Raw genomic sequence first — 55,426 nt, 5'->3', positions numbered from 1 at the left:
GCAAAGCCGATCCATGTGCACCTGATGGTCGAAGCAGAGATCGTCGAGGAGCAGACGCGCCAGTTCATCGAGGCCGGCGCCGACCTGGTCAGTGTCCATGCCGAAAACGGCGAAGCCGGCCTGCGCGCCGTGCGGCTGGCGCATGATCTCGGCGCCGAGGCCGGTGTGGTGCTCAGGCTGGAAACGCCGGTCGCTGCGGTCACGCCTTTCCTGTCGCAAGTCGCGTTCGTGACGCTTCTCGGCACATCCATCGGGGTCAAGGGCCAGAGCCTTTCCGACCAGGCCTGCCCACGCCTGTTAGAGGCGCGCACGCTGATGCGGCAAGCCGGCCGTGAAACCGACATCATCCTGGCTGCCGACGGCGGCATCCGCCACGAGACGGTGCCGCGCTTGCGCGCCGCCGGGGCCGAGACGGTGGTGCTCGGATCGCTGGCATTCGGCGACCCCGACCTCGCGCAACGCATGGCCTGGCTGCATGGGCTGAAGGTCGCCGCCTGATGACAAGACTAGCCCTCGCCTTCGATCTCGGCGGAACGGAGCTGCGCGGCGCGCTGGTCGAGAGCGGCGGCCGCGTTGTCGCGCAAGTTTCGGCGCCGACGATGGCGATCGCGGGATCCGATGCGGTGATCGGCCAGATCATTGCACTGGCCGGGGCTCTTCTGACACAGCGCCCACAGGCGGATGTCGTCGGCATCGGCATCGGCGCGCCGGGGCCGCTTGATCCCAAGGCCGGCATCGTGATCGCCCCGCCGACCCTGGCCGGCTGGCACGACGTGCCGTTGATCGACATTCTCGGCCGGCAATTCGGCCTGCCGGTGCGGCTGGAGAACGACGCCAATGCGGCGGCTCTCGGCGAATGGCGCCTCGGCGCCGGCCGTGGCCGCGGCTCGCTGGTGTTCGTCACCGTGTCGACCGGCATTGGCGGCGGCGTGGTTGCCGACGGCCATATCTATCACGGCCGGCGCGGTCTGGCGGCCGAGATCGGCCACATGACCATCACCGGCGAGGGCGATCGCTGCTTCTGCGGCGCTGTCGGCTGTTTCGAGGCGGTCGCCTCCGGAACCGCGCTCGGGCGGCGCGCCACGGCGCTGACAGCGCCGGGCGATGGCTCCCTGCTCAGGCGCCTTTCGGCTGACGGCGACGTTTCGGCCAGGCACGTCGTCGACGCCGCGCGTGCCGGCGATATCAGTGCGCTCGAATTGATCGAGGCGGAAGCGAAGTGGCTCGGCATCGGCTTCACCAACCTGCTTCACCTCTATTCGCCGGACCTGATCGTCATGGGCGGCGGCCTCGCCAACGGTTTCGACCTGTTGGCTCCAACCATCAGGGCAACCGTCGAGCAGCGGGCCATGCCGGCCTACCGGGATGTGCCGATCGTGCCGGCACAGCTCGGCGACCGCGCAGGACTGATCGGCGCGGCCAGCCTGATCCTGTGGGAGGGCGAACCGGGCGCCCCACTGGCGATGGCGCAGGACGACGACAACGAACACGGCGCGACCGAACGTGCCGATGCCAGGGAGACAAGCCATGGCTGAGCTCAAGCTGCGTGGTGCGCGCAAGTCCTACGGATCCGTCGAGATCATCAAGGGCCTTGACCTGGACGTCGAGGACCGCGAATTCGTCGTCTTCGTTGGCCCGTCCGGCTGCGGCAAATCCACGCTGCTGCGCATGATCGCCGGCCTGGAAAAGATCACCGCCGGCGATTTGCTGATCGATGGCGTGCGGGCCAACGACATCGATCCGTCCGAGCGGGGGCTCGCCATGGTGTTCCAGTCCTACGCGCTCTATCCGCACATGACGGTGGCCGAGAATATGGGCTTTGCACTGAAGATCGCCGGTGTTTCCGCCGCGGAAAAGGAACGCAAGGTGCGAGAGGCAGCCGAGGTGCTGCAGCTTTCGCATCTTCTCGACCGGCGGCCGAAGGCGCTGTCGGGCGGCCAGCGCCAACGTGTCGCCATCGGCCGCGCCATCGTGCGCAATCCCAAAGTTTTCCTGTTCGACGAGCCGCTGTCCAATCTCGACGCCGCCTTGCGGGTCAGCATGCGGCTTGAGCTGATGCGCCTGCATGAACATCTGGCCGCGACGATGATCTATGTCACCCACGACCAGACCGAGGCCATGACCATGGCCGACACGATCGTCGTGCTGAACGGCGGCAACATCGAGCAAGTCGGTTCGCCGCTCGATCTTTATAACAAGCCGGCAAACATCTTCGTCGCCGGCTTTATCGGCTCGCCGAAGATGAACCTGCTGAGGCTGAAAGTGGCCGCGACTGGTCCCAAAGGCGTCTCCGTCACATTGCCGGACGGCTCGGCCTTGTCCGTGCCAGTTGCGGCGGGCGCAACCCGACCCGGCGACGAGTTGCTGCTCGGCATGCGGCCGGAGCATCTCCGCATCTCGGCCAACGGACAGTTCAAGGGGCAAGCCGTGCTGGCGGAGCGGCTGGGCAGCCTGACAATACTGCATGTCGAGGTCGCGCCCGATGTCACCCTGGTGGTGCAGGCCGAAGGTGGCGAGACCACGCCGCTGCACAGCCCCATCGCGCTCGATATTTCTCCCGCGGTCTGCCATCTGTTTCGTATGGATGGCCCGGCGCTGGCCTCGCTGTCTTGAGTTGAATTCCCCGACATTCGGGAGACCTTGGCGGGACAGCGCCAGCGCCTGTCCTTCATCGCCGCGTTCTTCCTCCCTTTCCCTGCTGCGCTGCAGCACATCAAAAGCCGCTGCATACCATTTTAAATCTTGACGCGTGTCAAATTTTTCTAAAACATGCGGAAATGCTGACAGGCATCAGTCAGCGCTCTGGGAGGAGAAATGCCTGACGAAAAGTGGCCCGAACCGGGCGCGGAACCCGCAATCGCTGATCGGTCGGCAGCTTGTCATCGCAAGCGCCGGGCTGGCCTTCGCCGGCACAGGCACTCCGTTAGCCGTACAACGGTTCGATTGCGACACAACCAACAATTAGGAGGAGGAAGAGCATGCGCATGTTCAATTGCCTGACGCTTGGCGCAGGTCTGTTTGCAACCGTTATTTCCATGCCCGCCCACGCCGAAGACGCGGCGAAGGTCGCCGCTATCGTCAAAGGTCTCGACAATCCCTTCTTCCAGTACATGCACCGGGGCATCGAAGAGCAGGCCAAGGCCGACAACGTGGCCGTCACTATCCAGGCAGCCGCCAATATGGGCGACGCCACCGGGCAGGCCGATCGGCTGACCGCCATGGCCATGCAGGATTTCGATTGCTATCTGGTCAATCCGATCAGTGTCAGCAACCTCGTCCAGGCACTGGTCCCTGTCGCCCAGAAGAACAAGCCGATCATCAACATCGACAGCACCATCGACGCCGAGCAGGCCAAGGCCGCCGGCTTCACCATCTCAACCTATATCGGCACCGACAACGTTGCCGCCGGCGTATTGGCAGGCGAGGAGATGCTGAAGCTGGTTCCTGCGGGCTCCAAGGTCGCGCTGGTGGCCGGCATCGTCGGCGATGTCGGCAGCAACGCCCGCATCAAGGGCTTCAAGCAGGCCGTCGAAGGCAAGCTCGAAGTCGTGGTGATGGTCAGCGCCGACTGGGACCGCGAGAAGGCGCTGACCGCGGCCACCGATATCCTGGCCGCGCATCCCGATCTCGCCGGTTTCTTCGCCGCCAACGACATCATGGCGCTCGGCGTCCAGCGCGCCGTCCAGACCTCGGGCAAGGACGTCAAGGTGATCGGCCTTGACGGCATCGTCGATGCGCTGAAATCGGTCGCGGCCGGCGAACTCTCCGCCACCGTCGCCCAGTATCCCTATGTCGTCGGCGCCATGGGCGTGGAGGCCTGTAAGGCGGCGGCCTTGGGCAAGGAACTGCCCGCCAACGTGCCGGCGCCGGTCTTGCTGATCAACAAAGACAATGCCGAAGCCTCGCTGAAGAACTTCCCGCGCCCGGGCGGCGACTATCCCGATCCCTTCCGCGAGATGTTGAAGTGAGCACTCCTGAACAAAACGCGCCCGTGCATACCGCGGGCGCGGCGGAGGAGAGCCGCCCCTCCCTGTCGGCTCTCCTCCTGGATCCTTCCTTCTGGGCCGACTGGGCATCGGTCGTCGGCCTTGTCGGCCTCGTCATCGTCTTCGGCATCGCCCAGCCGGTCTTTCTCAGCATCGCCAATCTGCAGGCCCTGCTGCTGGCGGCGGCGATCCTGGTCGTGCTGTCGATCGGCCAGACCTTCGTCGTGGCGACCGCCGGCATCGATCTCTCGCTGGCTGCCGCGGTTATGCTGGGCGCCATCATCCTCGGCCTCGTCGACGCCGCGGGTTATGGCATCTTCCTCGCCTGCGCGCTGGCTGTCGCCGCCACCAGCGCGGTCGGTTTCCTGAATGGCGTGCTCATCACAGCCGGGAAAATACCCGACTTCGTGGTGACGCTCGGCACGCTTTCGGGCGTCACCGGCCTCGGCCTAATCCTGTCAGGCGGCGAGCCGATAATGGTCGGCTCGACCTTCCTGCTGCGGCTGGCTTCGGGTTCCTTAGGGCCGTTCGGCTATCCCGTCTGGGTGGCGATCGCAGCCGTCATCGTGGCGCATATAGCGCTCTACCACACCCGCTTCGGCGTGCATCTGCTGGCGACCGGCGGCCAGGTCGAAAGCGCCGGCGCGCTCGGCATCCGCACCAACCGGGTCAAGATCGCCGCCTATACGATTTCAGGCTTCTGCGCCGGCATCGCCTCACTGCTCCTGGTGGCGCGCATCGGCTCGGCCGAACCGCAGATCAACACCAGCCTTCTCCTGAATTCGGTGGCGGCGGTGGTGCTCGGCGGAGTCAGCCTGTTCGGCGGCCGCGCCAGCATTCTTGGGCCGGCGATCGGCGCGCTGATGCTCACCGCGTTGGTCAACGGACTGACCCTGCTCAGCGTTTCGGCGTTCTACCAGCCGCTCGCCGTGGGCGCCATCGTGGTGCTGGCCGCTCTGATCATGCGGTACCAGAAATGAGCGCGGTCCATCATATCCCGCCATCCGAGGCGATCCTCGCCTGCCAAGGGCTGAGCAAGCATTTCGGCAGCATTCGCGCCTTCACCGACGTCGCGTTCCAGGCCCGCCGCGGCGAGGTCACCGCTGTCATCGGCGACAATGGCGCCGGCAAGTCGACGCTAATACGCTGTCTGGTCGGCGTGCATGTGCCGGATGGCGGCGAAATCTTCTTCGACGGCCAGCCGCGTCCCTTCGCCAACCCCGACGAGGCGCGCAAGGCCGGCATCGAGACGGTGCACCAGAACCTGGCGCTGATCGACGAATTGACCGTGGCGCAGAACCTGTTCCTCAACCGCGAGATCGTGCGCCGGATCGGCCCCTTTGCCCTGCTCGACCGCAAAGCCATGAAACAACAGGCGCGCGCCATGCTGTCGCGCCTGTCGATCAACATGCCTTCGGTCAGCCAGCGCGTGCGGCGCCTGTCGGGCGGACAGCGACAGGCGATCTCAATCTGCCGCGCCGCGGGTTCAGGCGCCAAGGTGGTGGTGATGGACGAACCGACGGCAGCGCTCGGCGTGCAGGAGACGGCCAATGTCGAAGCCCTGATCCGGCGGCTGCGCGAACAGGCCGTCAGCGTCATCCTGGTCAGCCATAATTTTGATCAGGTGCGGCGCCTGTCCGACCAGATCTGGGTGATGCGGGCGGGACGGATGGTGGCAACGGTCCGATCGTCCGAGACCACCGGCAACGAACTCGTCGCACTTGTCACCGGCGCGGCGTAGAGGCAACCCACCCGGCCATCTCGTTACGAATTGAATGATACAAAGGGAGTTTGCGAGTGGCGATAATCCGTGTCGGACTTGTGGGTCTTGGCGAGGTCGCGCAGTCGATCCATCTGCCGGTGCTGGCCGACCAGCGCGATCGCTGGGTGATAGCGGGCGTCTATGACGTCTCGCCGAGCCTGGTGGCGCTCTGCACATCCGAATACCCAAACGCCAAGGCCTTCGAAACGGCAGAAGCGCTGATCAATTCCCCCGACATCGATGGGGTCTTCGTGCTGTCATCCGACGACACCCACAGCCGTTTCGTCCGCGCCGCCGTGGCAGCCGACAAGCACATCCTTCTGGAAAAGCCTGCTTGCCTGACAGTGCGCGAGATCGACGAATTGCTGGCACTGACGACGAACTACGCGAAGACGATCTTCGTCGGCTATATGCGCCGCTATGCGCCGGCTTATCTGGCGGCGAAGGATGAACTGCCCGATTTTGCCGACATCATCCATGTGCGCATCTTCGACCTGATCTCCGAGGGCAGGCATTTCCTGAAGAAGAGCCAGAACGTCCTCTATCCCAGGGATATCGACCCGGCGCTACTGGAACACGGCGCCAGAGAGCGCGACACGCTGATTCGCGAAGTCGTGGGTGCCGATGCGCCGGCCGATCTCGTGCGCGCCTATCGCGGCCTGACCGCGCTCTCCTCGCACCACATTTCCGCAATGAGAGGGCTGCTCGGCGAACCGGTCAGCGTGCTCGCGGCGCACCGGACCAATGGCGGCGCCAACACCAGCGTGACCTTCGACTACGGCCATTTCGCCTGCCAGTATGACGCGGTGGTCGACGATCTCGGCCTGTTCGATGCCATGATCGAGGTGCGCTCGAACACCAAACGCATCCGCATCATCTACGACACGCCCTATATCCGCAGCCTGCCGACGCGGCTCGAAGTGACGGAAGCCGGACCGCTCGGCCCGGTGACCCGGACCTTCGGGCCGCTCTATGGCGATGCCTTCTCCATTGAACTGGAGACTTTCCACCGCCACATCTCAGATGGCACCAGGCCATTGACGGACCTGGCGGATTCGCGCCGCGACCTGGCGCTGATGGCCGAGATCATCGCGCGGATGAAGGAGGCTGGCGGGCGCTGAGTGCCCGCGCCTACTTCCCGCAATGGTGATCGTTGATCTTGTTTAGCGCATTCGCGTCGGGTCCGATCCGGTGGTAGGAGCAGGCTCCTGCGGCCGTGGTGACCAACTGCTGGTCATAGTAGCGCGGGCCGCCAAACAGGATGTCGATGATATCGTCTTCGGCGGGAACGTAGCGTTCGGATTGAACCCGGTGGTCGCGGTGCTTGTCGCCCGCGAAGGCGGAAGCGGATAGGCTACAGCCTATCGCGAGAGCGAGCACGCGGATCGCAAAGCGTCTTGTCGTCATCGGCAATCACCTTCTGGCCGTTCAGCGTCTCACCATACATCCAAAATCGCCAGCCGAGCAAAAGTTCCCCGGATCGTCCGAGGCGACGAAAAACCTGCCATCCTTGCCGATCCCCGCCTGTCACAATAGGTTTATCCTGCGGCGCTAGGGAGAGCGTTCTCGCATCCGGCGCTCAGCCGGATCCGTCTCTTCACACGAAGTGGGGTTTTCCATGCGCAAGATCATTCTCGCCGCCATGTTTTTGGCATCCGCCATCGCAGGCGCTTCAGCTGCCGACGGCACGCTGGTCCTCTATACCAGCCAGCCCAACACCGACGCTCAGCAGACCGTCGATGCCTTCATGGCGAAATACCCCGCAGTCAAGGTCGAATGGGTGCGCGATGGAACACCGAAGATCCTGGCCAAGCTGCGTGCTGAGATCGAAGCCGGCCAGCCGCAGGCGGATGTGCTTCTGATCGCCGACGTTGTGACCATGGAAGGCCTGAAGAAGGAAGGCCGGCTGCTCGCCTATCCCGAGGCTGACGTCTCCGGCATCGAGGCCGACCTCTACGACAAGGACAAGACCTATTTCTCGACCAAGCTGATCACCACCGGCATTGTCTACAACACCAAGGCGCCCTTCGTGCCGGCGAGCTGGGAAGACCTCACCAGGCCGGAGGCGAAGGGCCTTGTCGCGATGCCCAGCCCGCTGACCTCGGGTGCGGCGATGATCCACACCGTGACGCTGACCGGAAACCTGCCGGAAGGCTGGGATTATTACAACGCGCTCGCCAAGAACGGCGCCCAGGCAAGCGGCGGCAATGGCGACGTGCTGAAGGCCGTCAGCGGCGGCGACAAGCTGTTCGGCATGATTGTCGACTACATGCCCATCCGCGAAAGGGCCAAGGGCGCGCCCGTCGAGTTCGTATTCCCGAGGGAAGGCGTCTCGGCCGTCACCGAGCCCGTCGCCATACTGTCCACGGCCAAGAACGCCGACGCCGCCAAGGCCTTCGTCGATTTCCTTCTGTCCAAGGACGGACAGCAAGCCGCCGCGAAGATGGGCTACATTCCGGCGCGCGCCGATATTGCCTTGCCGACCGGCTATCCCGACCGCTCGTCGATCAAGGTGCTGCGCTACGATGCGGCCGCCGCGCTCGCCAACGACGCCGCCAACAAGGAAAAGTTCGGCGCCGTGATGAGCCAGTAGCCAACCCAGCAGTCAGTGGTGTCGTCGGCGCAGGATATCCTCCCCGGGCGGTCCGTGCCGGCACGGCGCGGGCCCGGGGTGCGGACCACATCGGGGTTTCGTGCGTCGGCGCTCGCCGTTCTGCTGGTCATCGCTCTGCTCAGTCTGCTGCCGGTGGTCAGGCTCCTCGTCGCGGCCGTCGCGCCGGGCGGTGAGCTCGATTTCGGCGCATTCGCCGAACGCCTGGCCAAGCCCGCCGCCTTACGGGCGACGTGGCATACGCTGGATACTGCCTTTTTCGGCGCCGTGCTGGCGGTCTGCCTCGGTGGCCCCTTCGCCATCGCTGTCACCATGACCGACCTGCCCGGGCGAAAGCCCCTTGGTTTCCTGCTTTTGCTGCCGCTGATGATCGCGCCACAGGTGACCGCTTTGTCGTGGCTGCATCTGTTTGGCCCGTCCAGCACGCTTCTCGGCATGGTCGGCATGGCGCCGCCGCCAGGCACGCCCAATCCGATGCTCGGCCGCAACGGCATCATCCTGCTTTACGCCGTCCAGCATGCACCGATCGTCTTCATCACGCTGCGGGCGGGGCTTTCCCGGATTCCTCGCGATCTCGTCGAGGCGGCCAGGGCCTCTGGCGCCAGGCCGCTATCCGTGCTGCGGACCATCGTCCTGCCGGTCGTGCGTCCTTATATCGTGGCTGCGGCGGCACTCGCCTTCGTTTCCGGCGTCGGCAATTTCGGTATCCCGGCCCTGCTTGGAATGCCGGTCAACTATCTGACGTTGCCGACGCTGATCTATCAGGACCTGTCGAGTTTTGGACCTGGCGTCTTGCCGCAGATCACCGCGCTGTCGGTGCTGGTCGGCGTGCTGGCGCTGGCCGGTGTCACTTGCCAGTCGCTGGCTCTGCGCGGCGCCGCTCACCGCTTTACTTCAGGCACGCCGGCGCGTTTCGAGCTCGGGCGCTACCGCCTGCTGCTGGCCGGTCTCGGTTGGCTGGCGATCGGCTTCATCCTCGTGCTTCCGGCTTGCGCTCTGCTGGCGACGTCGCTCGTGCCGTCCTTCGGTGTGCCACTTGGCTGGGAGACGATGACCGCGTCCAACTATGCCGAGGTTCTGGTCCGCCAGGCTTCGACCGTTCGCGCCTTCCGCAATTCCCTTCTTTTTGCCGGTAGTGCCGCACTGATCCTCGCCATCGGCGTCATACCGGTGACCGCGGTGCTTGAACGGCTCGGCCGCCGCTGGCAGCGCCTCCTCGGCGGCGTCGTCGACCTGCCCTATGCCGTCCCCGGCGTCGTGCTTGCTATTGCCTGCATCCTCCTGTTCCTGCGCCCGCTGCCGCTGGTCGGCAGCCTCTACGCGACCGCATCGATCATCGTGGTCGCCTACGCGATGCGGTTTTTCACGCTCGCCTTGAAACCGGTGGCTACCGCGGTCGGGCAGATTTCACGCGATCTCGACGAGGCGGCGGCGGTGTCGGGAGCCGGGTCCCTGCGCCGGCTTGCAACGATAACCGCGCCGCTCGCGGCACCCGCGGCAGTGGCCGGCGGACTGCTCGTTTTCATGAGCGCCTTCAACGAGCTGACGGTCTCGGCCCTGCTCTGGTCGAGCGGCAACGAGACGCTCGGCGTGGTGCTGTTCAGCCTCGAGGAAGCAGGCTTGGGAACGCAGGCAGCCGCGATCGCCGTTTCCACAATTGCCGTTGTCGTCGTCCTGCTGCTTGTGCTCGACCGGTTCGGCCGGCGGCTTCCGGCAGGCGTCTTGCCCTGGCGGTAAGAAGGCTCAGAGTCTGGGATAATCCAAGCATCTGAGACGGCGACATGCACGCTCTGGCCGACTGCAACTGCCTCGGTATTGTCGATCAGCAATTCCTGTCCTTTCGCTGGCAAGGCCAGCCGCACCTCATGAACCGGGCCTCGATAGATGCTGTCGAGCACCGTCGCCGGCATGCCGTCAGGTGAAATCCGCAGCGCTTCCGGCCGCAGCAGGATATTGACCGGTCCGGACGATATCCCGGCGCTTCGCGCCGCAAAGCGATGTCCTGCAACGTCGACCGTTGCGATTCCCTCGGCATGATCGATCACTGTCCCCGCAACGATGGAACCGCGCCCGACAAAGCCGGCAACCGTGGCATTGGCCGGCGCGCGATAGACCTCCTGCGGCGCAGCCGCCTGCAGCACCTTGCCTCGGCTCATAATGGCAACGCGATCGGCCAATGCCAGGGCCTCGGCTTGGTCGTGGGTGACATAGACGATGGTGGCGCCGGAGCGGCGATGGATGTCGCGAAACGCGTCGACCATCGACGCGCGCAAATGCATGTCGAGATTGGCGAGCGGTTCGTCGAACAGGATGATCCTGGCGTCGGCGACCAGACAGCGCGCCAGCGCGACGCGCTGACGCTGGCCGCCGGATAGTTCCTCGATGCGGCGGCCTTCAAATCCGCTGAGCCCGACGATGTCGAGAACAGCGCTGACACGACCTGCGATTGCGCCCCGCTCGACATGCCGGGCCTTCAGCGGATAGGCGACGTTTGCCGCGACATCCATATGCGGCCAAAGCGCATAGGACTGGAAGACGACACCAACGCCGCGCGCTTCCGGCGGCACCTGCCGCTGCGGATCGGCCATCAATTCCTTGCCGAAGAAGACGCTGCCCTCGCTGGGTGCCTCGAAGCCGGCGATCAGTCTCAGCATCGTGGTCTTGCCGCACCCGGACGGGCCGAGCAGCGCGGTGAACGAGCCCGCCGCGAAGTCCAGCGAAACGGCGTCAAGCGCGGCGGTTTCATTGAACCGCTTGGGGAGACGCTCCACCTTGATTTCGCTCATGCTTCACCAATCGGCATATCATTGTGTCCCGCCGATTGTTCACGCAACCGGTGCGGCATGGCGTCGGCATACGTTGGAAATCCGGCCGTGACAATGATGGCTGCGGCAATGGCGCCGGTGCTTACTGCGCCGTCCGGCCGCCATCAATCGGCAAGGTTGTGCCGGTGATCTGCTTTGCCGCATCCGAGCATAGGAACTACGCCAGTGCGGAAAGCTCGTCCACGGTGACGAACTCCTTGGTCGGCTGGGCGGCGAGGAGCACGTCGCGCTTAACCTCTTCCTCGGTCATGCCGCGCGCCTTCATTGTGTCGGGAATCTGCTTTCGACCAGCGGCGTCCAGACGTAGCCGGGCGCGATCGCATTGACGGTGACGCCGTCAAGTGCCGCCTCCAGCGCCACTGTCTTGGTCAGGCCCGCTATGCCGTGCTTGGCCGACACATAGGCGGACTTGAACGGCGAGGCGACCAACGCGTGCGCCGACGCAGTGTTGATGATGCGGCCCCATTTGCGCGCCTTCATACCGGGCAGCACCGCCTTGATTGCATAGAAGGCGGCGAGCAAATTGATGCGGATGATGGCTTCCCATTTGTCGTCCTGGAATTCCTCGATCGGCGCGACATGCTGGATGCCGGCATTGTTGACCAGGATGTCGAGACTGCCGAAGATCTCTTCGGCCTCGCGCACCATGGCGCTCACTGCTGCCCCATCCATCATGTTGGCGCCGGAGTAACGGCATTTGACGCCGAATCCGCTTCGATGCCGGCGCGCTCCCGCTCCATGGCGGCTGCTTCGGCCCAGGCCGTTGATGGTGACGTTGGCGCGCTCAAAAGCGCTGCTATCGACCTGACCCGAGTGTGCGCACCGGTTTTGGATAGGACGGAAAGGCTGCGCTGGGCCGCATCGGACGAGAAACCGTTGGCCGGACGGCTTCTGATGGCATCCTCGATCTATCCCGCAATCTCCAGCAAGGACGATACCAGCAATCGACGTTCGTCCCGTGAAAGGACGTCCGAATCGAAGAGGTTCATGCTGCGAAGCCCTTCGATGGCGAGATAGCAGACCAGCAGCGCCTTGAGGTCCGGCGTCTCTCCCTTGAGCCGCTCGAAGACCTGCCGCCTGAACGATTTTATCGGTGTCAGGAAATCGGGATCCTCGGCGATCGCCGAAAATATCCAGGAAGCCGACGGTTTCGACTCCTCGGCATGTTCGGCTGAAAGCTTGATGTAAGTCGCAAGCGGGCTTTCGCCGATGACGCCGGCCGTGCGGGCGGACTCCAGCGCCTGCTGGAAGGCGCGCAGGTAATCCTCCACCAGCGCCTGCATCAGTTTCGCCTTGGTCGGGAAATTGTACAGCAAGCCGCCTTTCGACACGCCGGCACGGCTGGCGACGGCGTCCAGCGACAGGCTGCCGGGCCCTGTCTCGCGTGCCACATCGGCGGCGGCGGCGAGAATCTTCTCACGCGAATTTGCTCTGCGGGCTTTCATCAATCGCCTCCCCATACATTAGCCTATGCGGAATTGACAAGACCGTCCAGACGGTACAGTAAGATCGCCGTCATTTGAAATCGGGACCAGTCACAGGTATGTGTTTCGGTCATCCGACCGTTATGCCGGGCCATGGCCAAGGGGACTGTTCGTGATCAAGCGCTTCATCATCGCCTTCATTCTGCTCGTGCTGGTGTGCGGCGGCATCGTCGGCTTCAATTTGTTCCGCGACAATGCGATCCAGCAATTCTTCGCCACGATGAAGCCGCCGGCCGCGACGGTGTCGACGACAATCGTCAAGCCGACCAGCTGGACGCCGGGCGTCGAAGCGATCGGCACGGTAAGCGCGGTACGCGGCGTCGACCTGACCGTCGAAACCGCCGGCATCGTCAAGGACATCCTATTTCACGCCAATCAGAAGGTTGAAGCCAACGCGGTTCTCCTTCAGCTCGACGATGCCGCCGAGCGCGCCGATCTCGATGCGACGAAGGCGCAAGCAGCGCTCGACCAGACGGCGTTGACACGCGCCCTTGAATTGCAGAAACGCGGTGTCGGCTCGGAATCGACGCTCGACACGGCGCGGGCAACTGCATCGGCTTCCGCTTCGCAGGTCAACAGGCTGCAGGCGGTGCTCGATCAGAAGCTGCTGACAGCGCCCTTCGGCGGCACGGTCGGTATTCCCAGGATCGATCTCGGCCAGTATCTCTCACCCGGCACTTCCGTAGTGACACTGCAGGACCTGGAGACGATGCGGGCCGATTTCTCGATTCCCGAACAGCAGCTCCCGCTACTGAAGATCGACCAGAAGCTGCGGCTGGGCATTGGCGACGGCGAGCTGCCGTTCGCCGGCACCATCCGCGGTATCGACCCGAAGATCGACCCGACCAGCCGGCTGGTGACGGTCAGGGCCGAGGTCGCTAACCCCGAAGGCAAGCTGACCCCTGGCCAGTTCGTGCAGGTGCGCGTCGAATTGCCCGAGGAAAACAACGTGCTGACGGTGCCGCAGACCGCGCTGACGTCCAGCCTGTACGGTGACTTTGTCTTTGTGGTGCGTCCGGCGAAGCCGGCCGCAGCCAGTGGCGCGGCCCCTGCTGCTGCGAAGCCGGAAGAAAAGCCCGCCACGGACACCGCGAAGCCCGCGGCCGAAGCACCCGCGGCAAAACCGGAGGAAAAACCGGCTGCTACCCCGGCCGAACCGAAAGCGGAAGAACAGAAGCCGCAGCTCGTGCTTGCCCAGGTGTTCGTTAAGCCCGGCCGCCGCAACGCCGGCCTGGTTGAGATCCTGGAAGGCATCCAGCCCGGCGACGAAGTCGTTACCGCCGGCCAGAACCGGCTCTCCAACGGCATGTCCGTTGCCGTCGACAACACGATCGACCCGACCAAGCCGGCAAACCAGCAGGCAACCCAGTAATGAGCTTTTCCGACCTCTTCATCCGCCGTCCGGTCCTTTCGACCGTGCTCGCCTTGATGATCCTGCTTCTGGGTTTCCAGGGCATCTTCAACCTTTCGATCCGGCAGTATCCGGAAGTTGAAGAAACGGCCATCACCATCACCACGGCCTATCCCGGCGCCAGCGCCGACTTGATCCAGGGGTTCATTTCCGCGCCGATCGCCCGTGCCGTCGCTTCGACCGAAAACATCGATTATGTCACGTCGGCGAGCCGGCCGTCCTCCAGCACTGTGACGGTGCAGATGAAACTCGGCTCCAATCCCGACATCGCGCTGAATGAAGTCTTGTCGAAGGTACAAGGCGTGCGCGGCGAGCTGCCGGACGAGGCCGAAGACCCGGTGATCGTCAAGGGCACCGGCGAGCAGTTCGCGATGATGTATATCTCGATGCAGAATCCGAACATGACGCCGGAACAGCTCACCGAATATATCGAACGAGTCGTGCGGCCGCGCATGTCGACGGTCGAGGGCGTTGCCGACGTGCAGATCTTCGGGGCCGCCGAATATTCGATGCGCGTCTGGATCGACCCGATCAAACTGGCGGCGCGCGGCGTGACGGCGGCGGAAGTGCTGACCGCCATCAACGAATCGAATTTCCTCTCAGCACCCGGCAACACCGAAAACGAGTACGTGGCTTCCTCGATCACCGTCCGCTCGACGCTGCAGACGCCGGAGGCTTTCGCCGCCCTTCCGCTCCGCTCCAACAACGGCAATGTGGTGAGGCTGCGTGACGTCGCGCGCGTCGAGCTCGCCGCGGCGAACACCGACACCAGGGTCAGCTTCAACGGCAAGCCCGGCATCTTCCTCGCCATCTTCCCGACGCCGGCCGCCAATCCGCTGACGACAGCGGAGGCGATCCACGAAATTGTGCCGACCATCCAGGAGACGCTGCCGCAAGGCATGACGATCGAGATCGTCTACGATTCGACCGAGCAGATCAGCGCCTCGATCGAGGAGGTGTTCAAGACCATCGGCGAGGCGGTCATCATCGTCATCGTCGTCATCCTGCTCTTCCTCGGCTCATTCCGCTCGGTGTTGATGCCTATCGTGACCATTCCGCTGTCGCTGATCGGCGTCTGCTTCCTGCTGTTTTCGTTGGGCTATTCGATCAACCTTTTGTCGTTGCTGGCTATGGTGCTGGCGATCGGCCTCGTCGTCGACGATGCCATCGTGGTGGTGGAAAACATCCACCGCCACATGGAAGAAGACAACATGTCGCCGATGCAGGCGGCCTTCAACGGCATGCGGGAGATCTCCTCCGCCGTCGTCGCCATGACGATAACGCTGGCCGCCGTGTTCGCGCCGCTGGCCTTCACCGGCGGCCTGACCGGCGCACTGTTTCGCGAATTCGCGGTGACGCTTGCCGGCTCGGTGGTGCTTTCGGGTGTCGTCGCCCTCACCATCACACCGATGATGTCGGCACGCATCCTGAGGGCCGGCTCGCACAGCCGCTTCCAGCGCATTGTCGACAACACGTTCGGGCGCGTCGAAAACCTCTACGAGCGGCTGGTCAGCGGCTCGCTGAAATATCGCCCGGTGACGCTGATGATCGTCATCGCATTGGTCGCCACGACCGGCTTCATGTTCACCAGGACCGCGAGCGAACTGGCGCCGGAAGAAGACCAGGGCTTCCTGCTTTCGCTGGTGACCGCGCCGCGCTACGCGACGTCGGACTATACCGAGAGCTACGTCAATCAGATACTTGGCCTGGTCGATGACCTGCCTGAGACGCGGGCACGGTTCTCGGCGGTCGCCTTCGGCGGCGGCCAGACGAACACCGCTTTCGTCGGCTTTGCGTTCAAGGACTGGGCCGACCGCACGCGCAGCTCGAAGGAACTCCAGGAAGACATCACGGGTCGCCTCAGCAAGGTGGCGGGCGTCGAAGCTTTCGTCTTCGCACCGCCGACGCTGCCAGGCTCGGGCGGCGGCCTGCCGATCACAATGGTGGTGCGTTCGACCGGCGAGGCCTCCCAGGTCTACGAGGCGGCAGAGGACATCAAGAACAAGGCGCAGGCCTCCGGCCGCTTCATGGTCGTGCAGAACTCGATGACCTTCGACGCGCCGCAAGTGACGGTGACGATCGACCGCGACCGCGCTGCGGCGCTCAACCTGCCGATCGCCGACATCGGCCGGACACTGACCCTCTTGGTCGGTGGCGCCGAAGTGGCGCAATTCGACCGCGAATCCAACAGCTACGACATCATCCCGCAGGTGCCGCAGAAATTCCGCGACAACCCTGAAAAGCTGGCCGAGTATTTCGTGCGCAGCGCGTCGGGCGAGATGGTGCCGCTCTCGGCGGTGGTGAAGATCTCGACCAACGCCTCGCCGGCCGTGATCGAGCAGTTCAACCAGTTGAACTCCGCCACGATTTCCGCTCTGCCATTGCCCACCGTCACCACCGGCGACGGGTTGAAGACCATCGAGGATATCGCCAGGGAAAGCCTGCCCGACACGTTCTTCATCGACTATACCGGCCAGTCGCGGCAGGAGAAGGAACAGGGCTACACGATCATCATCGCCTTCGCGGCAGCCGTTCTCGTCATCTATCTGGTGCTGGCGGCGCAGTTCGAAAGCTTCCGCGATCCGTTGATCATCATGATGTCCGTGCCGCTGTCGATCTTCGGCGCGATCGTGCCGCTCAATCTGGGGCTGGGAACGCTCAACATCTATACGCAGGTCGGCCTGATCACGCTGATCGGTCTGATCACCAAGCACGGCATTCTTCTGGTCGAGTTCGCCAACCAGCAGCGCGAGCACCACGGGATGCGGCGCCGCGATGCCATCATCGCCTCGGCCAGGGTGCGGCTGCGGCCGATCCTGATGACGACGGCGGCGATGGCGCTCGGCGTGGTGCCGCTGATCATCTCCAGCGGCGCGGGTGCTGCGGCACGCTACTCGATGGGCCTGGTGATCTTCACCGGCATTCTGGTGGGAACCATGTTCACCCTGTTCGTGGTGCCGATGTTCTACACCTTCATCGCCAGCAAGGACCTGCCGCATCATGCCGAGAAGCCGGACCCGAAGCTGATGCCGGTGCCGATTGATTGAATGACGAAAAAAGGCCGGAACTTCCGGCCTTTTTCTTGGGCAGTCAGTCATACTCGTCAGGCCGATCGTCTCGGCTAGCTATTTGACGATAACGATCCGGGTATTGGCCGGGCCAAAAATCTCGACAAGCTGGTAGAAATCGGCGGCGTTGGCCGGATGCAGCCGCACGCAGCCATGCGAGGCCGGCTGTCCCAGGCGCTTGACGAAATTAGTCGCATGGACGGCGTAGCCACCCTTGAAGAAGACCGAATGCGGCATCGGCGCGTTGTCGTATTTCCTCGAATACCACATTTGGTGCATGCGGGTCGGCTTGAACGAGCCGGTCGGGGTGACATGCCCCTTGGCGCCGGTCGAGACCTTCCACGCGAAGGTCGGCCGCCCGTCGACCAGGACTTCCATCGTCTGTTGCGAAATCGAAATCCGCGCCACGATCTGATTGGCGGCCCGATTGGCGGCATGGGCGACGCCATTACCGGCGCCGAACAGAAGAGCTGCACCCGTCAGGGCGGCGGCAGCGACGTTGATGAGCTTGGCAGAAATGGCAGTGTACATGAGATCCCCCTGTCTGCCGGACATGGCCGGCTCCAATTCGATGACCGGCTTATCGTCGTGCGATGTTTCGAATTGATTTCGTGTGGCAGGCATTTCTGTTTCGAATCTGTTTCCTCTGGTTAACGGCCGGAAGCCTCTCCGAGGGAACCTCCGAAGGCGGAACCAAGGACATAACGCCCTCGGCTGGCCGGGCCCGGACCAGCGGAAGGTGCAGTCATCATTCGCTAAACGAAAGCGCGATCTTCCCTCATATGAAAGAAATTTGACTTGCCTCGAAACCAATTTGCAACAAAGCGCGCGCACTAGCGGCATGATCTGGATACAGGCCACCCGCAGAGTTGACCCAACGAGAACAGCCGGCACAAACGAAGATGAACCTGCAATCGAACGCGATGCCCTGGCTTTTCAGGATAAGCATAGCCGCAGCGATCCTTGGCGGCGTCGGCACCTTCGCCGGCGGCCCGACGACGAAGCTTGCGGGGATGACTTCAAGCGAAGTTTCGACCCTGCATGCCGCACTGTTTTTCGCCACGGTCTGGATTGTGTCCAGCCTGCGCATCAACCGGCTCAAGGCCCTCTGGCGGGTCGGTTTTGGGCTGAAGAAGATGCGCGGCCCCTCCGGCAACTTGCAGCCGAGAGGACCGAAGGCCCGCGCCGCGACGGGGGGCTCCGCTGGCGGCGCGGGCGCTTCGGGGTTTCCCTGAAGCAAACCTGAAACCGAATTGGGGAACAAAAACGATGAATACGAAATTTGCTGCTTCGGTGCTTTCCGCGCTGCTCTACGCGCAGGGCCTGCTCGGCTTTGCCGGCCTCGCCACCGTGCTCCTGAAAGATCGGGCCCATGCCAGTGAACTCGGCACGGCCTACGAGATGCCGTCAGGGCCGTCGCTCCTCGTGGTGCGCTGAGTGCAAGCGCATGACCCCGAAATCGGAGACGATTTTCGCTGGGAATCGTGCGCAAAATTGAAGTGCTACGGCGTTCCTTGCGAAATGGGCCTGCCGTCAGTCGGCGAACTGGGTCGGCGGATCGAACCGGTAGCCCGCCCCCCTTATGGTGGTGATGGTTTCGGTGTCGAGTTTGCGGCGCAGCCGCACGATACGCGAATCGATCGAGCGATCGAAGGCATCGGCATTTTCGGCGGGCGCGGCGGCAATGATGTCGTCGCGCGTCAAGACCTTGCGCGGGCTGGCCAGAAACAGTCTGAGCAGCGCCACCTGACCCGGCGACAATTGTTCTTCAGTGCCGGAGCGATGCATGACCATGGCCGACCGGAGGTCGACCGTCGCGTTCTCCAGCACGACCAATTCCCCGGCGTTCCTGCCGCGCCGTGCCAGCAAGCCGCCGATACGGGCGGCGAGTTCCCTGACGTTGAGCGGGCTTTCGACGACATCGGCGGCACCGAGTTCGAGCGCCAGCACCTTGTCGACGAGATCGGCCGGCCGGCAGATCAGGATGAAATCCGGCCCGCCCTCGCCGCCATGGCGCCTGAGCAGATCACGCCCTTCCGCCTGGCTGAGGCTGTCGCCGACGACGACGACATCGATGCCCTTTCCGGAAAGCAGGGATTCGGCCTCCCACGGCTGCCGCACCGCCCGCACGTCATGACCGCGCCGTTCAAGATGGTCAGCGAGATTGGTCGCGACCACTTCGGCGACGGAAACAAGCGCGATAATGGATCGTGCAGCCATTTTTTTCCCACCCTGCAACCGGCAACCCAAGATGAGCGCTGGACATGATGTTTATACCCAATCTACTTTCCACTGAAAGCGGGAGCGAGAGCATAGTGCGGGCACGAATTGTCATCGTCGAGGACGAGCCCGATCTGAGGGACGCGGTCGCCGAGTATCTCGGCGCCAGTGGCTATGATGTCGCCACGGCCGAGAGTGCCAGCGCCGCGCGAACCTTGCTGGAAACGCAGTCGTTTCACCTGGCCATCCTCGACATCGCCATGCCAGGCGAAGACGGCCTGTCGCTCGGCCGCTGGCTGCGCTCGAAAATGCCGATCGGCATCATCTATGCCACCGCCGCCGGCACCGCGCTCGACCGCATCGTCGGGCTGGAACTTGGGGCCGACGACTACATCGTCAAGCCTTATGAATTGCGCGAGGTGCTGGCGAGGGTCCGCAGCGTGCTGCGCCGCGTTCCGCAGCCGACCGAGCCGCAGAGCGCCAAGGCCGAAGCAACAGCCAATCGCCGTTACATGAGCTTTGGCCCCTTCCATGCCGATCTCGACGGCAGGTTTGTCACCGGCACCAATGGGACGGTCATCGACATGGCCAAGAGCGAGTTCGACGTTCTGGAGGTCTTCCTGACACGCGCCAACCGATTGTTGACGCGTGCGGCGATCTCCGAGGCGATCGGCTTCGTGGAAGATCCTGAATCGTCGCGCGCGGTCGACATCCGCATCATGCGGCTGAGAAAGAAGATCGAGGCGGACCCGGCCAATCCGAAATTCCTGCGCACGGTGCGCGGCGAAGGCTATATCTTCTCGCTGCCGACCGGCGAAAGCAACTGAGCGGAGCGACCGCCTGGTATCATCTAGCCCGGCGTCACTCTGGCTTGGTACGATTCTGAAATGATGGCTGACCATGACGGTTGAAGCAGCACCCAGCGATATGCACGGCGTCAGGCAGGGCGCGGCGATGGCCGCTGTCCATGTCGTTCGCCGGCTTCGCGAAGCTGGCGACTGGCAGCGCGAGATGGACAGCATTCTTGAAACGCTCTGCGGGGCCATGGATTGCCAGCGCGGCATCCTGTTCCGGTTGCGCGAGCTGCCCGGCCAGGGGTTTGCCCAGTCGGTTGCGGCCTACTGGATCGATCCCCGATTTGGCGGCGAGCTGGCGTCGCCGACGATCATCATGCAGTCGGTCGTCAATTCGGACCCGCTGCTGGAACGGTTGGCGGAGGACGAGCGGCAAGGCAAGATCTTCGCCGGACACACGCGCGACCTCGAAGGCTTTCTGAGGACCGACTTCGAAAAGCAGCACATCAAGTCATTCCTGTCGGTGTCGGTCTTTGCGCATGGCCATTTGTGGGGCACGCTGGCGGTCAACGCCTGCGTGAACGAGCGTGAATGGACCGACGAGGAAGAGGCGACGCTGCACATCGTGGCACTGGCCATCGGCGACGCCATCGAACGATCGCTTTCCGATGCCCATGCCAGCGAAGTGATCCGCCGCACGATGCTGCAGGCTTCTCTCGACGCCATCATCGTCATCGACGAGACCGGTTCTATCATCGAATTCAATCCGGCCGCCGAAAAGATGTTCGGCTACCAGCGCAGCGGCATCCTCGGCAAGGACCTGCTCGACACCGTCGTTCCGGAATATTATCGCAAGGGCTATGTGTCGGGCGCCGAATACATGTCGGGCCGCGGCGCGCCGATGGTCGGCCAGCGGATCGAGACCGTCACCCAGAATGCGGCCGGCGAGGTCTTTCCGATCGAACTGACAGCGACCGAGATGCGGGTCGCCGATCGCCGCCTGATCTTCGGCTCGATCCGCGACCTGCGCGACAAATTGCGTGCCGAGGAGGAGATCGGCCGCCAGCGTGAAAAGCTGCACCAGAACGAGAAGATGGCGGCGATGGGCTCGCTGCTAGCCGGCGTGTCACACGAGCTCAACAACCCGCTTGCCGTGGTCGTCGCCCAATCGACGCTGTTGCATGAATTCGCATCTGACCCGCAGACCAAGGTGCGCGCCGAGAAGGTGCGCGCCGCCGCCGAGCGCTGCGGCCGTATCGTCAAGAGCTTTCTCTCGATGGTCCGCCTGCATCCCGCGTCGCAGGCCGAGACCGACCTCAACCAGGTGGTCCGCGCGGCACTCGAAGTGACCGCCTACGGCGCCAGGTCGAGCGGCATCATCATCGACACCGATTTCGCCAGCGGTCCGCTGCTGGCCATGGCCGACGCCGACCATGTGACGCAAGTGGCGGCCAATTTCCTTATCAACAGCCAGCATGCTTTGGCCGGCATCGCCGGCGACCGGCTGATCAAGGTCCGTACGTTTCGCGGCGACCGCGGCAATCCCGGATTTTCGGTCGAGGACAACGGGCTGGGCGTGCCGGAAGCGATACGCTCCCGCATCTTCGAATCCTACTTCACCACCAAGCCGGTCGGCGTCGGCACCGGCATCGGCCTGTCGATCTCGAAATCGATCATCGAACGGCACAATGGCAATGTCTGGTTCGAAGAAGTTCTGCCGAGGGGCGCCCGTTTCGTCGTCCAGTTGCCGGCGATCTCCGCCGGCGCGGCCATCGCCGGCGAAAGCCCGGCGCGCTCGAGCGGATTGCGTCATGCCCTGATCATCGACGACGAGCCGGATGTCGCGGCGTCGCTGTCCGACATTCTGGAGTTGATGGGAATCAAGTCGCGGATCGTGCCGGCCTGGGCATCGGCCGCCGCGACCTTGAACGGCCATATGCCGCCGGACATCGTTTTTTCCGATCTGCGCATGCCCGGCATCAGCGGCATCGCCATCTATCGCGAACTGCTCGCCGAAAAACCTGATCTGGCGCGGCGTTTCGTGCTGGTCACCGGCGATCTGATCGGTGCGAAAGCCGAAATCGAGGCGTTGCCTGCGCCGCAGCGGCCGCAGATCCTGGAAAAGCCGTTCAGCACACTGGACGTGCGCGGCGTGCTCTCGGCCATTGCCGAGCAGGCCGCCTTGGGCAGCTAGAACTTCGGACCGGTGGAAACCGGTTTTTGGAAAAATCCGATTCTCAACAAAGAGCTAGCGCCCGGAGAAAAAAGACTCCCGACCGACGATGCGGTGGGAGCCTGCCTGGAGCGCTGGAGGGTCGCTCGGGGGGCATCAAAAAACGTTCGGCGTATCGGTGGCTGGCGCGGCATTGGCGATCACGCGGACCGTGCGAGCCTTGTGGATGCCGGACTGCTCGGCGATGACGCGCAGGCAGTCCGCACTCTCGGCGCCCCAGGCCTGCCCTTTGCAGACAAAATCGATCTCCGGCATCGGCAGGCGCGCGGTCTTGGTCGTGGTCGGCGCGCCGTCGACGATGTTTGCCGGTGGATTGAGTGAGGCGAAGGCTGGACCAACAGTCGGCGCGAACGCCATGCCGACGAATGCGGCGGCAGCCAGCACCGCGAACAGCGCCATCGGATGGTCGTTGGCGCGTTGGCGCAGTGCCAGCTTTGGCCGGCGGTCGTTGCGCTCCGGCGCCTGCACACGGCGGTCATTGTAGGCAGTCTGGATTTTCGTATACATCGCCGTTCCCTTCGTTGATTTTCTTTTTCTGTTGAAACGAACGTACTCGCGCTTTGTAACAAGCCAACGATGACGCGCATCCGGCAATGTAACGGGCAAGAAACCGGTTTTTCGGCATCTTGGACAAAACCGGTTCGAGCATCGGCGGACATCGGAATTGCCCTGAAAACAGGCGAGCCCTGGGCGGTTTTTTTCCATCTTCGGGAGCCATGTTTTCCACGCGGCTCTCATGGCTCAAGCCGAGATAAGACGTCTATGCGAACCTTGGCTAACACCCGGAATTTTCGAGATTTCTCAAGCCTTGAGCGTTTGGCTTCCGACAAACAACGTCGGAAGATTTCGCAGCAAGAACTGGACCAATTTAGACAAGCCATTGCAATTCAATGAAAAATATGCTTTTATTGAATGATCATTCAACAAATGAGAGCTTTTATGAACCCGCACCTCCGCGACGTGGCGATCCCCAACAATTGGGACCGGCGGGGCCTGCCGGGTTGGAGTTATCATTCCGACGCCCTGCTCGAACTCGAGAAGGAATACGTCTTCCGCAACCATTGGCAGATCGCCGGCCACATCTCCGACCTGCCGAACGCCGGCGACTATCTGACCATGGACGTGGTCGGCGAGCGGGCGCTGATCGTGCGCGGCAAGGACGGCGTCGTCCGCGCCTTCAACAACATGTGCCGCCATCGCGGCAGCCGCGTCGTCGCCGATAGCCAAGGCACCTGCAAGAATGCTCTGGTCTGCCCTTTCCACGGCTGGGTCTATAATCTCGACGGCACACTGCGGGGCGCCGCCCGTCCGCGTTCTTTCCCCGATCTCGACAAGACTGAATTCGGCCTGATGCCGCTCGACCTCGAGATCTGGATGGGTCTCATCTTCATCCGCTTCCGCAAGGGTGGCCCGCAGCCGTCGGTGGCCGAGCTCCTGAAGCCGATCGAGGCCGAGATCGCCCACTATGGCGTCGCCGAGATGGTGCCGTCCTGGGGCATCTGGACCCAGAAGAGCCCGGTCAACTGGAAGTCGGTGCGCGACGTCGACAATGAAGGCTACCACGTTGCCATGGCGCATCCTGCATTGCAGGACCTTTACGGCGCGACCTATTTCGACGAGCCGTTCATCAACGGCGTGTCGCGTTCCTTCGCCACTTACAATCCGCATGCCGGACGGCGCTGGAGCGTCGGGCAATACATCAAGATCGCGCCCGAGGCGACGCGTCTGCCGGAACACCTGCGCAAGGCCTGGATCTATTACGGCATCTTCCCTAACAACGCGCTGTCGATCATGCCGGAATCCGTGCAGTTCTATCAGGAGTTTCCGCTATCGACCGGCGAGACGCTGCTGCGCGGCGCCATCTACCGCTACCCCGACGAGACCAGGGAGCAGGCAGCGGCACGCTATCTCGCCTACCGCATCGATCGGGACACCATGAACGAGGACGTGCAGCTTTCCGTGTGGTCCAATGAATCCATGCTGTCGGAAGCCTTCGGCGGCTTCTATCTCTCCGACCTCGAATATGGCGTGCGCACCCACCACGACCATCTGCGCAAGCAAATCCCCGTGCTCGGGCTGGAAACGGCGCCGGAGGAAAAGCATATGTGGGCGCTCAACGAAGCGCTGCGGTCGAAGTCGTAAAGGCGAGACGGAGAAGCTGCCGATCTCCCCCCTTGCGGGGGAGATGGCCGGCAGGCCAGAGGGGGTCGCCCCACATAGAGCGCCAACCTCCATCTACCGCAGTAGGTCGCGTCCGGTCGAACCGACCCCCTCTGTCGCCTTCGGCGACATCTCCCCCTCAAGGGGGGAGATCGGCTGTCACCCTTGCCACACCCCTTCCTTCCGCAAATCGTCCATCGTGCGCGAAATGCCTTCGCGCAGGATCGACACCATGTCATCGATCTGCTCTCGCGTAATGATCAGCGGCGGCGACATCACGCACATGTTGATCAGCGGCCGAACCAGCAGCCCAAGTTCATGGCAATGCGCATCGATGCGCTTGCCGACATCCTTGTCGAGCTGCAGCGGATCCTTGCTGTCGCGATCGGCGACGCATTCGACGCAAGCCATCAGCCCCAGGCCGCGCACCTCGCCGACCAGCGGCAACTCCTCCAGCGTCTTCAGTTGCGCCTGGAAGTAGGGCGCGACCTCGCGCGTATGGGCCAGCACGCTTTCTTCCAGGATATCGAGGTTCTTCAGCGCCACTGCGCAACCGACCGGATGGCTGGTGTAGGTCAATCCATGGCCGAACATGGCGTCCGGATGGTTTGAGCGGCGCAGCTGCTCGAGAAGCCGTTCCGAGATGATGACGCCGCCAAGCGGGAAATAGCCTGACGTGACGCCCTTGGCAAAGGTGATCATATCAGGATCGATGCCGAACATATCGCCGGAAGCAAAGACATGGCCAAGCCGGCCGAAGGCGGTGACCACCTCGTCGGAAACATAGAGAATGTCGTTGTCGCGGCAGATTTGGCGGATGCGCTTGAGATACCCGTCAGGCGGCACGATGACGCCGCCGGACGCCTGCACCGGTTCGCCGACGAACGCGCCTATCCTGTCGGCGCCAACACGGCCGACAGTATCGCGGAATTCGTCGACCAGGACATCGGTGAAGGCTGAAATACTCATGCCGCGCGGACGGCGGAACGGATCGGGCGACGACAGCTTGACGACCAGATCGTCGGCGCCGTCCATCCAGTCGCGATCGCGCGGGCGCCCGTTGAGCGAGGCCGACAGATAGGTCGAGCCATGATAGGCGCCGCCCCGGCTCAGGATCAGCTTCTTTTCCGGGCGGCCGCGGACATTGTTGTAGAACTGCATGAAGCGCAGCGCCGTCTCAACGGCCGAAGAGCCGCCGGTGGTGAAGAAGACATGGTTGAGATCGCCCGGCGCATGACCGGCGATGCGCATGGCGAGTTCCGCTGACGGCGCGTTCATCGTGTACCACGGCGTGTTGTAGGACAGCGCCATCGCCTGATCGTACATCACCCGCGCCAATTCCTCGCGGCGGTGGCCGATATTGACACACCACATGCCGGCCGGCCCGTCGATCAGCTTTTTGCCGGTGCCGTCGGTGATGTAGATGCCGTCACCCTCACCGATCAGGGCGCGCGCCTCTGCGCCGACCGAGCCGGCGAACGGCCAGGGCTGGACGAGGTGGCGCTTGGCCAGCTCGACGGCATTGCCAGACCCAGCCGTTTCAGTCGCCCTCAAATCTCTTGCAGCCGCCATCGTTGCCTCGCATCGTTTCATCGCAAATTTCATCGGACTGAATTTCGGCGCCAAGCACCGGAAAACCCGGCTTTCTTGGCACAATTTTGAATGTCCGTTCAATCAATATTGCAGAAATAGCGCTTGATTTCAATCCACGGATGCGCGCATGATGAAAGAAAGCCGGCAAGCTCGGAGCGCGATCCGCGATTGCGCCCTGGGTACAAAATTGGGAACAAACAGCCGGTGCGCTAGCAATGGGACGCCGCATGGCAGGACAATCCGCGCCAGCAACCGAGATCACGCCCAGGGCCCTGCCCGAGGGCCTGCAATGACGGCGGCTGCAGAAGGATCGCCCACGTTTGGCATCACGCGGGCCAGGCGAAACGCCCTTCTGCAGTCCGAACCCGTCCAGGGCTTTGCCCTGATCAGCCCGACCTTTCTCTACGCGCTCGTGCTTCTGGTGCTGCCGATATTGGTCGTCGTCGCGCACTCGTTCTGGACGCAGAACTACCTGACCATCGATCGCACCTTCACGCTGGAAAACTACCGCGTTGCGCTGACCGAGCCGATCTATCGCGACCTGCTCTGGCGCTCGCTCTACATCTCGCTGATGGTGAGCTTCTTCACGGTTGTCCTCGCCTATCCGATCGCCTACTTCATTTCGTTCCACGGCGGCCGCCATAAAAGCCTGTGGCTATTCCTCATAACCATCCCGTTCTGGACCAGCTATCTGCTGCGCGTGATGTCGTGGAAGGTCATCCTCGGCTATAATGGCGTGCTCAATTCCGGCCTGATGGGTCTTGGCGTCATCGACGAGCCGTCGACCGCGCTGCTTTACAATTCGAGCGCCGTCATCATCACGCTGACCCACGCCTGGGCGGCCTTCGCAATACTGCCGATTTTCGTCTCGCTGGAAAAAATCGACCGCACGCTGGTCGAGGCGGCCAAGGATCTCGGCGACGGTCCCATTCGCTCCTTTCTGCGCGTGACGCTGCCGCTGTCGACGCCCGGCATCATCTCGGCGGCGCTGATCGTCATGATCCCGACCGTCGGCGACTATGTCACGCCGAAGCTTGTCGGCGGCAAGGACGGCGTCATGATCGCCAACGCCATCCAGGCGCAGTTCGGCAAGGCCTCCAACTGGCCGCTTGGCGCCGCGCTTTCGGTCACCACGATGCTGATCGTGACGCTGATGGCCGGCGCCACCGTGCTGATCATCCGCGCTGCCCAGAGGCTAGCACGATGACGGCTGGCACGATGAGGCTGGCGCGATGACGGCGATGCGGCGCTTCCTGGCCAGCGGCTGGCTGTCGACCTATGCGTTCCTCTATGTCGTTTTCCTCTACCTGCCGGTCATCTTCCTGCCGATCTTTTCGGTCAACAGCGCCGCGACGCCGAAATTCCCGCTCTCCGGCTTCACCCTCAAATGGTATGAGGACCTGCCACGCACGCCGGCGCTGCTTGACGCTGCCTGGAACAGCCTGGTCGTCGGCGTATCGGCTTCCATCCTCTCCACCGTGCTCGGCATTCTCGCCGCCCGCTCGATCACCCGTTATCGCTACCCCGGCCGCCGCGCCATCAACGGCCTGATCATGGCGCCGCTGGTGCTGCCCGAAATCATCGTCGCCATCTCTATGCTCCTGGTGATACTGCAACTGGGTTTGAGCCTGTCGCTGTTCACCATCGTGCTCGGCCATGTCCTGATCTGCATTCCCTATTCGATGACCGTGCTGACCGCCGGCTTCGAGGGCTTCGACCGCAGCCTGGAAGAAGCCTCCGCCGATCTCGGCGAGAGCGCCTTCGGCACCTTTAGACGGGTGACGCTGCCGATGGTGGCGCCGGCCATCATTTCCAGCCTGCTCGTCTGCTTCACCATCTCGCTCGATGAGTTCATCATCGCCTTCTTCCTGACCGGCACCGAGGCGACGCTGCCGATCTATATCTGGGGCCAGTTGCGCTTCGCCTCGAAGCTGCCCGGCGTGCTGGCCCTGGGCACGCTCTTGCTGGCTGCCTCGTTCCTGCTGATGACCATCGCTGAAATCCTGCGTCGCCGCGCGGCAAGGCGCACTCAGAACGAGGGAGGCCTCCATGCCTAAGCCGCCTCAAGCCGAACGATCCCACCAAACCGAACGACCAATGATCGAGATTCGCAACGTCACCCGCAACTATGGGTCGTTCAAGGCGCTGGACGACGCCTCGCTGACCATCAAGGAGGGCGAATTCTTCTCGCTGCTCGGCCCGTCAGGCTGCGGCAAGACCACGTTGTTGCGCATGATCGCCGGCTTCGACAATCCGACCAGCGGCTTGATCTCGGTCGACGGCCAGTCGATGGAGGGCATCCCGGCCAATCGCCGGCCAACCAACATGGTGTTTCAGAGCTATGCGATTTTCCCGCATCTCAATGTCGAGCAGAACGTCGCCTATGGGCTGAAGCGGTTGAGGCTCGAACGGTCGGAAGAAAAGCGCCGCGTCGAAGAGGCGCTGGACCAGGTGTCGCTGACCGGCCTCGGCAAGCGCCTCGCCACCGAGCTGTCCGGCGGCCAGCGCCAGCGCGTGGCGCTGGCCCGCGCGCTGGTGATGCGGCCCAAAGTGCTGCTGCTCGACGAGCCGCTGTCGGCACTGGACAAGAAGCTGCGTGAGCAGATGCAGGTCGAGCTGCGCCGCCTGCAGCAGGCGGTCGGCATCACCTTCGTCCTGGTCACGCACGACCAGTATGAGGCGCTGGCGATGTCGGACCGCATCGCCGTGATGTTCGGCGGCAGGATCGCGCAGGTCGCTTCGCCCAAGGAGATCTACCAGCGGCCGGTCAACCGTCAGGTCGCCGACTTCCTCGGCGGCATGAATTTCGTCAAGGCCGAGATCGTCGAGGAGAACGGCGCTTCGCTGGTCCTCGACACGCTGGGCTTCGGCCGCGTCAAAACCGACAAGCCTAGGGCTTTCGTCCGCAATGGCGGCGCTGCGACGCTCGGGATCCGGCCGGAGCGTCTGCGCGTGTTGTGGGACAACGCCACGGCGAAGTTCGAGGTGGCCGGCAAGGTGGTGGAGCGCCATTACTTCGGCGAGATCACGCATCTGATCGTTGAGATACCGGGATTGGAAAAGCCGCTTTCGGTGACCGAAACCAACGATTTCGGCGCCGACGACATACCGGTCGGCACCTCCATCCGCCTCGCCTACGATCCCGAGGCGCTGGTGGCGATGGCAGACTGAAGGCCCGAGATGATCTTTCGTGCAGCGATGCGCCCAGCCATAACAGCACCCTCAATGTAGCCCGGGAATGACGGCGACAGTTCGGACGCGGCGAAATGCAGTGGCTGCGCGCCGGCAAGGATGATGCGTTCGGCATCGGTCGCCGTCGCATCGACGATAAGATCGCTGTAGCCGCCGCCGCTCCAGCGATCATGCGTCCAGTCGCGATAGCTGAAATCGAGCATGTCGGCGGCCTCCGTGCCGAGCGCATCCTTCAGCCTCGTCGTCACCTCGGCGCGCAATGCCGTGTCGCCGAGCTCACGCCAGCGCAGGGCCAGCGGCCCGCCGACGAAGACGACCAGCGCGGCGTGGTCGTTGTCCTTGCTCACGTCGCAGGCAAACAGCCCTGGCAGGTCGCGCCACATCACCACGCCGCTCAGACCTCTTGCACGCCAGAAGGCGCTGGGATAGCGCACCAGCACTTTGATCACCGCGCCGCTTTGCCAGACACCGAGCGCCCTTCTCAGGCCAGCCGGCAGCGGCGGTGCAAAGTCCAGCTTCGAGGCCGTCATCGGCGGCACCGCGACCAGGGCCGACCGCGCTTCGACCACACCCATCGCCGAGACGAGACGAACCCCTTCCGGCCCGTGCTCGATGGTTTCGACCGGCGTGTTCAGCCGCACGCGATCGCCGAGGTCGCCGGCCAGATCGTCCGCCAGCGACTGCATGGTTTCACGCACGAAATATTGCAGCTCCGAAACCTCGTTGGTGATGCGACGGTCATTGTCGATCAGGTGCCACAGCGGCAGCTTTTCGAGCGCCTGGCACCACAAGCCCTCGATCATCGAACGGAAGGCCGCCTTGGCCTGGTCGGGATCAGGCTGACGGTCGAGCCATACCGCGACGGTCAATCCGGCAATATCAGGCTCGTCCGGCGCGATCGCATTCATCCGGTCGCGAATCGCCATCGAACCCAGGTAAGCTCGGTCGGCTTGCTGAGCGCTCATCCGCGGTTGCGTGATGAATTCCCCCTTTACATAGGTCTCAACCAGCGTCTTGCCGCGGGCCTCGACCAGCGCCATCAGTTCCGGCATGTCCTCGCACAGGAATTGGCCACCGCTGTCAACGCGCTCGCCGAGGCCGATCTCCATTGACTCGACCCGCCCGCCGACACGGTCGCGCGCTTCGAGCAGCAGGAAATCGACGCCGGCCTTCTTTAGTTCCAGCGCCGCCGACAGGCCGGTGAAGCCGGCGCCGACGATGGCGACATCGGTTCGTTCGATCCCGCTCTTCAATAGCCGGCCTTGATCTTCTCGAACTCCTCGATCATCCGCTGCTTGAGCTCCGGCGCCACCGGCTGCTGGAACAAGGTCTTGTCGAGGAATTTGTCGAGATTGTCGAAGCCCCGCTCGGCCAGCAGCTTGGGCTCGATCGCTTCCATGCCGGCGCCGTTGCCATGACCATAGCCGAATGTCGTGACCATGTAGCCTGACACATCAGGCGCATTGACGGCGTTCAGGAAATCATAGGCGTGGTCGAGATTGCCCGGCGCGTCCTTCATCAGCACATAACCGCACACCCAGGTCGACAGGCCCTCCTTGGTGTTGCGGTTCATGGCGATCGGCACGCCCTGGCCCTTGAGCGTCACAAACGTCTCGTTCCAGCCCCAGGCCAGATCGACCTCGTTGCCGGAGAAGGCCTGATTGATGTCGGTATCGTCGGTCCAGTAGAAGCGGATGTTCTTGTGCACCTGGCGCAGGAAATCGGACGCCTCCTTGAACTGCGCATCGGTCATCTTGGTCCAGTCCTTCAACCCGATGACGAGGCTTGCCAGTGCATAGGCGTCGTCGACATTGTCGCCTATGGTGACGCGCCCTTTGAATTTCGGATCAGAGAAGATCCGCAGCGACTGCGCTTGTTCCGCCGTCACGTTGTCGGTGCGATAGAGCAGCGATGTGTTGCCCCAGTCGAAAGGCATGAACCAGGCCTTGCCGTCGGCGGCAGTAGTGAGATCCTTCATCGCCATGATGCCGGGATTGAGGTCTTTCCAGCCGGCGATGCGGCTGGTGTCGAGCGGCTGCAGCATGCCGGCCTCGCGCCACTTCACCACGCTTTGCGAGCAGGGGTGCGCAATGTCGGCCCTGAAGCCGGCCCGCATCTTCTGGAAGGCCTCGTCCTCGTCACCAAAGAAAGCGAAGGTCGGTTCAGTGCCGTATTTGACGACGTAGGCCGGATGGAGCAGCGGATCCTCGTAGCCCGACCAGTCGAACACGACGAGGTCGCCCCCGTCCGCCGCAACGGCGAGGGCAGCTGGGCCGATCGTGCATGCGGCAGCAACGGCAAGGCGGCGAAGCATGGAACCCATGGCGCGAAACTCCTCATCGTTGGAAGTGGCGCAGCGACGTTACGGAATTTCAGTGACCTTGGCGAGCCCGCCTGCCCGCCGGTTTGGTGGGCAGGCGAGATAGGTGAAACAAGCTCAATAGCCGGCTTTGATCTTCTCGAACTCGGCGATCATCTTGAGCTTGAGATCCGATGGAACCGGCGCCTGGAACAGCGTCTTGTCGATGAATTTCTGCACGTCGTCGTAGCCCTTTTCCTTCAGCACGGCCTGATCGACAGCGGCCATGCCCTTGGCGTTGGCCTGGCCATAGCCCCAGTCCTTGACCAGGATGTTGGCGACTTCCGGATCGTTGACGGCATTGAGATAATCATAGGCCTTGTCGGTATTCCCCGGCGCATCCTTGAACAGCACATAGCCGCAGACCCAGGTCGAAATCCCCTCTTCGGTATCCTTCTTGGCCTTGATCGGCACGCCGGCGGCGACCGACTGCACCGTCGCGTCGTTCCACGCCCAGGCAAGGTCGACCTCGCCGCCGCTCAACAGCTGGACGATATCGGTGGAATCGGTCCAGTAGGAGCGAACATTCTTGTGCACCTGGCGCAGGAAGTCCGACGCCTGCTTGAACTGGTCGTCGGTCATCTTTGTCCAGTCCTTGAGCCCGATCGCCAGCGAGGCCAGCGCATAGGCGTCGTCGACATTGTCGCCGATGGAAACCCTGCCCTTGAACTTGGGATTGGCCAAGGCCTTCAGCGACTGGACGTCCTTCTCATCGACCTTGTCGGAATTATAGGTCAGCTGCGAGTTGCCCCAGTCCCAAGGCATGAACCAGGCCTTGCCGTCGGCGCTGGTAGCGAGATCCTTCATCGCCATGATACCGGGATTGAGGTCTTTCCAGGCCGATATCTTCGAGGTATCGAGCGGCTGCAGCAGCCCCGCCTCACGCCATTTCACCACGCTTTGCGAGCAGGGATGGCCGAGATCGGCCTTGAAGCCTGAACGGGCTTTTTCGAACGCCTCGTCCTCATCGCCGAAGAAGGTGAAGGTCGGCGAATCGCCGTTCTTCTCGACATATTTCTGGTGGAAACCGGGATCCTCGTAGCCGGACCAGTCGAACACGATCAGGTCCTTGTCCGCGGCAACCGCAAGCGCTGCGACCGAAGCCGCCAGCACACCAGTCAGTGCCAATGTCAGTGTCAGCCGTCGGGTCATGGTCTTCATTGCTGTTCCATCCTCTTTTTGATTGTTTCATGCCGCCTTGTCGCTGCCGGCTGTTGGCCACGGATAATGCTTTGGAAATGCAGCCGACAGGAACTCGTTCGCCGCCTGCAGCGCGGTTTCGCGGGTGACGTCCTCGGTGCCCATCATCAGCCGCAGCCACAGACCCTCCAGCATGGCACTGAGCGCCAGCGCCATGACTTGCGGCTCGAAGGCATAGCCGCCGCTTTGCTTGAGCGTCGCGCAAAGATCGATGAAGACTTTCTGATAGGCCGCGTCGCGCGCGCCGCACAGCGCTTGATAAGTCGGGCGCGACTTTGCCTCGCCCCAGAAGGCGCACCAGGCGGCCAACTTGCGCTTGTTGCAGATCGAGCGGTCGAAATCGGCGGCAACCAGAGCCTGCAACTGGCGGGCAGGATCGTCGCCAGCCTTGGTGAGGGCAGCGCGCCAGTGCGCGGCATATTCGTCGGCCATGTATGCTAACGTGGCGACGAGCAGCTTCTCCTTGCTCTCGAAGTGGAAGTTGACGATCCCGCGCGACAGGCCGGCGCCATCGGCGACATCGGCCATCGTCGTCTCCGAATAGCCGCGCTTGGCCAGCGAATCGATTGTCGCCTCGATCAGCTGCAGCTGCCTGACCTCCTTCGACGCCTTGCGACCGCGCTTTTCGGGCTCGTGTTTGCGCGCTGATTCGAGGAGGGCCTCCCTGGCCTCGGCTGTCTTCATGGGCGTGATGGTCTCCAGCATCGCCGGCTATCCAACCGGCTTTCGACCGCGAAGATGAGTGGGACGGTGCTCGCCGCTGTCAAGAACCTTCTGCATGGCTTCCCAGGTTCGTATGTTCTTGTCGACATAGGCCGCACCGACCGCAGCCGCAACCGCCGGGTAGAGCGGGCCCTTGAGGCGTTTCAATTCCTTCCGCGCGACGTCGCGATACCAGGGATTGCGGTCACGCACCGTGACGTCTGCAAAGCCTGCCCGGCGCATCGCCGCGGCATAGCGGGCCGGCGATGCCATGGCGAAGGACAGGCCTTCCGCGGCGACATAGGCCTTCATCTCAGGCGATGGCTCGCCGTCGTGCGAGATCATCCAGTTCGATGCCGCGAAGACACCGCCCGGCTTCAGTACGCGAAAGATTTCGGCAAACAAGGTTTCCTTGTCAGACACATGCAGCAGCGCATCCTTCGAGAAGACGACGTCGAAGGAACTGTCGGCGAAGGGCAACGCCCCGGGCGGCGTCTGGACGAAATTGGCGCGACCGGAAAGCCCGCGTGCGGCCGCCCTTTGCCTGGCCATCTCGATCACCGGCGGCTCGACATCGAAGCCTGTAACGTGGGCAGCGCCATGGCGCTCGAGCAGATGCAGCGTGATGCCGCCCGAGCCGCAACCTATGTCGAGGATCGTCTTGCCCTCGAGCGCGAGGCCCTCGACAACCCGGTCGACCTCATCCGGCCCGCCAGGCGACAGATAGCCGTCGCCCCACAGCGCCTCGAGGAAGCGGATGGCAGTGTCGTCATACTCCGGCTCGGCATCTACCGTTTCGATCATCAGACCTCAGTCCAAAGCCCATATCGAATGTTGGCAAAGCCTAGCGGATTAACGCGAAAACGCAACATCATTTGTTGAACATTCATTCAAAATGGCTGGACAATACGGCGACAGCCATGCCAGATTTCGCGCATTCGGGATCGATCACACGAAGCGGTCGGGCAGAAATGAAGGCTGAGCCAAGATGAAATCCTGGGATGTGATCGTCATCGGCGGCGGACACAATGGTCTGGTCAATGCTTGCTACCTGCAGCGTGCCGGCCTCGACGTGCTGGTCGTGGAGAAGAACGGCTGGGTCGGCGGCGCCGCCACCAGCAGGGAATTGACGCCCGGCTTCCTCTATTCCAACTGCTCCTATGTCTGCTCGCTGTTTCGCCCCGAGATCATGCGCGACCTCGAACTGCCGCGCTTCGGCCTGCAGGTGATTTCCTACGAGGGCGGCGCGGTGTTCACCCGCGACGGCGACTACCTCGCCAACTACCGCGACCACGATGCCCACCGGCGCGAATTCGCCCGCTTTTCCAGGCGCGACGCGGAAGCCTATGACCGCTATTCCCGTGACGTGACGCGGCAGTGCCGCTTCATCCAGCCATTGCTGATGCGCACTGCACCCGACCCGACCAGTTTCCGGCCGCGCGATCTCGGCGAACTTCTGTATCTGGGCAGAAAGTTCGCCGGGCTCACGCCTGAGGAAATGGCGCTGACGCTGCGCTTCTGGACCATGTCGATCTCGGACTTCCTCGACGAATATTTCGAGACCGATGTCATCAAGGCGAATTTCGCGCTGTCCGGCATCATCGGCACTGCGCTCGGCCCGATGTCACCGGGCACCGCCTATGTGCTGCTGCATCACTATATGGGCGAGGTCGACGGCTCGGTCGGCGCCTGGGGCTATGCGCGCGGCGGTATGGGCGCCGTCACCAAGGCGCTCGCCGCCTCCTTCCAGGCCTCCGGCGGCACCATCCGCACCGGCGCCGAGGTCGATCATGTGCTGATCCAGCGCGGCAGGGCCAAAGGCGTCATGCTGGCCGACGGCGAGGAGATTTATGGCAAGCTCGTCGTCTCCAACGCCGATGTGAAACGCACCTTCCTCAAGCTGGTCGAGGAAAAGGAGCTGCCCGACGTCTTCCTGCGCCGAGTCAGGAATTTTAGGATTCGCGGCTCGTCGGGCAAGGTCAATATCGCGCTGGATTCGCTGCCCGAATTCCCGGCGCTGCCGAAGGATTCGCCGGTCTATCGCGGCGATATGCATTTCACCGATTCGATGGAGCGCATGGAGCGCGCCTATGACGACTGGAAGGCCGGACGCTGGTCGGCCGACCCCTTCCTCGACATGGTGATTCCGACGACGCTCGACCCGACCATGGCGCCGCCCGGCAAGCATTTCATGAGCTGCTTCGTGCAGTACGCGCCACCGAAGGTGAACGGCCGCGACTGGACCGACGCCGACCGCGATGGTTTTGCCGAAAGCGTGATTTCGCAGATCGCCGAGTATTCGCGGGGCTTCCGCGACCGCATCGTCCATATGGAGGTGCGCACGCCGCGTGAGATCGAGGCCGAGGTCGGCCTCACCGAAGGCAATATCTTCCAGGGCGAGCTGACCTTCGACCAGCTGCTGTTCAACCGCCCGGTGCCGGGCTACGCGCAATACCGCTCGCCGGTCACGGGGCTCTATATGTGCGGGTCCTCGACCCATCCCGGCGGCGGCGTCATGGGCGCGCCCGGGCGCAATGCAGCGGCCGAAATCCTGCGCGACCTTGCCAAGCCGACTAAGCATATGAGCCCGGCCCATGACGTTATTTGATGTTGTTGTCATCGGCGGCGGCCACAACGGCCTCGTCGCCGCCGCCACGCTGGCGAAAGCCGGCCGCCAGGTGCTGGTGTTGGAAGCCGCCCGAGACGTCGGCGGCGCGGCGCGCACCGAGGAATTCGCGCCGGGTTTTCGCGTCTCCTCAATCGCTCACCTGCTGAACCGTCTTCACCCCGAAGTGGTGAAGACGCTGGAGTTGGAGAAGCACGGCCTGCAATTCGCGCGCGACGACTTCGTGCCGTCCGTGGCGCTGTCGAAAGACGGCCCGTCGCTTGTCCTGCACGGCGCCTATGGCGAGGTGCTGACCGGCGCCAGTTCCTCCGAGCAGACCGCCTGGAAGGAGCTGCGTGCGCAACTGCTGCGCTACGCCGGCATCCTGAAGCCGTTCCTTGCACGCCGGCCGCCCGACCTCGGCAGCATGTCGCTGCTTGAGACGGCATCGCTTGGTCAGACCGCGCTGGCATTGAAGAAGCTTGGTAAGGAGGATATGCGCGATTTCCTGCGCGTGCTGCTGATGAACGTTGCCGACCTGCTCGATGAGCAGCTTGCCGATATCAGGCTGAAGGGGCTGCTCGCCTTCGATGCCACGCTCGGCAGCCATCTCGGCCCGCGCTCGCCGACCTCGCTGCTCGGTCTCTACTTTCGGCTGGCAGGCGAGGCAGGCGGCACTGCCGGCGCGCAGGTTCTGCCAAAGGGCGGCATGGGTGCTGTCATTTCAGCCATCCGCGCAGCGGCGGAAAAGGCAGAGGTGACCATCCGCACGGCGACTCCGGTGGCAAGGATAATCGTCGAGAAAGGCTGCGCCGCCGGCGTTGTGCTGGCCAGCGGCGAGATGCTCCGCGCCAAGACGATCGTCTCCGCCATCAATCCGGCGACCACTTTTTTCGACCTTATCGGACCGCGCGAGATCGACACCGGCTTTGTCCGCAAAGTGAAGAACATCCGCATGAAGGGCGATGCGGCGAAGCTGCATCTGGCGCTTGACCGGCCGCCGCAATTCACCGGCGTCGATGCCGCCGGCCACAAGGGCCGTCTGGTGATGGCGCCCTCGCCCGATCATATCGAGCGCGCCTTCAATCCATCGAAGTACGGCGAGTTCTCGCCCGAGCCGGTGATGGAGATCACGCTGCCCAGCCTTGCCGACTCGTCGCTGGCGCCGGACGGCGCCTGTGTGCTGTCTGCGGTCGTGCAGTATGCGCCCTATGCGCTGAAAGAAGGCTGGAGCGTTGGCAAGCCGAAATTCCTCAAGGCGATCATGGCTCAATTGGAGACCTATGCGCCGGGAATCGGCAAGACTGTGCTTCATGCAGAGCTGCTGACACCGGCCGACATCGAGGCGCGCTACCGGATGCCGGGCGGTCACTGGCATCACGGTGAACTGCAGGCCGACCAGATGCTGATGTCGCGCCCCGTCTCCGGCTGGTCGGGCTACGACACGCCGATCGACGGGCTGTTCCTCGCCGGCGCCGGCTCGCATCCGGGCGGCGGCGTTTCCGGCGCGCCAGGGCTGAATGCCGCGCGGCGCATTATTGGCATGAAGGGGTAGGCATGAATACTCAATCGGCCAAGGCCGTGCTCTACGGCGCCCCCCTCTGTCCTGCCGGACATCTCCCCCACTTGGGGGGAGATTGGCCGTCATCCCGGCTTTCGCCAATCACCAACGCCCGAGGAACAAGAGGAGGCGCCCAAGCTGCCGATCTCCCTCCTCGTGGGGGAGATGTCCGGCAGGACAGAGGGGGGCGCGAAGGAATGCAGTCATGAATCAGCTACCTACCCTCGACGCCTCAGCAGCCCGCGCCGCAGCACAATCCCATTTCCGTACCTTGCGGCTCGGCACGCCGTTCCAGCCGCGCATCGACGCGCTGGCCAGGACCAATGACTGGTACAATTGGGCCGGCTACCGTGCCCCACATTCGCTGTGGGACGAGGAGCTCGAATATTTCGCCATCCGCAGCCAGGCGGCCCTGTTCGACATCTCGCCGATGACGAAATACCGCATCGCCGGGCCGGACGCCGAGGCCTTCCTCAATCGCGTCACGTTGCGCGACGTGACCAAGCTGAAGTCGGGCCGCGTCCACTACACCGCCTGGTGCGACGACGACGGTTTCGTCCTCGACGACGGCACGCTGTTCCGCCTGTCGCCAACACGGTTCCGGCTGTGCTCGCAGGAACGGCATCTGCCCTGGCTGCTGGATAGCGCCACAGGCTTCGACGTGACTGTCGAGGAAGAAACAGAGGCCGTCGCCGGTCTGGCGCTGCAAGGCCCAACCTCCTTTGCCGTGGTGCGCGATGCCGGTTTCGCCGGCGTCGAAAGGCTGAGGGTTTTTGATCTAGCCGAGTTCCCGCATGACCACGGCACCATCACCATCTCGCGAACCGGTTTCACCGGCGATCTCGGCTACGAACTGTTCGTGCCGGCCGACAAGGCGCTCAGCCTCTGGGACCGGCTGATACTGGCCGGCGAATTACGCGGCATCCGCGCCATCGGCTACACCGCGCTCAATCGCGCCCGGCTCGAAGCTGGGCTGATCGTTGCCAATGCGGATTTCACGACGTCCGAGCATGCCATTCGCGCCGACCGCTTGCGCATGCCGGACGAGATCGGTCTCGGCTTCATGGTCGACCTGCAAAAGGGTCATTTCAATGGCCGCCGCGCCATTCAAGGCGCGCGGGCGAAGAAGCGTCTTCGCCATGTGCTGGTCGGGCTTGAGATCGAGGGCAACATTCCCGCCGAACACGCCATCGTCTACTATCGGAAAAGCCAACAGGTCGGGCTGGTCAGCGCCGCCATGTGGTCGCCTATGGCCAAGCGCAACATCGCCATCGCGTCGCTGGCGCGGCCGTTCGGCGACACGGTCGTCGACGACCTCTGGGTCGAGATCTACGCCATGCGCGAGTTGCAATACCAGAAGCTGATGAAGCGGGCCAAGGTGGTGCAGCGGCCCTTCATCAAGCTCGACCGCCGCACCGCCAGTCCACCGGCGGATTTCTGACCATGACGGATGAGGCAAACAAGCACGACGTCGATGCAGAAGCCAGCGAGCAGTGGGAGCTGGTCAACACGCCGCTCGGCGAAAAATGGTCGGGGCGCACGCGCTATGCCGCGGCCATGTTCTTCTACAAGCGCGGCGAGATGAGCGCCGAGACGCTCGAAGTCTACCGCATCTGCGCGCGGCTGGATTCGACGGATCCGCTGCCGATCATCCGCGATCGCGGCATCGGCCGGGACTGGCTGAAGCGCATGAGCTTTGAATAGCTCGCCCCAGGGTGTGTTGAGATTCAGGTCAGGCCGCGCCGAGAATGGTGGTTTCCGAGAACCGGAGCGGAGCGTACTTAAAGTACGTGAGCCCGCGCATAACCCCGAAATCGAGATCGATTTCGGAAAGATCATGCGCAAAATCAAAGTTCTACAGCGTCCTTTGCGCGCCCAATAGGGCGCGCGGCGCTGTAGGTAAGCGCAGAAAACCGCCGTTCGCAGGCCGGCATCACCTGAATATCAGCAGACCCTACCCGATCGTCTTTTCCAGCATGCTGATCCAGTTGCGATAGGCGATCTTCTCGATCAGCGCGCGACCGAAGCCGCGCGCGGCGAGCGCATCGATGAGCTTCGGCAGGCCGGTGACATCGCCGATCACAGCCGGGATCATGGCGCCGTCGAAATCGGACCCGAGGCCGACGCCGTCTTCGCCCAGTGCTTGCAGCAGCGAATCGACATGGCGCGCCATGATGTCGAGACTGGTGTCGGCATTCATCCTGCCGTCTTCGCGCAAGAATCCGGTGGCGAAATTCAGCCCGACCATGCCGCCCGAGTCGCGGATCGCGCCGAGCTGCCAGTCGGTGAGGTTGCGGGAATGGCCGCAGATCGCATGGACATTGGAATGGGTCGCGACCAGCGGTGCGTCGCTGATCTCGGCGACGTCGCGAAACCCCTTTTCGTTGAGATGCGAAAGGTCAACCATGATGCCGAGCTGGTTGCAGGCCTTGACCAGCGCCTTGCCAGCATCTGTCAGGCCAGGTCCGGTGTCGGGTGTCGACGGAAAGCGGAACGGCACGCCGTGGCCGAAGGCGTTCGGGCGGCTCCAGACGATGCCGAGCGAGCGCAAGCCGGCGGCATACAGCACGTCGAGCATCGTCAGTTCGGGGTCGATCGCCTCGACGCCTTCGATATGGAACACCGCAGCGATCGATCCTTGCGCCATCGCGTTTCGCACGTCGCCGGCGCTGCGGCAAACGGTGAGCGCCGACGCCCGCTCCAGCCTGTACAGGATCGAGGCCATGGCGATGGTGGAATCGAGCGCGTCGGCACGGGAGAGTTCGGGCGGCAACGGCTCGTTGTCGCTGGGTGCCGGCGGCACCGCGCTGCGCCTGGATTTCTCAGCCGGCGGCGGGAAGATCGCGAACATGCCGCCGGCAAAGCCGCCCTTCTTCGCGCGGGGCAGGTCGATGTGGCCGCCCTGCGTCCCTTCGATGAACAGCTTTTCGACATCGGTGTCTTTCGACTGATAGAGCCGGAGCAGCGTATCGTTGTGGCCGTCGAAGACGGGGACGAGATCGGATTCGGTCATCAGGGAGCCATTCGGTTAAGGGGGTGTGCCTCAGACGCAGCCAGTCTGCAGGCGATATGCCTAATTAGGCAAGATGTGCGAACTGCGCAAATGCCAGAGACGTTATCCCGTTGTGGCCACCCGCTCTTCCACCGTCATCCCGCGCGCTCAGGTGGCCGAATTGAGCCGAACCTACTGTTTCAGCACGTCGGCCCATTCCTTGTGACGATGGAACTGGGCGTTGGCGAACGGGCAAAGCGGGATGATCTTCTTGCCCGCCGCGCGCGCGTCCTCGACGGCGCGGGTGACGAGGCGAAGCCCGGCACCCTGGCCGCGAAATGCATCCGGCACCTCGGTGTGGTCGATGATGATCTGGTGCTCGCCGACCTTGGTAAAGGTCATCTCCGCCTCGGCGCCGTCAGGCCCGCGCAAGAGATAACGGCCCTTGGAGCCGCGGTCCTCCAGTTCGATCTCCGGCAATTGGTCAAGCATTGCTTACGCTCCTTCTACCGGCGTAGCGGACAGAAATCGCCGCGCCGCCTCGATCTCGTTCGACTGCACCTCATGGCCGCCGTCATGCCACTCCACTGTGACATCGGCGCCATCGGCGCGCAAATACGCCTCCAGCCGCGACGTCAGGTTGGGCGGGCAGATCGGATCGCGCCTGCCGGCGGTGACCAGGATGCGGCGGCCGGCAAGGCTGCCGTGCACCTGCGGCTCGAACGGGATCAGCGGATGCATCAGCACCGCCGCATCGAGAAGCGTCGGCGCAGCGAACACCACCGAGGCCAGGATGTTGGCGCCGTTGGAATAGCCGAGGCCAAGCACCGACGAGGGTTTTGCCGCCTCGACATGTGCCCTGATAAAACCCACCATCTTGTCCGTCGCCCGCGCCAGGTCGCCCATGTCGTAGACGCCCTCGCCGGTGCGGCGAAAGAAGCGTCCCGCACCGTGTTCCGAGACATCGCCGCGCGGCGAGATGATGGTCGCCTGCGGCGCGAGATCGCGCCCGAGCGACAGAAGCTGGCTCTCGTCGGCCCCGGTGCCGTGGAAGACGAAAAGCAGCGCGCTGCCCGGCGAACCGGGCAGCACCTTGTGGATGTAAGCGTCCTTGCTCATGGCCCTGTCCTCAGTCTTCGAGCTTCTGCAAATGCTGTTCGAGATAGGGCCTCAGATGCTGGTGCTGCGTCGGCAGCTTCAGCGCCTCACCGAGATGGGCCGTATCCTCGTCGCGGTCGAAGCCCGGCTCGTTGGTCGAGACCTCAAACAGCACGCCGCCAGGCGTGCGGAAATAGATCGCCCAGAAATAATCGCGATCGATCACCGGCGTCACCTGATAGCCGGTGTCCATCAGCGCCTTGCGCACTTCGAGTTGCTTGGCGCGGTTTTCGACGGCGAAGGCGACGTGGTGGACGGATCCCGCGCCGAGATCAGCAAAAGCAGCGCCCGGCAGCGCTTCGATATCGACGAAATTGGCGCCATTGCCGTTCTTCACTGCCAGCCGTTTTACGTTGCCGGATGTGTCGACTTCCTCATAGCCCATGAATTTCAGCAGCTCTTCTGTGGCGCCGCCATCCTTGAGTCTGAGCGACACTGAGTGAAACCCGCGGATCGCCTCGTCGGAGGGAATGCCAGCTTTCGCCCATGGCGCACGATGGTCGGCCTTGTTCTCGACCAGCGCAAACCCGTCGCCATCGGGACCGGCGAAGGCAAGCCGCTTCTCGCCGAATGTTTCTTCGCGCGACAGCCCCATGACGCCCTCATCGGCAAAACGCTTTTCCCAATAGGCGAGCGTGCCTTCGGGCACCGAATAGACCGTGGTGCCGACCTCGCCGACGCCGTGGCGGCCCTTGCCGATGTTGGGGAAGGGGAAATAGGTCATCACCGAGCCGGGCGTGCCGACCTCGTCGGCATAGTAGAGGTGGTAGACATCCGGCGCGTCGAAATTGACGGTTTTCTTGACCCGGCGCAGGCCAAGCTTTTTTGTGAAGAATTCATTGTTCTGGCGTGCATCCCTGGCCATCGAGGTGACATGATGCAGGCCCTTGATCTGGTCGAGCATTTTCCTGCTCCTTCCCTTGTCCTGTGCGGCCCATGCCGCGGTCCACGCCAATATGAGGACCCGCCAGCCGGCGGCAAAGGCCGCAAACGCAGAATAGACTGTGCTGGAAAAGTGAACAATAAGGCGATTTCTGTTCACTATTCAGAAAACCCGTCAGGCTTGCGTCATCGCCAAAATTCGGCTCCATGAGCGGCACGGACACATGATTGGGAAGGATACAGCGATTGGCCGAAAAAGGCAGACGCCAGAACATTCTCCTGATCACCTGCGACCAGTGGCGCGGCGATTGTCTGTCGGCTGTCGGTCATCCGGTGGTGCGGACCCCGAACGTCGACGCGCTCGCTGCCGAGGGTGTACTGTTCAGAGAACACTATGGCGGGGCGGCGCCCTGCTCGCCGGCGCGCGCCTGTCTCTACACCGGCCTCTACCAGATGAACAACCGCGTCTGTCGCAACGGCACGCCGCTCGATGGCCGCCACGGCAACATCGCGCTTTCCTTGCGCGGTCTCGGCTATGATCCGACGCTGTTCGGCTATACCGATGTGTCACTCGATCCGCGTATGCTTGCGCCGGGCGACCCGCGATTGAAAAGCTACGAAGGCGTGCTGCCCGGCTTCACCGTGCGCCAACTCCTGCCGGAGCATCAGAAACCGTGGCTGTCCTGGCTCAAGGCGCGCGGCATCGATAGCGGCGCCGGCTTTCCCGACATCCATCGGCCAGCGAGCGAGATTGGAGGCAGGATCGAAAGCGCGGTGACCAGCGCACCGCCCGTCTATTCGAAGGACGAGACCCCAGCCGCTTTCCTGACCGGCGAATTCGTCCGCTGGCTTGGCGAACAGGAGCGCGACACACCGTGGTTTGCGCATCTTTCCTTCCTCAGCCCGCATCCGCCCTTCATCGTGCCGGAGCCTTACAATATGATGTATGATCCGGCCGACGGCACAGCCTTCCGCCGCGCCGCGAGCTGGCAGGCCGAGGCGGAGAGCCACCCCTACCTTGCCTATGATCTTGACCAGCAGCAGCGGACAAAATTCCGCCCCGGCGCCGAGGGCAAGGTGCGCGACTGGGGCGACGATAATTTTGGCGGCATCCGCGCGCTTTATTACGGCATGATCTCGGAGGTCGACGCGCAGCTTGGCCGCATCTGGCAGGCGGTCAAGGCGGCGGGTGCATGGGATGACACCATCATCGTGCTGACCTCGGACCACGCCGAGATGATGGGCGACCATTACATGCTGGGCAAGGGCGGCTTCTTCGACGGCAGTTTTCATATTCCGCTGATCATCCGCGACCCGCGCCGCCGCAAAGCGGCCGGCGCCAGCGTCGACCGCTTCACTGAGGCGGTGGACATAGCGCCGACATTGCTCGATCTGCTTGGCGAGGAAACGCCGCCGCATCTCGACGGACAATCGCTGAAGCCGTTCCTGGATGCCGGGGAGCCGGACAACTGGCGCGAGGCCGCGCATTGGGAGTTCGATTTCCGCTCGGTAGCCGAGGGTCATGCCGAGCGCCACTTCGGCATCGGTCCGCGCCAGTGCAATCTGGCCGTCATCCGCACGGAAAAATTCAAATATGTACATTTCGGCGGCGGCCTGCCGCCGCTGCTGTTCGACCTCGAGAAGGATCGAGACGAGCTAACCAATGTCGCTGCCGACCCGGCCTATTTGCCAGTCCGGCTGGAGCTTGCCGAAAGGCTGCTTGCCTGGCGGGCCGAACATCTCGACCAGTCGCTGGCGCTTGCCGAACTGACCGAGGATGGCGTTGCCGGCCACGTCGCAGGCCTGCCACCTTTCCAGTCATGAAAAGGCCCGCGCCGTTGCCGGCACGGGCCTTTTTCATCGTTGGAGCGAACTACCGCATGATCATGCGCTGTGTGTCGCGGTTTTGCGCATATGTAGCCTTGTCATAGGGGGCCTGCGCCTCGAGCTGCTCCTTGGTGAAGTTCGTGTAGAGGTAGCGCTTGCCATCCTTGTCGGTCATGAATTTGAGGTTGTCCATGCCGATCGCCACCTCCTTCTCGCCAACGCCAAGGAAACCGCCGACGTCGATGATGACGGCGTCGACCTTCTTGTCGCCCGTCAGCACGACGTCACCAATTTCACCGACATTGACATCATTGGCGCCATAGACGGTGGTTCCAACCAGATCCTCGGACCGGATTTTGTCGACCGGCATTTCGGTCAGCGCCGACTTGTCGATCGCAGCGGTCTGCGTCTGGTCGGGGGCGGAGGCGTCAGGCGTTGCTGCAGCCGGAGCCTCGGCTGTCTTGTCCATTGGGGCCGGAGCAGCGGTGTCAGGCGTTGCCGCGCGGGCTTGCGCCGTCTTGTCCGCCGGTGCTGGAGCCGGAGTGACGGTAGGGGTGGTAGCTACCGGCGCCGCCGCGTCAGTGGATGCGGTAGTCACCGGGGCGGGATCATAGGGCCTGCGGTCGAACTCCGGCAACGCCTCCAGCCCCTCCTTGGTGGTCTCGGCCACCAGCCAGCGATCACCGTCCCTCTCCGCCCACTTGGCCTTGTCGAACTGATAGGCCACGTTCTTTTCGCCAACCTCAAGGAAGCCGCCGACGCCAATGATTAGCGACTCGGCCATGCCATCCTTGGCCAGGACGATGTCGTTCACGTCGCCGATGTTTTGAGCATCGTCGCCAGTGCCGTTGTAGACGGTTTCACCGATGATGTTGGTGGCAAGGTTCCCATCGGCGCGCTTCACGGGTTCGGCAGGAGCCGGTTCAGCCGGAGCCGCCGGAGCGTTCTGTGCGGTGGTATCGGTCGCGCCAGAAGGGGCTGGAGGAGCCGTGGCCGTGGTGTCGCTGGCCGCAGGAGCCGGATCATAGGGCTTGCGATCGAAGTCCGGCTGAGCCGTCAATTCATCCTTTGTGGTTTGGGCAATCAGCCAGCGGTCGCCATTGCGTTCGGCCCACTGCAGCTTGCTGTAGTCGAAAGTGACATTCTTGGCGCCGACGCCAAGAAAGCCGCCGACGCCGATGACGACGGATTTCGCCTGACCGTTTTCATCGAAGATGACATCACTGACATTGCCGATGTTCTCGGCATCGTCGGCTGTGCCATTATAGACAGATTCACCGATGATATTGGTTACCAGGCTGCCTTCGGCGCGCGGAATGGGAGCAGCCGGAGCGGTATCCTGGACTGCTGGATCCTGCGTCGGCGCCGGGGTTGTGGCCGTCTGCGCGTATGCGCCGGTCGCAATCAACGCTGCGAGTGCGGTGGTGGTTAAAAGGGTGCGGATCATTGTAATCTCCTCGTGCGTTATTTCGTTCACGCCACGGGCCGCCGGTGGGAGATTGGTCGCGGCGTTACATATTCACAACGTCGTGACCGCGCCGTTGTTCCGAAACCATGGCGAGCGTCGTGAAAAAACCCTCCGAACCGCGCCAATCAGGCAGTCGGCCGGTGAGATTCGCGCCTGTATTTTCGTTAGAGCTGCGGAACTTTTTTTCAGCCGCCCCGTTTCAGCCTGTGGCTGGGTCTGTCCTGGTCGATGATTACCCAATGGCTGACAAGAAAAAACGGAGCGGGGGGATGCGATTTGCGGCGGTGCTGAACCAGGAGGGCGGCACCTTGCGCACGATTGATCTTTCCGCGTTCACCGACCGGATGCGCCAGACATTGGAGGCAGCAGGTCACTCCATCGATATCGACATCGTTGCCGGCAATGACATCGTTAGAGCGCTGGACCGCATCGCTTCGAAGCACAGCATCGACATTGTTCTGGCCGGTGGCGGCGACGGCACGATTTCGGCCGCGGCGGCTCGGTTGATGGGCAAGAAGAAGGCACTTGCCATTTTGCCGGCTGGCACGATGAACCTGTTCGCGCGCGGGCTCGGCATCCCACAGACCCTTGACGCGGCAGTGAAATCCTTTGCCGACGGCGAGGTGATCGCAGTCGATATGGCAACCGCCAATGGCCAGCCATTCGTGCACCAGTTCTCGATCGGCATGCATGCCAGGATGGTTCAACTTCGCCAGACCATGGAGTTCGGCTCGCGGTTGGGAAAGATGCGGGCCTCGGCGAAGGCTGCCTGGGCGGCGATCAACAATCCGTCGGCAATGAAGGTGACGCTGACTATCGGCGAAGCCGAGATCGTGACGCGCACCACCGGCATCGGCATCACCAACAATCTGTTCGGTGAGGGTCATCTACCCTATGCCGACAATCCCGCCGGCGGCGTGCTCGGCATCTATGTCACGGTGGCGCGGCGGCGTGGCGAACTGATCAGGTTCCTCTTCGACATGGCGCGCGGCAAATGGCGCGACAGCGAGCACGTCGAAATCCACCAGGCCGACCGGGCCGTTTTGAAAGTCCACTCGGCAACCAAGAAATTCCGAGCCGTCATGGATGGCGAACTGGTCAGGCTTGACCGCGAAACGACGATCGAAATCCGTCCTGGCGCGCTGAACGTTCTCGTCCCGGCGCGCGCTGTCCAAGCGAAGGCCGCGTGATGCAGGCCGGCACAGTCGATCAGAGGGCTTCAGCCTTTGGGAATCTCGCCCTGTTCGTTCCTGGGAAGCTCGCCCTGTTCGGTTGTCGACGTCTTGTCTATCATGTTGCCGTAAATCTCCGCGATGCCCCAGGCGATAAACGCCAAAAGCAGCGCGGCGATCAAGATACGGAAAGTGTGCCACCCCCAGCGTCCCTGGCGGGCTTTGTCTTCAGGAACGATCTTGGGCATGATCGGCCTCCATGTTGTTTGGCGCAAGCATGTCGTTTGGCGCCGGCGGGCGCGGCTGGCAAAACGTGGTTGGGTAACGGTTCCTCAAGGCGAAGGTTCCGGTTTCAGAGCCAGGCAACTGGCCTAGCGCGAATGGCTGCAAGCCGATGCATTTGGGGGCCTTGTGGATAGCAGGGTAGTGAAAAAGCCGACTCTGCCGGTCGATGTGCTTGGCGCGGTTGGCGCCGCGGACCGGCTTGCCGTGCTCCACGGTCTCGATGCAATCGACACGACGGCCGATCCTGACTTCGACCGTATCAGCGCTCTTGCCGCCGCGGTGATGCAAGCGCCTATCGCGCTCGTCACGCTGCTCGGTGTCGAGCGGCAATGGTTCAAGTCCTGTGTCGGCCTGGATGAGACCGAGGCCGCGACCGATACATCTTTCTGCGCCCACGCCATTGCCGCCGGCGACGAGCCGATGGTGGTGACCGATGCGAGCACGGATTCGCGTTTCAACGCCAGCCCGCTGGTCACCGGCGAGCACCATGTCCGTTTCTATGCGGGTGCGGTGATTGTGGTAGCCGGCGCCCGGATCGGCACGCTCTGCGTGCTCGACCGCAAGCCGCGCGCGTCGCCGTCTACCGCCAAGCTCGAACAATTGACGGCGCTCGCCAGTCTCGCCGCCAGCCTGTTCGCATTGAAGGACGCCACCCGCAACGGCGCCAGCGCCGCTGCGGCGCTGGCGCGTGAGGAAAAGCGGCGCGCCATAGCGCTCGACGCCGCCTCGCTCGCTAGCTGGGCATGGGATATCCCCACCGATATGATCGAATGCGATGTCCGGCTGTCCGAACTGTTCGACCTGCCGCGCTCGAATCGGCTAAGGGCGCGCGATATCCTTGCTGCCATCGACCCGCGCGATGTCTACCAGACCGAGACGCACTTTCGCGACGCGCTGGCCAGCGGTGACGACTATTTTGGCGAATACCGCGTCAAGGGCTTCAGTCCGCCGCGCTGGCTCGCTACGCGCGGCCGTGTCATCGAGCGCGACGGCGACGGCAAGCCGACGTTGATCTTCGGCGTCAATTACGACGTCACCGAACGCAAGCTCGGCGACGAGCGGCAACGGCTCTTGCTGCGCGAGCTGAACCATCGCGTCAAGAACACGCTGGCGACCGTGCAGGCACTTGCGACGCAAACCGTTCGCCATGCCCACCAGCCGAGCGAGTTCCTCGAAGCCTTTAGCGCCAGGCTTCAGGCGCTAGGCGCCGCCCACAGCCTGCTGTCCGACCGCGAGTGGCGCGGCATCGGCATTCGCGAACTCGTGCAGATCGAGGTCAAGCCATTCGACACCGCCCAACAGCCGCGCATGACGATCTCAGGCGCCGATCTCCTGCTTTCGCCCGACCAGGCGGTCGGGCTCGGCCTGATCCTGCATGAACTGGCCAACAACGCGCTGCAATACGGATCGCTGTCGGCGGCTGCGGGCAAGGTCGATCTCGACTGGAAGGCACAGGGCCGGAAAGGCGCACGGCGTCTTGTGCTGACCTGGCGCGAAAGCGGCGGGCCTGAAGTTGCCTCGCCCGAACGCCACGGCTTCGGCTCGATCCTGATCCGCCGCAGCCTGGCTAAGGTCATCTCCAGCGAAGTGACCCACGAATTCCGGCCGGAAGGCGTGTTTGCCGAAATATCGATGCCGCTGGAGGATCTGTCGAAGTGATGGCTCGACCCTGATCCCGAACCGAAGGTCCTCGTCAGCGAAAAGTGGGGTCCGGTTTTCGGATAAGATCATGGTCGAACAAGAAGAAGAATCGCTTCGAGCTATTTCGCTTCGCCGGCATCCGGATCGTCGGCATCGGGCTTTATATTCTCGCGGTAGATGGCGTAGGCGGCGAGTGCGATCGCCGGACCGAGAATGGTGCCCAGGCCACCTTTCCCCTTGAGCAGCGTCGGCAGTATGGCGAGCGCAGCCGTGATGCCGACCGCCTTCATGTCGGCATTGCGCCTCCGCGCCCTGCGTCGGGCGCGCGCGCCGGCCGACAGCTGATAAATAAGCAGGAGGACCCCTGCGATCACCAGGAAGCCGATTCCGAAACCAAAGCAGGCTGCCATCGGCCCGTAGCGGCCCGCCACCCAAATATAGGCCGCTCCGACGAGGAAACCGAGGCCGCACAGTGCTGCAAGTGCCGCGAGCGCATAGACGATTGCAGCCGTGCGCGCGCGACGCACGGCTGCAACGGTCTCACCCGAGGCGAGGCCCGAGATCAGCGATGCCAGCATTCCCATCTGGGCTGAGGCTAGCGGCGCGCGAGAAGCGCGAACAGAAAGCCGACGCCGGCTGCGATCGCCAGCGACGTCACCGGCTTTTCGCGCACGCTCGCCGCCACTTGCGCTTCGAGGTCCTTGGCGTTGCTGCGCAGGGTGTCGAAGGCCGCTTCGCCCTGGGCGCGCAGTTGCTCGACGCCTTCGGTCGCGGCGCGGCGAGCCGTCCCGTAACCATGTTCGCCGGTCTTGGCCAATTGCTTGGTGAGTTTTTCGATATCGGCTTTCAATTGCCTGATGTCGGCCTCGAGATCCGAATTCGCCCGGCTTGCGTTCGCGGTCTTTCCTGCGGCAGTCGCCATTGCTTAACTCCTTGCGCTTGCTTGGTTTCAAACGCTCGATACTCACCAAGGTTCCGAAATCGGAACAAGGTCCATGAAAGGGTGTTTCCGCGTATGAGTTCCAGCCCGAACCGAACATCCCAGGACCGGCGTCAGATCAGCAGCCGGCGTTCCTCGCTCAACCCTCCCAGCGCGAGTTAAACCTGCGGATCGTCTGTTGAAGGATCGAGATTCCGTCGTCTGCGACGGACGTGTTTTTTTACATAACAGAATGCCAAATAACTTTAGATGACAGGACACCAAATAGCGATCATGACTCCTCTGTTCCCTGCGCTTCCCCTTTTCCCTGCGCGCCACGGAGACATTGCCACGTGCCACCCCTGCTTGACGGATTGCGGATTCTTGTTTTGGAGGATGAATTCCTGATCGCCATGGATGTCGAGCAGCTTTGCCGCGACTATGGCGCCGGCGACGTGACCATCGCCCGCGATCTGGGTGAGATCGATCGCAAGAACGTTGCCTTGCGATTCGACGCAGCCATCGTCGATCTCATGCTGGGCGGCGCTTCGACGCTCGATTTCGCTTCGCGGCTGCGCGAATCGGGCGTGCCTTTCGTCTTCGCCTCGGGCTATTCCGACATGGACGAAATCAAGGTGTCCTTTCCCGATATCAGATTGGTCACCAAGCCCTATTCGGGAGACGACCTCGTGCAGGCAGTGGCGGCTGCGTGCGGGCGCGGACCTCTTGTTTGAGGTCCGGAAACGGAGGCGCGTATTGCCGGGGTCAGTGTTCAGGCGGCGTTCGACCCCGTCACCTGAGCCGAGATCGCGTCCGGGCCAAACTCGTCATCGCCGGAAATCTTCAGGATTTCCTGCAACCGCGTGCGGGCGCGGCTGACGCGGCTCTTGATCGTTCCGACCGCACAGCCGCAGATCTCGGCGGCTTCCTCGTAGGAAAAGCCCGAAGCGCCGATGAGGATGATGGCTTCGCGCTGGTCCTCGGGCAATTGCTCGAGCGCGCTACGAAAGTCCTTGAGGTCGAGTTGGCCGTGCTGGGCCGGATGGACGGCTAGCCTGGCCGTCATGATGCCATCGCTGTCCTGCACCTCGCGGCCGCGCTTGCGCATCTGCGAATAGAATTCATTGCGCAGGATGGTGAACAGCCATGCCTTGAGATTGGTGCCCGGCTCGAAGCTTTCATGCTTGTCCCAGGCCTTCACCAGCGTTTCCTGCACCAGATCGTCGGCCTTGTCGGCGTTTTGCGTCAACGATACGGCGAAGGCCCGCAGGCTCGGAATCGAGCCGAGCAGATCGGTCTTGAAGCTCTGGGAGACAGCCGCCATGCCTCAGTCCTTTTTCTGTGCAGGTTGGGCCCGTTCCAACTGGCTGAGCAATTGGGCGAAGCGATCCGGCACATTGTCGGAGACCAGCTCGTCGTAATATTGTTTGAGTTTGCGGCCGATTTCCGAATTTGGCCCGAGCGGGTCGCCGGAAGCAGCCCGGCGCCTGTTTGCAGCGCCAGCCGTGGTATTTTTCGTCATGTCTTCATTTCGCCCTTTGTTCCCAGCACCCGGCCGCCCCTCAACACAAGACGCAAAGCAAGCGGCCCCCTCGTCGGGTTGCCCCATCCCGACCTCAAACGCCGTCCCATTATATTAGTTCCACAACCATCGGAACTTTTTCGGAAATCCGGCGTTTGTGTTTTCAGGGCTATTTTCGGGACTTGTAATCAGCTTGGCCTGCAATCTATGCATTTACGTCAGAGGGAGACGTCCGTCATGAGCCTATCCGCAACCATCGCTCCACACCTGCCGTTCCTGCGCCGCTTCTCGCGGGCCGTTTCCGGATCGCAGGAGAGTGGCGACGCGCTGGTCGCCGCGATGCTCGAAGCCATCATCGCCGACGTCGACATCTTTCCGAACGCGTCGAACGACCGCATCGCGCTCTACAAGGTCTTCGCCAGGCTGTTCACCTCGGTCGCCATCCGCGTTCCGCAAGAGCACCCGCAGTCGGCGTGGGAACAGCGCGCCGCCGCCAATCTGAACGCGATCTCACCGCGCCCCCGCCAGGCCTTCCTGCTGGTCGCCGTCGAAGGTTTCAGCGAAGACGAGGCGGCGGAGATTCTCGACGTCGACGATGAGGAGTTCTCCGAACTTCTCACCGAGGCCAGCAACGAGATTTCCCGCCAGGTGGCAACCGATGTGCTGATCATCGAGGACGAGCCGCTGATCGCCATGGACATCGAGCAAATGGTCGAAAGCCTGGGTCACCGCGTCGTCGGGACTGCGCGTACCCACGCCGAGGCGGTGGCTATGTTCGCAAAGACGCGGCCAAAAATGGTGCTGGCCGACATCCAGCTTGCCGACGGCAGCTCGGGCATCGAAGCGGTGAACGAAATCCTGTCGTCCACGCCGGTGCCGGTGATCTTCATCACCGCCTTTCCCGAACGTCTCCTGACCGGCGAGCGGCCGGAGCCGGCCTTCCTCGTCACCAAGCCGTTCAATCCGGAGATGGTCAAGGCCCTGATCAGCCAGGCGCTGTTCTTCGACCGGCATGCGAAAGCCGCCGCATAGGACCGCATAGGCCCAGCCTAGCGCCGCTCTGTTTCCCACAGATCAAACGACGCTGGCCCTTTGCGGCTGGCAAACGTCCTTTGCGCCTCGAACTTTCCCTGCTCGTGACGATTCAATTCGGGCCGGAAAGATTTCCAGGGATCGTCTTTTTCGGGAAATGGTGGAACAAACGGCAGCGAAAGGCGTTTTTGCCACACCATTCGAAGGAGATGGATCATGCTTTACTGGGCGCTCGTATTTCTCGTCGTCGCGATCATTGCAGGCGCTCTTGGTTTCGGCGGCATCGCCGGCACCTCGGCCGGTATAGCGCAGATATTGTTTTTCATCTTTCTCGCTTTCCTGATCATTTCGCTTATCGCGGGCTTGTTCAAACGGGCGTCGTGAACGCTAGGTGCGATCAGACACTGGGAGCCGCACCCCTCAAGCGGTTTCCAGCTACCGCCGGGCGGTGTCCTTCAACGGGACGTCGCTCGGCGGACCTGTTTTGGGAACCCATTTTTCCGTCATCCGTTCAGCCTGGACTGGGCGGGTGAAGTGCGATGCAATCCAGAGCCGGAGACATGAAAGACAGCGGACGAAGTGATGAGATCATCGCTTTGCATTCCGCTGAGAGTGGAATGCAGCTTGGCCGGGCCCTTCTCCATGCGCTGCACAATGCCGGCATCTCGGTTCTCTATCAGGATCGCGAGATGAAAACCGTCTGGGCCCGCAACATGCGCCCGCCATGGGCCTCCGATACGGCCGACAGCAACGGCAACCTGCCACTGGCGCAGGCGGAGCGTATCGGTGCGGCCAAACGCAACGTCATCGCATCCGGCAATCCCGAACATCTTGAGCTCAGCATTCCCGCCGACGATGGCGTTCGCTGGTTCCAAATATGGGTGGATGCCGATCACGACGACGGCGGCGCCGTGCAGGGCGTCGTCACCACCATGGTCGAAACGACCGAGCAGAAACGTCGCGAGCAGACCCTGAAGACGCTGCTGCGCGAGGTCAGCCACCGCTCGAAGAACCTTTTGGCCATCATCCAGAGCATCGCCACCCAGACCAGCCGTTATTCAGACACGCTCGGTGATTTCCTGACACGCTTTCGCGGCCGGCTGCAGTCGCTTGCCTCATCCCAGGATCTGGTGACCTCGTCCAACTGGCGGGGAGCGGCACTGCGCGAACTGGTGTCCGGTCAGGTTGGCCGCTATGGAGCCGACCCCTCGCGCAGCCTGCGTTTCCAGGGTGCAAATCCATACCTCAACCCCAATGCCGCCCTGCATATCGGCTTGGCCATGCACGAGCTAGCCGTCAATTCGGTCAGCTACGGCGCGCTGTCGCGAGCCGACGGATTCGTCGAGGTGACGGCCGATCTGACGGCTGCTTCCGCTGGTGAGACCGCCCTGTCGCTGACATGGGCCGAAGCCATCGGAGCCAATGACAATCAGCCCAGCGAGAAGCGTTTTGGCAGTGTCGCGCTCGAGCGCGTCGTCCCTGCGTCGCTGAACGGCACGGCGACACTTGAAATCACCAGGGACCGCCTCGAGTATCGCCTTATTGTTCCTCGCGGCAATTTCGAGACCGATTGAACGGACAACAGCCGAGCCAAAGTGGACTGATCACGGCCGCCCCGGCTTTAACCACCTATTCACCATAAAGTCCGATGCTGTTTTTCCCAGCACCGCTACGCATGACGTTTTCGATCGCAGTTTGCTGCGCAGCACGGGAGGAGTGGCTTTGACGGTTGCCGACATCAACAGGCTGGAACAGGCCGCACGCGTTTCGATGGGCGGGTTTCAGGATATCGAAGCATCCGCGATGCCATCGCCCCGTGCTTCCCTCCCGACCCTCGGCGTCGCCGCAATTGCGCTGGCCGCGGCGGTCGTCCTGGCCGCCGCGTTCCAGTTGATCTAGAGCATCGGAACCAAAGTGGCCGGCGGGTTGTGCTTGCCTCATGTTGACCTGTTTCTCGAATCAATCGCGCGCCAGCCTGCATCGCAGGAACTTTGGCGAATGTGGCCCGTTTCTTATGGCGAGAGGACCGTCGCCATGGAACACATCGCTGCCGTGCTGCTGGTCATTGGTTGTTCGAACACAATGACCGAATGCCGCGAACTGCCCGCATCGATGAGCGTGTTCGAAACCGCTCAGGAATGCACCGCCGAGCGTCCGTTCGCCCTGGGCGATGTGCAAGGTCAAGCCCCGCGCGTAATTGCCAAATGCCTGCCCGTCGATCCGCCACTGGAGGATGATTACGACCAGATCGTCTGGAATGTGCGTCCAGACGGCACGCTCGACGCTTCCGTTGAGATTTCCAACGTCGAGGTTGTTTCGAACGGCGCGCGCCCCGTAAAAGATTCTCTTAGCCAACAATAAAATCGAGCAGGCAAAACCCTTTTTCGCATGATAAGTGACGGGTGGAGCTACAAGTGAGGACAAAGCGAGGAGTGACTCTATGCGGAAGATGATTATTGCCATGGTTGCCGTGGTCGCAGTCAGCGGTTGCAGCACCACCGAGCGGGATGTCGGCGTCGGCGCCGGTGTCGGCGCTTTGGCTGGCGGCCTGATTGACGGAGGCAAGGGTGCGCTTGTCGGCGCAGCCATCGGTGCCGGTTCCGGCTTGCTGGTGCGCAACCTGCGCAATGGCTATTGCCAGTACCGCGACAACCGTGGCCGTCTCTATACGGCTCGCTGCTGATCCGTTCAAACGCATGAGGCAATAGAAGCAGAGACCGGCTCGTCCGGTCTCTGCTTGTCTTCTCCTTCGAAAAAAGGTG

Annotated in this window: 56 protein-coding genes and 2 pseudogenes (1 of these 58 running past the window's edge); 33 read left to right on the top strand and 25 right to left on the bottom strand. The window is 63.0% G+C overall.

The features are described 5' to 3' along the window. From EOC94_RS02475 to EOC94_RS02445, 7 genes are all read left to right on the top strand, one after another. Window positions 1-498, top strand: the 3' portion of a protein-coding gene (locus EOC94_RS02475) for a ribulose-phosphate 3-epimerase (RefSeq protein ID WP_127288461.1). The gene continues 225 nt to the left of window position 1, outside the view; the window shows 498 of its 723 coding nt (coding positions 226-723); its start codon lies off the left edge, out of view; the stop codon is at window positions 496-498. Next, complete coding sequence (locus EOC94_RS02470; protein WP_127288460.1) at window positions 498-1,535, top strand: ROK family protein; 1,038 nt, start codon at window positions 498-500, stop codon at window positions 1,533-1,535. Before EOC94_RS02475 ends, EOC94_RS02470 begins: the two co-directional genes overlap by 1 nt. Continuing rightward, complete coding sequence (gene ugpC, locus EOC94_RS02465) at window positions 1,528-2,613, top strand: sn-glycerol-3-phosphate ABC transporter ATP-binding protein UgpC (RefSeq protein WP_127288459.1); 1,086 nt, start codon at window positions 1,528-1,530, stop codon at window positions 2,611-2,613. The genes EOC94_RS02470 and ugpC overlap by 8 nt, the downstream gene beginning before the upstream one ends. A gap of 365 nt (window positions 2,614-2,978) precedes the next feature. Continuing rightward, window positions 2,979-3,968, top strand: a complete 990-nt coding sequence (locus EOC94_RS02460; RefSeq protein ID WP_095487082.1) for a substrate-binding domain-containing protein — start codon at window positions 2,979-2,981, stop codon at window positions 3,966-3,968. Next, entirely contained in the window at window positions 3,965-4,966 is a 1,002-nt protein-coding gene (locus EOC94_RS02455; RefSeq protein WP_127288458.1) for an ABC transporter permease, read from the top strand. Before EOC94_RS02460 ends, EOC94_RS02455 begins: the two co-directional genes overlap by 4 nt. Next, complete coding sequence (locus EOC94_RS02450) at window positions 4,963-5,727, top strand: ATP-binding cassette domain-containing protein (RefSeq protein ID WP_095487086.1); 765 nt, start codon at window positions 4,963-4,965, stop codon at window positions 5,725-5,727. Before EOC94_RS02455 ends, EOC94_RS02450 begins: the two co-directional genes overlap by 4 nt. A gap of 56 nt (window positions 5,728-5,783) precedes the next feature. Next, on the top strand, window positions 5,784-6,869 hold the full coding sequence (locus EOC94_RS02445) for a Gfo/Idh/MocA family oxidoreductase (RefSeq protein WP_127288457.1): 1,086 nt from the start codon (window positions 5,784-5,786) through the stop codon (window positions 6,867-6,869). A 10-nt stretch (window positions 6,870-6,879) separates the two neighbouring features. Here EOC94_RS02445 and EOC94_RS02440 read toward each other — a convergent pair whose 3' ends face one another. Further along, complete coding sequence (locus tag EOC94_RS02440) at window positions 6,880-7,155, bottom strand: hypothetical protein (RefSeq protein ID WP_095487090.1); 276 nt, start codon at window positions 7,153-7,155, stop codon at window positions 6,880-6,882. A gap of 211 nt (window positions 7,156-7,366) precedes the next feature. Between EOC94_RS02440 and EOC94_RS02435 the strand changes: the two genes are divergently transcribed. Beyond that, the gene (locus EOC94_RS02435; protein ID WP_127288456.1) at window positions 7,367-8,341 is read left to right on the top strand and encodes an ABC transporter substrate-binding protein; all 975 of its coding nucleotides are present in this window, start codon (window positions 7,367-7,369) and stop codon (window positions 8,339-8,341) included. 78 nt (window positions 8,342-8,419) lie between these two features. Continuing rightward, a complete protein-coding gene (locus tag EOC94_RS02430) occupies window positions 8,420-10,096 on the top strand; it encodes an iron ABC transporter permease (protein ID WP_127288596.1) in 1,677 nt (558 codons plus the stop codon). Between the two features lie 83 nt (window positions 10,097-10,179). Here the strand turns inward: EOC94_RS02430 and EOC94_RS02425 are convergent. The 3 genes and pseudogenes from EOC94_RS02425 to EOC94_RS02415 all read right to left on the bottom strand — a co-directional run. Beyond that, window positions 10,180-11,145, bottom strand: a pseudogene (locus EOC94_RS02425) (ABC transporter ATP-binding protein); the annotation flags it as partial. A gap of 121 nt (window positions 11,146-11,266) precedes the next feature. Next, a pseudogene (locus EOC94_RS02420) lies at window positions 11,267-12,018 on the bottom strand (3-hydroxybutyrate dehydrogenase). A gap of 74 nt (window positions 12,019-12,092) precedes the next feature. Further along, window positions 12,093-12,629, bottom strand: coding sequence for a TetR/AcrR family transcriptional regulator (locus tag EOC94_RS02415; RefSeq protein WP_127288455.1), 537 nt, complete (start codon window positions 12,627-12,629; stop codon window positions 12,093-12,095). 145 nt (window positions 12,630-12,774) lie between these two features. Between EOC94_RS02415 and EOC94_RS02410 the strand changes: the two genes are divergently transcribed. Together EOC94_RS02410 and EOC94_RS02405 are read left to right on the top strand one after the other, a co-directional pair. Continuing rightward, window positions 12,775-14,040: an efflux RND transporter periplasmic adaptor subunit gene (locus EOC94_RS02410; protein ID WP_126107330.1), complete on the top strand. Its 1,266-nt coding sequence runs from the start codon at window positions 12,775-12,777 to the stop codon at window positions 14,038-14,040. Next, window positions 14,040-17,126: an efflux RND transporter permease subunit gene (locus tag EOC94_RS02405; RefSeq protein ID WP_127288454.1), complete on the top strand. Its 3,087-nt coding sequence runs from the start codon at window positions 14,040-14,042 to the stop codon at window positions 17,124-17,126. The genes EOC94_RS02410 and EOC94_RS02405 overlap by 1 nt, the downstream gene beginning before the upstream one ends. 78 nt (window positions 17,127-17,204) lie before the next feature. Here EOC94_RS02405 and EOC94_RS02400 read toward each other — a convergent pair whose 3' ends face one another. Continuing rightward, window positions 17,205-17,678: a L,D-transpeptidase gene (locus tag EOC94_RS02400; RefSeq protein WP_095487655.1), complete on the bottom strand. Its 474-nt coding sequence runs from the start codon at window positions 17,676-17,678 to the stop codon at window positions 17,205-17,207. Window positions 17,679-18,049: 371 nt separating this feature from the next. Between EOC94_RS02400 and EOC94_RS02395 the strand changes: the two genes are divergently transcribed. Beyond that, window positions 18,050-18,382 (top strand): hypothetical protein, encoded by a 333-nt coding sequence (locus EOC94_RS02395; protein ID WP_127288453.1) that lies wholly within the window; start codon window positions 18,050-18,052, stop codon window positions 18,380-18,382. Window positions 18,383-18,416: 34 nt separating this feature from the next. Beyond that, window positions 18,417-18,584, top strand: coding sequence for a hypothetical protein (locus tag EOC94_RS02390; RefSeq protein ID WP_127206377.1), 168 nt, complete (start codon window positions 18,417-18,419; stop codon window positions 18,582-18,584). A gap of 96 nt (window positions 18,585-18,680) precedes the next feature. On the opposite strand, the gene EOC94_RS02385 is transcribed toward EOC94_RS02390, so the two are convergent. Further along, on the bottom strand, window positions 18,681-19,367 hold the full coding sequence (locus EOC94_RS02385; RefSeq protein ID WP_095487104.1) for a response regulator transcription factor: 687 nt from the start codon (window positions 19,365-19,367) through the stop codon (window positions 18,681-18,683). A 47-nt stretch (window positions 19,368-19,414) separates the two neighbouring features. Between EOC94_RS02385 and EOC94_RS02380 the strand changes: the two genes are divergently transcribed. Both EOC94_RS02380 and EOC94_RS02375 read left to right on the top strand, forming a co-directional pair. Continuing rightward, window positions 19,415-20,194: a response regulator transcription factor gene (locus EOC94_RS02380; RefSeq protein WP_185928140.1), complete on the top strand. Its 780-nt coding sequence runs from the start codon at window positions 19,415-19,417 to the stop codon at window positions 20,192-20,194. 73 nt (window positions 20,195-20,267) lie between these two features. Then, entirely contained in the window at window positions 20,268-22,355 is a 2,088-nt protein-coding gene (locus EOC94_RS02375) for a PAS domain S-box protein (RefSeq protein WP_164897866.1), read from the top strand. A 135-nt stretch (window positions 22,356-22,490) separates the two neighbouring features. Here the strand turns inward: EOC94_RS02375 and EOC94_RS02370 are convergent, their stop codons facing one another. Next, the gene (locus EOC94_RS02370; protein WP_095487107.1) at window positions 22,491-22,901 is read right to left on the bottom strand and encodes a hypothetical protein; all 411 of its coding nucleotides are present in this window, start codon (window positions 22,899-22,901) and stop codon (window positions 22,491-22,493) included. 432 nt (window positions 22,902-23,333) lie between these two features. On the opposite strand from EOC94_RS02370, the gene EOC94_RS02365 reads away from it, so the two are divergent. Continuing rightward, window positions 23,334-24,536: an aromatic ring-hydroxylating dioxygenase subunit alpha gene (locus EOC94_RS02365; protein ID WP_127288452.1), complete on the top strand. Its 1,203-nt coding sequence runs from the start codon at window positions 23,334-23,336 to the stop codon at window positions 24,534-24,536. A 177-nt stretch (window positions 24,537-24,713) separates the two neighbouring features. On the opposite strand, the gene EOC94_RS02360 is transcribed toward EOC94_RS02365, so the two are convergent. Next, window positions 24,714-26,126, bottom strand: coding sequence for an aminotransferase (locus EOC94_RS02360; RefSeq protein WP_127288451.1), 1,413 nt, complete (start codon window positions 26,124-26,126; stop codon window positions 24,714-24,716). Beyond that, the gene (locus EOC94_RS02355) at window positions 26,095-26,376 is read right to left on the bottom strand and encodes a hypothetical protein (RefSeq protein WP_127288450.1); all 282 of its coding nucleotides are present in this window, start codon (window positions 26,374-26,376) and stop codon (window positions 26,095-26,097) included. Before EOC94_RS02355 ends, EOC94_RS02360 begins: the two co-directional genes overlap by 32 nt. Before the next feature lie 60 nt (window positions 26,377-26,436). On the opposite strand from EOC94_RS02355, the gene EOC94_RS02350 reads away from it, so the two are divergent. Genes EOC94_RS02350 through EOC94_RS02340 form a run of 3 tightly spaced genes read left to right on the top strand, consistent with a single transcriptional unit; the run spans window position 26,437 to window position 29,318 of the window. Beyond that, window positions 26,437-27,354 (top strand): ABC transporter permease, encoded by a 918-nt coding sequence (locus EOC94_RS02350; RefSeq protein ID WP_127288449.1) that lies wholly within the window; start codon window positions 26,437-26,439, stop codon window positions 27,352-27,354. Between the two features lie 25 nt (window positions 27,355-27,379). After that, complete coding sequence (locus EOC94_RS02345) at window positions 27,380-28,204, top strand: ABC transporter permease (protein ID WP_095487113.1); 825 nt, start codon at window positions 27,380-27,382, stop codon at window positions 28,202-28,204. A 40-nt stretch (window positions 28,205-28,244) separates the two neighbouring features. Continuing rightward, window positions 28,245-29,318, top strand: a complete 1,074-nt coding sequence (locus EOC94_RS02340; protein ID WP_126104645.1) for an ABC transporter ATP-binding protein — start codon at window positions 28,245-28,247, stop codon at window positions 29,316-29,318. Here the strand turns inward: EOC94_RS02340 and EOC94_RS02335 are convergent. From EOC94_RS02335 to EOC94_RS02315, 5 genes are all read right to left on the bottom strand, one after another. Then, window positions 29,282-30,592: a flavin monoamine oxidase family protein gene (locus EOC94_RS02335; RefSeq protein ID WP_127288448.1), complete on the bottom strand. Its 1,311-nt coding sequence runs from the start codon at window positions 30,590-30,592 to the stop codon at window positions 29,282-29,284. The genes EOC94_RS02340 and EOC94_RS02335 overlap by 37 nt on opposite strands. Beyond that, a complete protein-coding gene (locus EOC94_RS02330) occupies window positions 30,589-31,662 on the bottom strand; it encodes an extracellular solute-binding protein (RefSeq protein ID WP_095487118.1) in 1,074 nt (357 codons plus the stop codon). The genes EOC94_RS02335 and EOC94_RS02330 overlap by 4 nt, the downstream gene beginning before the upstream one ends. Window positions 31,663-31,776: 114 nt before the next feature. Next, window positions 31,777-32,859, bottom strand: a complete 1,083-nt coding sequence (locus EOC94_RS02325; protein WP_127288447.1) for an ABC transporter substrate-binding protein — start codon at window positions 32,857-32,859, stop codon at window positions 31,777-31,779. A 27-nt stretch (window positions 32,860-32,886) separates the two neighbouring features. Next, the gene (betI, locus tag EOC94_RS02320; protein ID WP_127288446.1) at window positions 32,887-33,603 is read right to left on the bottom strand and encodes a transcriptional regulator BetI; all 717 of its coding nucleotides are present in this window, start codon (window positions 33,601-33,603) and stop codon (window positions 32,887-32,889) included. Between the two features lie 6 nt (window positions 33,604-33,609). Further along, window positions 33,610-34,404 carry a class I SAM-dependent methyltransferase gene (locus tag EOC94_RS02315; RefSeq protein WP_127288445.1) on the bottom strand — a complete coding sequence of 265 codons (795 nt, stop codon included), beginning with the start codon at window positions 34,402-34,404 and terminating at the stop codon, window positions 33,610-33,612. A 184-nt stretch (window positions 34,405-34,588) separates the two neighbouring features. Between EOC94_RS02315 and EOC94_RS02310 the strand changes: the two genes are divergently transcribed. The 4 genes from EOC94_RS02310 (at window position 34,589) to EOC94_RS02290 (ending at window position 39,470) form a co-directional block, all read left to right on the top strand. Continuing rightward, window positions 34,589-36,208: an NAD(P)/FAD-dependent oxidoreductase gene (locus tag EOC94_RS02310; protein WP_127288444.1), complete on the top strand. Its 1,620-nt coding sequence runs from the start codon at window positions 34,589-34,591 to the stop codon at window positions 36,206-36,208. Continuing rightward, on the top strand, window positions 36,195-37,760 hold the full coding sequence (locus EOC94_RS02305; protein WP_127288443.1) for an NAD(P)/FAD-dependent oxidoreductase: 1,566 nt from the start codon (window positions 36,195-36,197) through the stop codon (window positions 37,758-37,760). The genes EOC94_RS02310 and EOC94_RS02305 overlap by 14 nt, the downstream gene beginning before the upstream one ends. 211 nt (window positions 37,761-37,971) lie before the next feature. After that, the gene (locus EOC94_RS02295; protein WP_127288442.1) at window positions 37,972-39,207 is read left to right on the top strand and encodes an aminomethyltransferase family protein; all 1,236 of its coding nucleotides are present in this window, start codon (window positions 37,972-37,974) and stop codon (window positions 39,205-39,207) included. A 2-nt stretch (window positions 39,208-39,209) separates the two neighbouring features. After that, window positions 39,210-39,470, top strand: a complete 261-nt coding sequence (locus tag EOC94_RS02290) for a hypothetical protein (protein WP_127288441.1) — start codon at window positions 39,210-39,212, stop codon at window positions 39,468-39,470. A gap of 250 nt (window positions 39,471-39,720) precedes the next feature. On the opposite strand, the gene EOC94_RS02285 is transcribed toward EOC94_RS02290, so the two are convergent. The 4 genes from EOC94_RS02285 to EOC94_RS02270 all read right to left on the bottom strand — a co-directional run bounded on the left by EOC94_RS02285 (window position 39,721) and on the right by EOC94_RS02270 (window position 42,820). Continuing rightward, window positions 39,721-40,779, bottom strand: coding sequence for a dipeptidase (locus EOC94_RS02285; protein ID WP_127288440.1), 1,059 nt, complete (start codon window positions 40,777-40,779; stop codon window positions 39,721-39,723). Window positions 40,780-40,950: 171 nt separating this feature from the next. Beyond that, window positions 40,951-41,250 (bottom strand): GNAT family N-acetyltransferase, encoded by a 300-nt coding sequence (locus tag EOC94_RS02280; protein WP_095487136.1) that lies wholly within the window; start codon window positions 41,248-41,250, stop codon window positions 40,951-40,953. 3 nt (window positions 41,251-41,253) lie between these two features. After that, the gene (locus EOC94_RS02275) at window positions 41,254-41,877 is read right to left on the bottom strand and encodes an alpha/beta hydrolase (protein ID WP_127204268.1); all 624 of its coding nucleotides are present in this window, start codon (window positions 41,875-41,877) and stop codon (window positions 41,254-41,256) included. Between the two features lie 10 nt (window positions 41,878-41,887). Next, complete coding sequence (locus EOC94_RS02270) at window positions 41,888-42,820, bottom strand: VOC family protein (protein WP_095487140.1); 933 nt, start codon at window positions 42,818-42,820, stop codon at window positions 41,888-41,890. 224 nt (window positions 42,821-43,044) lie between these two features. On the opposite strand from EOC94_RS02270, the gene EOC94_RS02265 reads away from it, so the two are divergent. Next, complete coding sequence (locus tag EOC94_RS02265; protein ID WP_127288439.1) at window positions 43,045-44,622, top strand: alkaline phosphatase family protein; 1,578 nt, start codon at window positions 43,045-43,047, stop codon at window positions 44,620-44,622. A 49-nt stretch (window positions 44,623-44,671) separates the two neighbouring features. Here EOC94_RS02265 and EOC94_RS02260 read toward each other — a convergent pair whose 3' ends face one another. Further along, window positions 44,672-46,072 carry a PRC-barrel domain-containing protein gene (locus EOC94_RS02260; RefSeq protein ID WP_127288438.1) on the bottom strand — a complete coding sequence of 467 codons (1,401 nt, stop codon included), beginning with the start codon at window positions 46,070-46,072 and terminating at the stop codon, window positions 44,672-44,674. 290 nt (window positions 46,073-46,362) lie between these two features. Between EOC94_RS02260 and EOC94_RS02255 the strand changes: the two genes are divergently transcribed. Further along, window positions 46,363-47,283 (top strand): diacylglycerol kinase family protein, encoded by a 921-nt coding sequence (locus EOC94_RS02255; RefSeq protein WP_126104630.1) that lies wholly within the window; start codon window positions 46,363-46,365, stop codon window positions 47,281-47,283. A gap of 29 nt (window positions 47,284-47,312) precedes the next feature. Here the strand turns inward: EOC94_RS02255 and EOC94_RS02250 are convergent, their stop codons facing one another. Beyond that, window positions 47,313-47,513 (bottom strand): hypothetical protein, encoded by a 201-nt coding sequence (locus EOC94_RS02250; RefSeq protein ID WP_095487148.1) that lies wholly within the window; start codon window positions 47,511-47,513, stop codon window positions 47,313-47,315. 178 nt (window positions 47,514-47,691) lie between these two features. Here EOC94_RS02250 and EOC94_RS02245 point away from each other — a divergent pair, with 178 nt between their 5' ends. After that, the gene (locus EOC94_RS02245) at window positions 47,692-49,209 is read left to right on the top strand and encodes an HWE histidine kinase domain-containing protein (RefSeq protein WP_245465470.1); all 1,518 of its coding nucleotides are present in this window, start codon (window positions 47,692-47,694) and stop codon (window positions 49,207-49,209) included. A 101-nt stretch (window positions 49,210-49,310) separates the two neighbouring features. Here EOC94_RS02245 and EOC94_RS02240 read toward each other — a convergent pair whose 3' ends face one another. Then, entirely contained in the window at window positions 49,311-49,775 is a 465-nt protein-coding gene (locus tag EOC94_RS02240) for a hypothetical protein (RefSeq protein ID WP_095487152.1), read from the bottom strand. Window positions 49,776-49,786: 11 nt separating this feature from the next. Then, entirely contained in the window at window positions 49,787-50,113 is a 327-nt protein-coding gene (locus EOC94_RS02235) for a DUF883 family protein (RefSeq protein WP_095487154.1), read from the bottom strand. Between the two features lie 350 nt (window positions 50,114-50,463). On the opposite strand from EOC94_RS02235, the gene EOC94_RS02230 reads away from it, so the two are divergent. Continuing rightward, window positions 50,464-50,844, top strand: a complete 381-nt coding sequence (locus tag EOC94_RS02230) for a response regulator (RefSeq protein ID WP_095487156.1) — start codon at window positions 50,464-50,466, stop codon at window positions 50,842-50,844. Window positions 50,845-50,882: 38 nt separating this feature from the next. Here EOC94_RS02230 and EOC94_RS02225 read toward each other — a convergent pair whose 3' ends face one another. Both EOC94_RS02225 and EOC94_RS02220 read right to left on the bottom strand, forming a co-directional pair. Then, window positions 50,883-51,434: an RNA polymerase sigma factor gene (locus EOC94_RS02225; protein WP_029348707.1), complete on the bottom strand. Its 552-nt coding sequence runs from the start codon at window positions 51,432-51,434 to the stop codon at window positions 50,883-50,885. Window positions 51,435-51,437: 3 nt separating this feature from the next. Then, on the bottom strand, window positions 51,438-51,632 hold the full coding sequence (locus EOC94_RS02220; RefSeq protein WP_095487158.1) for a NepR family anti-sigma factor: 195 nt from the start codon (window positions 51,630-51,632) through the stop codon (window positions 51,438-51,440). Window positions 51,633-51,869: 237 nt separating this feature from the next. Between EOC94_RS02220 and EOC94_RS02215 the strand changes: the two genes are divergently transcribed. Then, on the top strand, window positions 51,870-52,664 hold the full coding sequence (locus EOC94_RS02215; RefSeq protein ID WP_095487160.1) for a response regulator: 795 nt from the start codon (window positions 51,870-51,872) through the stop codon (window positions 52,662-52,664). Window positions 52,665-52,681: 17 nt separating this feature from the next. On the opposite strand, the gene EOC94_RS02210 is transcribed toward EOC94_RS02215, so the two are convergent. Next, a complete protein-coding gene (locus EOC94_RS02210) occupies window positions 52,682-52,882 on the bottom strand; it encodes a hypothetical protein (RefSeq protein ID WP_127288436.1) in 201 nt (66 codons plus the stop codon). Here EOC94_RS02210 and EOC94_RS02205 point away from each other — a divergent pair. The 5 genes from EOC94_RS02205 to EOC94_RS02190 all read left to right on the top strand — a co-directional run bounded on the left by EOC94_RS02205 (window position 52,881) and on the right by EOC94_RS02190 (window position 55,347). Continuing rightward, window positions 52,881-53,048 carry a DUF1328 domain-containing protein gene (locus EOC94_RS02205; RefSeq protein ID WP_023797107.1) on the top strand — a complete coding sequence of 56 codons (168 nt, stop codon included), beginning with the start codon at window positions 52,881-52,883 and terminating at the stop codon, window positions 53,046-53,048. The two genes, EOC94_RS02210 and EOC94_RS02205, sit on opposite strands and share 2 nt — an antisense overlap. 155 nt (window positions 53,049-53,203) lie before the next feature. Next, window positions 53,204-54,238, top strand: coding sequence for a sensor histidine kinase (locus EOC94_RS02200; protein WP_095487162.1), 1,035 nt, complete (start codon window positions 53,204-53,206; stop codon window positions 54,236-54,238). Between the two features lie 142 nt (window positions 54,239-54,380). Then, a complete protein-coding gene (locus tag EOC94_RS33970) occupies window positions 54,381-54,563 on the top strand; it encodes a hypothetical protein (protein ID WP_095487164.1) in 183 nt (60 codons plus the stop codon). A 135-nt stretch (window positions 54,564-54,698) separates the two neighbouring features. Further along, window positions 54,699-55,025, top strand: a complete 327-nt coding sequence (locus tag EOC94_RS02195; protein WP_095487661.1) for a hypothetical protein — start codon at window positions 54,699-54,701, stop codon at window positions 55,023-55,025. A 79-nt stretch (window positions 55,026-55,104) separates the two neighbouring features. Next, the gene (locus EOC94_RS02190; RefSeq protein ID WP_095487166.1) at window positions 55,105-55,347 is read left to right on the top strand and encodes a YMGG-like glycine zipper-containing protein; all 243 of its coding nucleotides are present in this window, start codon (window positions 55,105-55,107) and stop codon (window positions 55,345-55,347) included. Window positions 55,348-55,426 lie beyond the last annotated feature (79 nt).

The sequence above is a fragment of the Mesorhizobium sp. M6A.T.Ce.TU.016.01.1.1 genome, from assembly GCF_003997065.1.
GTDB lineage: Bacteria > Pseudomonadota > Alphaproteobacteria > Rhizobiales > Rhizobiaceae > Mesorhizobium > Mesorhizobium mediterraneum.
The sequence above is the reverse complement of the archived record's forward strand: the minus strand, read 5'-3'. Positions and strand labels throughout refer to the sequence as shown.

Excerpts from the sequence above, each read along its gene's own strand:
- EOC94_RS02470 (WP_127288460.1), top strand. The coding sequence starts at position 498 with ATGACAAGACTAGCCCTCGCCTTCGATCTCGGCGGAACGGAGCTGCGC.
- ugpC (WP_127288459.1), top strand. The coding sequence starts at position 1,528 with ATGGCTGAGCTCAAGCTGCGTGGTGCGCGCAAGTCCTACGGATCCGTC.
- EOC94_RS02460 (WP_095487082.1), top strand. The coding sequence starts at position 2,979 with ATGCGCATGTTCAATTGCCTGACGCTTGGCGCAGGTCTGTTTGCAACC.
- EOC94_RS02450 (WP_095487086.1), top strand. The coding sequence starts at position 4,963 with ATGAGCGCGGTCCATCATATCCCGCCATCCGAGGCGATCCTCGCCTGC.
- EOC94_RS02440 (WP_095487090.1), bottom strand. The coding sequence starts at position 7,155 with ATGACGACAAGACGCTTTGCGATCCGCGTGCTCGCTCTCGCGATAGGC.
- EOC94_RS02435 (WP_127288456.1), top strand. The coding sequence starts at position 7,367 with ATGCGCAAGATCATTCTCGCCGCCATGTTTTTGGCATCCGCCATCGCA.
- EOC94_RS02415 (WP_127288455.1), bottom strand. The coding sequence starts at position 12,629 with ATGAAAGCCCGCAGAGCAAATTCGCGTGAGAAGATTCTCGCCGCCGCC.
- EOC94_RS02405 (WP_127288454.1), top strand. The coding sequence starts at position 14,040 with ATGAGCTTTTCCGACCTCTTCATCCGCCGTCCGGTCCTTTCGACCGTG.
- EOC94_RS02400 (WP_095487655.1), bottom strand. The coding sequence starts at position 17,678 with ATGTACACTGCCATTTCTGCCAAGCTCATCAACGTCGCTGCCGCCGCC.
- EOC94_RS02395 (WP_127288453.1), top strand. The coding sequence starts at position 18,050 with ATGAACCTGCAATCGAACGCGATGCCCTGGCTTTTCAGGATAAGCATA.
- EOC94_RS02390 (WP_127206377.1), top strand. The coding sequence starts at position 18,417 with ATGAATACGAAATTTGCTGCTTCGGTGCTTTCCGCGCTGCTCTACGCG.
- EOC94_RS02385 (WP_095487104.1), bottom strand. The coding sequence starts at position 19,367 with ATGGCTGCACGATCCATTATCGCGCTTGTTTCCGTCGCCGAAGTGGTC.
- EOC94_RS02380 (WP_185928140.1), top strand. The coding sequence starts at position 19,415 with ATGTTTATACCCAATCTACTTTCCACTGAAAGCGGGAGCGAGAGCATA.
- EOC94_RS02375 (WP_164897866.1), top strand. The coding sequence starts at position 20,268 with ATGACGGTTGAAGCAGCACCCAGCGATATGCACGGCGTCAGGCAGGGC.
- EOC94_RS02370 (WP_095487107.1), bottom strand. The coding sequence starts at position 22,901 with ATGTATACGAAAATCCAGACTGCCTACAATGACCGCCGTGTGCAGGCG.
- EOC94_RS02365 (WP_127288452.1), top strand. The coding sequence starts at position 23,334 with ATGAACCCGCACCTCCGCGACGTGGCGATCCCCAACAATTGGGACCGG.
- EOC94_RS02360 (WP_127288451.1), bottom strand. The coding sequence starts at position 26,126 with ATGGCGGCTGCAAGAGATTTGAGGGCGACTGAAACGGCTGGGTCTGGC.
- EOC94_RS02355 (WP_127288450.1), bottom strand. The coding sequence starts at position 26,376 with ATGCGGCGTCCCATTGCTAGCGCACCGGCTGTTTGTTCCCAATTTTGT.
- EOC94_RS02350 (WP_127288449.1), top strand. The coding sequence starts at position 26,437 with ATGACGGCGGCTGCAGAAGGATCGCCCACGTTTGGCATCACGCGGGCC.
- EOC94_RS02345 (WP_095487113.1), top strand. The coding sequence starts at position 27,380 with ATGACGGCGATGCGGCGCTTCCTGGCCAGCGGCTGGCTGTCGACCTAT.
- EOC94_RS02340 (WP_126104645.1), top strand. The coding sequence starts at position 28,245 with ATGATCGAGATTCGCAACGTCACCCGCAACTATGGGTCGTTCAAGGCG.
- EOC94_RS02330 (WP_095487118.1), bottom strand. The coding sequence starts at position 31,662 with ATGGGTTCCATGCTTCGCCGCCTTGCCGTTGCTGCCGCATGCACGATC.
- EOC94_RS02325 (WP_127288447.1), bottom strand. The coding sequence starts at position 32,859 with ATGAAGACCATGACCCGACGGCTGACACTGACATTGGCACTGACTGGT.
- betI (WP_127288446.1), bottom strand. The coding sequence starts at position 33,603 with ATGCTGGAGACCATCACGCCCATGAAGACAGCCGAGGCCAGGGAGGCC.
- EOC94_RS02315 (WP_127288445.1), bottom strand. The coding sequence starts at position 34,404 with ATGATCGAAACGGTAGATGCCGAGCCGGAGTATGACGACACTGCCATC.
- EOC94_RS02310 (WP_127288444.1), top strand. The coding sequence starts at position 34,589 with ATGAAATCCTGGGATGTGATCGTCATCGGCGGCGGACACAATGGTCTG.
- EOC94_RS02305 (WP_127288443.1), top strand. The coding sequence starts at position 36,195 with ATGACGTTATTTGATGTTGTTGTCATCGGCGGCGGCCACAACGGCCTC.
- EOC94_RS02295 (WP_127288442.1), top strand. The coding sequence starts at position 37,972 with ATGAATCAGCTACCTACCCTCGACGCCTCAGCAGCCCGCGCCGCAGCA.
- EOC94_RS02290 (WP_127288441.1), top strand. The coding sequence starts at position 39,210 with ATGACGGATGAGGCAAACAAGCACGACGTCGATGCAGAAGCCAGCGAG.
- EOC94_RS02285 (WP_127288440.1), bottom strand. The coding sequence starts at position 40,779 with ATGACCGAATCCGATCTCGTCCCCGTCTTCGACGGCCACAACGATACG.
- EOC94_RS02280 (WP_095487136.1), bottom strand. The coding sequence starts at position 41,250 with ATGCTTGACCAATTGCCGGAGATCGAACTGGAGGACCGCGGCTCCAAG.
- EOC94_RS02275 (WP_127204268.1), bottom strand. The coding sequence starts at position 41,877 with ATGAGCAAGGACGCTTACATCCACAAGGTGCTGCCCGGTTCGCCGGGC.
- EOC94_RS02270 (WP_095487140.1), bottom strand. The coding sequence starts at position 42,820 with ATGCTCGACCAGATCAAGGGCCTGCATCATGTCACCTCGATGGCCAGG.
- EOC94_RS02260 (WP_127288438.1), bottom strand. The coding sequence starts at position 46,072 with ATGATCCGCACCCTTTTAACCACCACCGCACTCGCAGCGTTGATTGCG.
- EOC94_RS02255 (WP_126104630.1), top strand. The coding sequence starts at position 46,363 with ATGCGATTTGCGGCGGTGCTGAACCAGGAGGGCGGCACCTTGCGCACG.
- EOC94_RS02250 (WP_095487148.1), bottom strand. The coding sequence starts at position 47,513 with ATGCCCAAGATCGTTCCTGAAGACAAAGCCCGCCAGGGACGCTGGGGG.
- EOC94_RS02240 (WP_095487152.1), bottom strand. The coding sequence starts at position 49,775 with ATGGGAATGCTGGCATCGCTGATCTCGGGCCTCGCCTCGGGTGAGACC.
- EOC94_RS02235 (WP_095487154.1), bottom strand. The coding sequence starts at position 50,113 with ATGGCGACTGCCGCAGGAAAGACCGCGAACGCAAGCCGGGCGAATTCG.
- EOC94_RS02225 (WP_029348707.1), bottom strand. The coding sequence starts at position 51,434 with ATGGCGGCTGTCTCCCAGAGCTTCAAGACCGATCTGCTCGGCTCGATT.
- EOC94_RS02220 (WP_095487158.1), bottom strand. The coding sequence starts at position 51,632 with ATGACGAAAAATACCACGGCTGGCGCTGCAAACAGGCGCCGGGCTGCT.
- EOC94_RS02215 (WP_095487160.1), top strand. The coding sequence starts at position 51,870 with ATGAGCCTATCCGCAACCATCGCTCCACACCTGCCGTTCCTGCGCCGC.
- EOC94_RS02205 (WP_023797107.1), top strand. The coding sequence starts at position 52,881 with ATGCTTTACTGGGCGCTCGTATTTCTCGTCGTCGCGATCATTGCAGGC.
- EOC94_RS02210 (WP_127288436.1), bottom strand. The coding sequence starts at position 52,882 with ATGATCCATCTCCTTCGAATGGTGTGGCAAAAACGCCTTTCGCTGCCG.
- EOC94_RS02200 (WP_095487162.1), top strand. The coding sequence starts at position 53,204 with ATGCAATCCAGAGCCGGAGACATGAAAGACAGCGGACGAAGTGATGAG.
- EOC94_RS02195 (WP_095487661.1), top strand. The coding sequence starts at position 54,699 with ATGGAACACATCGCTGCCGTGCTGCTGGTCATTGGTTGTTCGAACACA.
- EOC94_RS02190 (WP_095487166.1), top strand. The coding sequence starts at position 55,105 with ATGCGGAAGATGATTATTGCCATGGTTGCCGTGGTCGCAGTCAGCGGT.